The organism is Streptomyces sp. NPDC059906 (assembly GCF_042730645.1).
GTDB lineage: Bacteria > Actinomycetota > Actinomycetes > Streptomycetales > Streptomycetaceae > Streptomyces > Streptomyces rubrogriseus.
Map to the genome: position 1 here is coordinate 489414 of NZ_JBHWKU010000001.1, position 56163 is coordinate 545576.

Annotated in this window: 54 protein-coding genes, 1 pseudogene and 1 riboswitch (1 of these 56 cut by a window edge); of the genes and pseudogenes, 28 read left to right on the forward strand and 27 right to left on the reverse strand. The window is 71.7% G+C overall.

The genetic code is table 11. The features are described 5' to 3' along the window. From ACFV9J_RS02385 to ACFV9J_RS02405, 5 genes are all read left to right on the forward strand, one after another. On the forward strand, positions 1–566 hold the 3' portion of the coding sequence (locus ACFV9J_RS02385) for an aldehyde dehydrogenase family protein (protein ID WP_385348558.1). Its footprint begins 964 nt before the window's first position; the window shows 566 of its 1530 coding nt (coding positions 965–1530); the start codon falls outside the window, past its left edge; its stop codon occupies positions 564–566. 65 nt (positions 567–631) lie between these two features. Then, positions 632–2164, forward strand: a complete 1533-nt coding sequence (locus tag ACFV9J_RS02390; RefSeq protein ID WP_385348561.1) for a GMC family oxidoreductase — start codon at positions 632–634, stop codon at positions 2162–2164. Next, the gene (locus ACFV9J_RS02395) at positions 2161–3396 is read left to right on the forward strand and encodes a glycine betaine/L-proline ABC transporter ATP-binding protein (RefSeq protein WP_385348563.1); all 1236 of its coding nucleotides are present in this window, start codon (positions 2161–2163) and stop codon (positions 3394–3396) included. Before ACFV9J_RS02390 ends, ACFV9J_RS02395 begins: the two co-directional genes overlap by 4 nt. Continuing rightward, complete coding sequence (locus tag ACFV9J_RS02400) at positions 3396–5342, forward strand: ABC transporter permease (RefSeq protein ID WP_385348566.1); 1947 nt, start codon at positions 3396–3398, stop codon at positions 5340–5342. Before ACFV9J_RS02395 ends, ACFV9J_RS02400 begins: the two co-directional genes overlap by 1 nt. Before the next feature lie 13 nt (positions 5343–5355). Further along, positions 5356–6312 carry an ABC transporter substrate-binding protein gene (locus ACFV9J_RS02405; protein ID WP_385348876.1) on the forward strand — a complete coding sequence of 319 codons (957 nt, stop codon included), beginning with the start codon at positions 5356–5358 and terminating at the stop codon, positions 6310–6312. Between the two features lie 3 nt (positions 6313–6315). Here the strand turns inward: ACFV9J_RS02405 and ACFV9J_RS02410 are convergent, their stop codons facing one another. The 3 genes from ACFV9J_RS02410 to ACFV9J_RS02420 are packed head-to-tail and all read right to left on the reverse strand — an operon-like array spanning position 6316 to position 7996. Continuing rightward, positions 6316–7047, reverse strand: a complete 732-nt coding sequence (locus ACFV9J_RS02410; RefSeq protein WP_385348569.1) for an isocitrate lyase/phosphoenolpyruvate mutase family protein — start codon at positions 7045–7047, stop codon at positions 6316–6318. Continuing rightward, positions 7044–7490 carry a carboxymuconolactone decarboxylase family protein gene (locus tag ACFV9J_RS02415; RefSeq protein WP_385348572.1) on the reverse strand — a complete coding sequence of 149 codons (447 nt, stop codon included), beginning with the start codon at positions 7488–7490 and terminating at the stop codon, positions 7044–7046. The genes ACFV9J_RS02410 and ACFV9J_RS02415 overlap by 4 nt, the downstream gene beginning before the upstream one ends. Then, positions 7487–7996, reverse strand: a complete 510-nt coding sequence (locus ACFV9J_RS02420) for a carboxymuconolactone decarboxylase family protein (RefSeq protein ID WP_385348574.1) — start codon at positions 7994–7996, stop codon at positions 7487–7489. Before ACFV9J_RS02420 ends, ACFV9J_RS02415 begins: the two co-directional genes overlap by 4 nt. Before the next feature lie 47 nt (positions 7997–8043). Between ACFV9J_RS02420 and ACFV9J_RS02425 the strand changes: the two genes are divergently transcribed. Beyond that, the gene (locus ACFV9J_RS02425) at positions 8044–9432 is read left to right on the forward strand and encodes a PLP-dependent aminotransferase family protein (RefSeq protein WP_385348577.1); all 1389 of its coding nucleotides are present in this window, start codon (positions 8044–8046) and stop codon (positions 9430–9432) included. Between the two features lie 98 nt (positions 9433–9530). After that, a riboswitch (ZMP/ZTP riboswitch) is annotated at positions 9531–9619 on the forward strand. A gap of 35 nt (positions 9620–9654) precedes the next feature. After that, positions 9655–11100 (forward strand): glycine hydroxymethyltransferase, encoded by a 1446-nt coding sequence (locus ACFV9J_RS02430; RefSeq protein ID WP_385348580.1) that lies wholly within the window; start codon positions 9655–9657, stop codon positions 11098–11100. Between the two features lie 15 nt (positions 11101–11115). Here ACFV9J_RS02430 and ACFV9J_RS02435 read toward each other — a convergent pair whose 3' ends face one another. Beyond that, positions 11116–11775: a hypothetical protein gene (locus ACFV9J_RS02435; RefSeq protein WP_385348583.1), complete on the reverse strand. Its 660-nt coding sequence runs from the start codon at positions 11773–11775 to the stop codon at positions 11116–11118. 117 nt (positions 11776–11892) lie between these two features. Between ACFV9J_RS02435 and trpS the strand changes: the two genes are divergently transcribed. Together trpS and ACFV9J_RS02445 are read left to right on the forward strand one after the other, a co-directional pair. Next, positions 11893–12912: a tryptophan--tRNA ligase gene (trpS, locus tag ACFV9J_RS02440; protein ID WP_385348880.1), complete on the forward strand. Its 1020-nt coding sequence runs from the start codon at positions 11893–11895 to the stop codon at positions 12910–12912. Between the two features lie 176 nt (positions 12913–13088). Beyond that, a complete protein-coding gene (locus ACFV9J_RS02445; protein ID WP_385348586.1) occupies positions 13089–13667 on the forward strand; it encodes a 2'-5' RNA ligase family protein in 579 nt (192 codons plus the stop codon). An 83-nt stretch (positions 13668–13750) separates the two neighbouring features. On the opposite strand, the gene ACFV9J_RS02450 is transcribed toward ACFV9J_RS02445, so the two are convergent. After that, positions 13751–14506, reverse strand: a complete 756-nt coding sequence (locus tag ACFV9J_RS02450; RefSeq protein ID WP_385348589.1) for a decaprenylphospho-beta-D-erythro-pentofuranosid-2-ulose 2-reductase — start codon at positions 14504–14506, stop codon at positions 13751–13753. A gap of 34 nt (positions 14507–14540) precedes the next feature. Continuing rightward, the gene (locus ACFV9J_RS02455) at positions 14541–15914 is read right to left on the reverse strand and encodes an FAD-binding protein (RefSeq protein ID WP_385348592.1); all 1374 of its coding nucleotides are present in this window, start codon (positions 15912–15914) and stop codon (positions 14541–14543) included. Positions 15915–16056: 142 nt separating this feature from the next. Between ACFV9J_RS02455 and ACFV9J_RS02460 the strand changes: the two genes are divergently transcribed. The 4 genes from ACFV9J_RS02460 to ACFV9J_RS02475 are packed head-to-tail and all read left to right on the forward strand — an operon-like array spanning position 16057 to position 18914. Beyond that, positions 16057–16566 (forward strand): phosphatase PAP2 family protein, encoded by a 510-nt coding sequence (locus ACFV9J_RS02460; RefSeq protein WP_385348595.1) that lies wholly within the window; start codon positions 16057–16059, stop codon positions 16564–16566. Then, the gene (locus tag ACFV9J_RS02465; protein ID WP_385348598.1) at positions 16559–17527 is read left to right on the forward strand and encodes a decaprenyl-phosphate phosphoribosyltransferase; all 969 of its coding nucleotides are present in this window, start codon (positions 16559–16561) and stop codon (positions 17525–17527) included. Before ACFV9J_RS02460 ends, ACFV9J_RS02465 begins: the two co-directional genes overlap by 8 nt. Then, the gene (locus tag ACFV9J_RS02470) at positions 17521–17994 is read left to right on the forward strand and encodes a GtrA family protein (RefSeq protein ID WP_385348601.1); all 474 of its coding nucleotides are present in this window, start codon (positions 17521–17523) and stop codon (positions 17992–17994) included. Before ACFV9J_RS02465 ends, ACFV9J_RS02470 begins: the two co-directional genes overlap by 7 nt. Continuing rightward, the gene (locus tag ACFV9J_RS02475; RefSeq protein ID WP_385348604.1) at positions 17982–18914 is read left to right on the forward strand and encodes a YihY/virulence factor BrkB family protein; all 933 of its coding nucleotides are present in this window, start codon (positions 17982–17984) and stop codon (positions 18912–18914) included. Before ACFV9J_RS02470 ends, ACFV9J_RS02475 begins: the two co-directional genes overlap by 13 nt. Here ACFV9J_RS02475 and ACFV9J_RS02480 read toward each other — a convergent pair. Next, positions 18862–20136, reverse strand: coding sequence for a D-alanyl-D-alanine carboxypeptidase family protein (locus tag ACFV9J_RS02480; RefSeq protein WP_385348607.1), 1275 nt, complete (start codon positions 20134–20136; stop codon positions 18862–18864). The two genes, ACFV9J_RS02475 and ACFV9J_RS02480, sit on opposite strands and share 53 nt — an antisense overlap. 172 nt (positions 20137–20308) lie before the next feature. Here ACFV9J_RS02480 and ACFV9J_RS02485 point away from each other — a divergent pair, with 172 nt between their 5' ends. After that, complete coding sequence (locus ACFV9J_RS02485; RefSeq protein ID WP_271319975.1) at positions 20309–20548, forward strand: SCO4848 family membrane protein; 240 nt, start codon at positions 20309–20311, stop codon at positions 20546–20548. A 36-nt stretch (positions 20549–20584) separates the two neighbouring features. Next, on the forward strand, positions 20585–21874 hold the full coding sequence (locus tag ACFV9J_RS02490; protein WP_385348610.1) for a metallophosphoesterase: 1290 nt from the start codon (positions 20585–20587) through the stop codon (positions 21872–21874). On the opposite strand, the gene ACFV9J_RS02495 is transcribed toward ACFV9J_RS02490, so the two are convergent. Together ACFV9J_RS02495 and ACFV9J_RS02500 are read right to left on the reverse strand one after the other, a co-directional pair. Beyond that, positions 21865–22620, reverse strand: coding sequence for a TetR family transcriptional regulator (locus ACFV9J_RS02495; RefSeq protein WP_385348613.1), 756 nt, complete (start codon positions 22618–22620; stop codon positions 21865–21867). The two genes, ACFV9J_RS02490 and ACFV9J_RS02495, sit on opposite strands and share 10 nt — an antisense overlap. A gap of 197 nt (positions 22621–22817) precedes the next feature. Next, positions 22818–24038, reverse strand: coding sequence for an RNA-guided endonuclease InsQ/TnpB family protein (locus ACFV9J_RS02500; RefSeq protein ID WP_385348616.1), 1221 nt, complete (start codon positions 24036–24038; stop codon positions 22818–22820). Between the two features lie 363 nt (positions 24039–24401). On the opposite strand from ACFV9J_RS02500, the gene ACFV9J_RS02505 reads away from it, so the two are divergent. Beyond that, the gene (locus ACFV9J_RS02505) at positions 24402–24935 is read left to right on the forward strand and encodes an NUDIX hydrolase (protein ID WP_385348883.1); all 534 of its coding nucleotides are present in this window, start codon (positions 24402–24404) and stop codon (positions 24933–24935) included. Here the strand turns inward: ACFV9J_RS02505 and ACFV9J_RS02510 are convergent. Then, a complete protein-coding gene (locus ACFV9J_RS02510; protein WP_385348619.1) occupies positions 24913–26253 on the reverse strand; it encodes a helix-turn-helix domain-containing protein in 1341 nt (446 codons plus the stop codon). The two genes, ACFV9J_RS02505 and ACFV9J_RS02510, sit on opposite strands and share 23 nt — an antisense overlap. Before the next feature lie 126 nt (positions 26254–26379). Between ACFV9J_RS02510 and ACFV9J_RS02515 the strand changes: the two genes are divergently transcribed. The 3 genes from ACFV9J_RS02515 to ACFV9J_RS02525 all read left to right on the forward strand — a co-directional run bounded on the left by ACFV9J_RS02515 (position 26380) and on the right by ACFV9J_RS02525 (position 28149). After that, positions 26380–26610, forward strand: a complete 231-nt coding sequence (locus ACFV9J_RS02515) for a hypothetical protein (RefSeq protein WP_385348622.1) — start codon at positions 26380–26382, stop codon at positions 26608–26610. Positions 26611–26795: 185 nt separating this feature from the next. Next, a complete protein-coding gene (locus tag ACFV9J_RS02520) occupies positions 26796–27239 on the forward strand; it encodes a glycine-rich domain-containing protein (protein WP_385348625.1) in 444 nt (147 codons plus the stop codon). 73 nt (positions 27240–27312) lie between these two features. Then, positions 27313–28149: a protein kinase gene (locus tag ACFV9J_RS02525; protein ID WP_385348628.1), complete on the forward strand. Its 837-nt coding sequence runs from the start codon at positions 27313–27315 to the stop codon at positions 28147–28149. 243 nt (positions 28150–28392) lie between these two features. Here ACFV9J_RS02525 and ACFV9J_RS02530 read toward each other — a convergent pair whose 3' ends face one another. The 9 genes from ACFV9J_RS02530 to ACFV9J_RS02570 form a co-directional block, all read right to left on the reverse strand. Continuing rightward, a complete protein-coding gene (locus ACFV9J_RS02530; protein WP_385348631.1) occupies positions 28393–28884 on the reverse strand; it encodes a thiol-disulfide oxidoreductase DCC family protein in 492 nt (163 codons plus the stop codon). A gap of 4 nt (positions 28885–28888) precedes the next feature. Then, positions 28889–29296: a hypothetical protein gene (locus ACFV9J_RS02535; protein WP_115746561.1), complete on the reverse strand. Its 408-nt coding sequence runs from the start codon at positions 29294–29296 to the stop codon at positions 28889–28891. Between the two features lie 85 nt (positions 29297–29381). Further along, positions 29382–29792 carry a VOC family protein gene (locus tag ACFV9J_RS02540; RefSeq protein ID WP_385348635.1) on the reverse strand — a complete coding sequence of 137 codons (411 nt, stop codon included), beginning with the start codon at positions 29790–29792 and terminating at the stop codon, positions 29382–29384. A gap of 41 nt (positions 29793–29833) precedes the next feature. Beyond that, entirely contained in the window at positions 29834–30454 is a 621-nt protein-coding gene (locus ACFV9J_RS02545; protein WP_385348639.1) for a Uma2 family endonuclease, read from the reverse strand. A 164-nt stretch (positions 30455–30618) separates the two neighbouring features. Continuing rightward, a complete protein-coding gene (locus ACFV9J_RS02550; RefSeq protein ID WP_164383496.1) occupies positions 30619–31392 on the reverse strand; it encodes a succinate dehydrogenase iron-sulfur subunit in 774 nt (257 codons plus the stop codon). Beyond that, positions 31392–33146: a succinate dehydrogenase flavoprotein subunit gene (gene sdhA / locus ACFV9J_RS02555; protein WP_385348642.1), complete on the reverse strand. Its 1755-nt coding sequence runs from the start codon at positions 33144–33146 to the stop codon at positions 31392–31394. Before sdhA ends, ACFV9J_RS02550 begins: the two co-directional genes overlap by 1 nt. A gap of 19 nt (positions 33147–33165) precedes the next feature. After that, positions 33166–33648, reverse strand: coding sequence for a succinate dehydrogenase hydrophobic membrane anchor subunit (locus ACFV9J_RS02560; RefSeq protein WP_385348645.1), 483 nt, complete (start codon positions 33646–33648; stop codon positions 33166–33168). Between the two features lie 5 nt (positions 33649–33653). After that, positions 33654–34034 (reverse strand): succinate dehydrogenase, cytochrome b556 subunit, encoded by a 381-nt coding sequence (gene sdhC, locus ACFV9J_RS02565; protein ID WP_003974113.1) that lies wholly within the window; start codon positions 34032–34034, stop codon positions 33654–33656. Positions 34035–34215: 181 nt separating this feature from the next. After that, positions 34216–34770 (reverse strand): 2-oxo-4-hydroxy-4-carboxy-5-ureidoimidazoline decarboxylase, encoded by a 555-nt coding sequence (locus ACFV9J_RS02570; RefSeq protein ID WP_385348648.1) that lies wholly within the window; start codon positions 34768–34770, stop codon positions 34216–34218. 230 nt (positions 34771–35000) lie between these two features. Here ACFV9J_RS02570 and ACFV9J_RS02575 point away from each other — a divergent pair, with 230 nt between their 5' ends. The 6 genes and pseudogenes from ACFV9J_RS02575 (at position 35001) to ACFV9J_RS02600 (ending at position 40841) form a co-directional block, all read left to right on the forward strand. Continuing rightward, a complete protein-coding gene (locus ACFV9J_RS02575; protein WP_385348651.1) occupies positions 35001–36623 on the forward strand; it encodes a glycoside hydrolase family 20 protein in 1623 nt (540 codons plus the stop codon). Between the two features lie 111 nt (positions 36624–36734). After that, positions 36735–37175, forward strand: a pseudogene (locus ACFV9J_RS02580) (hypothetical protein); the annotation flags it as partial. Between the two features lie 273 nt (positions 37176–37448). Then, entirely contained in the window at positions 37449–38030 is a 582-nt protein-coding gene (locus ACFV9J_RS02585) for a hypothetical protein (protein WP_385348654.1), read from the forward strand. A gap of 167 nt (positions 38031–38197) precedes the next feature. Continuing rightward, positions 38198–38620 carry a hypothetical protein gene (locus ACFV9J_RS02590; RefSeq protein WP_385348657.1) on the forward strand — a complete coding sequence of 141 codons (423 nt, stop codon included), beginning with the start codon at positions 38198–38200 and terminating at the stop codon, positions 38618–38620. Between the two features lie 383 nt (positions 38621–39003). Then, entirely contained in the window at positions 39004–39666 is a 663-nt protein-coding gene (locus tag ACFV9J_RS02595) for an RNA polymerase sigma factor (protein WP_385348660.1), read from the forward strand. Then, positions 39666–40841, forward strand: a complete 1176-nt coding sequence (locus ACFV9J_RS02600) for a hypothetical protein (protein WP_385348662.1) — start codon at positions 39666–39668, stop codon at positions 40839–40841. Before ACFV9J_RS02595 ends, ACFV9J_RS02600 begins: the two co-directional genes overlap by 1 nt. Positions 40842–41078: 237 nt before the next feature. Here the strand turns inward: ACFV9J_RS02600 and ACFV9J_RS02605 are convergent, their stop codons facing one another. Then, on the reverse strand, positions 41079–41954 hold the full coding sequence (locus ACFV9J_RS02605; RefSeq protein ID WP_385348886.1) for a L,D-transpeptidase family protein: 876 nt from the start codon (positions 41952–41954) through the stop codon (positions 41079–41081). A 271-nt stretch (positions 41955–42225) separates the two neighbouring features. Between ACFV9J_RS02605 and ACFV9J_RS02610 the strand changes: the two genes are divergently transcribed. Continuing rightward, complete coding sequence (locus tag ACFV9J_RS02610; protein WP_385348665.1) at positions 42226–43806, forward strand: methylmalonyl-CoA mutase; 1581 nt, start codon at positions 42226–42228, stop codon at positions 43804–43806. 25 nt (positions 43807–43831) lie between these two features. Here the strand turns inward: ACFV9J_RS02610 and ACFV9J_RS02615 are convergent, their stop codons facing one another. Then, positions 43832–45259: an FAD-dependent oxidoreductase gene (locus ACFV9J_RS02615; RefSeq protein ID WP_385348889.1), complete on the reverse strand. Its 1428-nt coding sequence runs from the start codon at positions 45257–45259 to the stop codon at positions 43832–43834. An 81-nt stretch (positions 45260–45340) separates the two neighbouring features. Between ACFV9J_RS02615 and ACFV9J_RS02620 the strand changes: the two genes are divergently transcribed. Beyond that, the gene (locus tag ACFV9J_RS02620) at positions 45341–45991 is read left to right on the forward strand and encodes a TetR/AcrR family transcriptional regulator (protein WP_385348668.1); all 651 of its coding nucleotides are present in this window, start codon (positions 45341–45343) and stop codon (positions 45989–45991) included. On the opposite strand, the gene ACFV9J_RS02625 is transcribed toward ACFV9J_RS02620, so the two are convergent. The 6 genes from ACFV9J_RS02625 to ACFV9J_RS02650 all read right to left on the reverse strand — a co-directional run bounded on the left by ACFV9J_RS02625 (position 45976) and on the right by ACFV9J_RS02650 (position 54559). Next, positions 45976–47007, reverse strand: a complete 1032-nt coding sequence (locus tag ACFV9J_RS02625; RefSeq protein ID WP_385348671.1) for a class I SAM-dependent methyltransferase — start codon at positions 47005–47007, stop codon at positions 45976–45978. The two genes, ACFV9J_RS02620 and ACFV9J_RS02625, sit on opposite strands and share 16 nt — an antisense overlap. A 76-nt stretch (positions 47008–47083) precedes the next feature. Next, complete coding sequence (locus tag ACFV9J_RS02630; protein ID WP_385348892.1) at positions 47084–48226, reverse strand: acyltransferase family protein; 1143 nt, start codon at positions 48224–48226, stop codon at positions 47084–47086. A 53-nt stretch (positions 48227–48279) separates the two neighbouring features. Continuing rightward, the gene (locus ACFV9J_RS02635; protein WP_385348674.1) at positions 48280–49227 is read right to left on the reverse strand and encodes a class I SAM-dependent methyltransferase; all 948 of its coding nucleotides are present in this window, start codon (positions 49225–49227) and stop codon (positions 48280–48282) included. Positions 49228–49410: 183 nt separating this feature from the next. Beyond that, a complete protein-coding gene (locus ACFV9J_RS02640; protein ID WP_385348677.1) occupies positions 49411–52077 on the reverse strand; it encodes a glycosyltransferase family 4 protein in 2667 nt (888 codons plus the stop codon). A gap of 152 nt (positions 52078–52229) precedes the next feature. Further along, positions 52230–53564, reverse strand: a complete 1335-nt coding sequence (locus ACFV9J_RS02645; protein ID WP_385348680.1) for a polysialyltransferase family glycosyltransferase — start codon at positions 53562–53564, stop codon at positions 52230–52232. Continuing rightward, positions 53561–54559, reverse strand: a complete 999-nt coding sequence (locus tag ACFV9J_RS02650; protein WP_385348683.1) for a glycosyltransferase family 2 protein — start codon at positions 54557–54559, stop codon at positions 53561–53563. Before ACFV9J_RS02650 ends, ACFV9J_RS02645 begins: the two co-directional genes overlap by 4 nt. 198 nt (positions 54560–54757) lie before the next feature. On the opposite strand from ACFV9J_RS02650, the gene ACFV9J_RS02655 reads away from it, so the two are divergent. Then, complete coding sequence (locus tag ACFV9J_RS02655) at positions 54758–56098, forward strand: DUF6716 putative glycosyltransferase (RefSeq protein ID WP_385348686.1); 1341 nt, start codon at positions 54758–54760, stop codon at positions 56096–56098. The last annotated feature ends 65 nt before the right edge of the window (positions 56099–56163 follow it).

Below are 56163 nucleotides of genomic sequence, written 5' to 3' on the forward strand. Positions count from 1 at the left end.
GCCGCGCGGAGCGGATCCGCCTCGGCCGCGGCACCGAGGAAGGCGTCGAGTGCGGCCCGCTCGTCTCCGCCCAGCAGCGCGCCAAGACCGAGGACCACGTCGCCTCCGCCCTCGCCGAGGGCGCCGAGCTGCGCTGCGGCGGCCGCCGTCCCGAGCCGTCGCCCCAGCGGCCCGAGTCCGGCTACTTCTACGAGCCGACCGTCCTCGACCACTGCCACCGCGAGATGCGGGTCGTACGGGAGGAGGTCTTCGGACCGGTCCTCACCGTCGAGACCTTCCAGACCGAGGACGAGGCCGTAGCCCTCGCCAACGACACCGAGTACGGTCTGGCCGGTGCCGTCTGGACCGCCGACGCGGGACGGGCCCGCCGGGTCGCGGGCCGGCTGCGGCACGGCACCGTGTGGATCAACGACTTCCACCCCTACCTGCCGCAGGCGGAGTGGGGCGGCTTCGGCAAGAGCGGCGTGGGCCGCGAACTGGGCCCCGCGGGCCTCGACGAGTACCGCGAGAGCAAGCACGTCTACCAGAACCTCGCGCCGAAGCCCGTCCGCTGGTTCTCCGGCTGACCACTCCCGTCTCCGTACGTCTCGCACGTCCCCGCACCATCCGCTCGCCCCACTGGAGTACCCCCATGCCAGAAACCACTCACGTCTACGACTACGTCGTCATCGGCGGCGGTACGGCAGGCTCCGTGATCGCCTCCCGTCTCACCGAGAACCCGGACGTCACCGTCGCCGTCATCGAGGGCGGCCCCAGTGACGTCGGCCGCGACGACGTGCTGACCCTGCGCCGCTGGATGGGCCTGCTCGGCGGCGAGCTGGACTACGACTACCCCACCACCGAGCAGCCGCGCGGCAACTCGCACATCCGGCACAGCCGCGCCCGCGTCCTCGGCGGCTGCTCCTCGCACAACACCCTCATCGCCTTCAAGCCGCTGCCGTCCGACTGGGACGAGTGGGAGGCGGCCGGCGCCAAGGGCTGGGGCGCGGTCCAGATGGAGGCGTACTTCGCCCGGCTGAAGAACAACATCGTCCCGGTCGACGAGAAGGACCGGAACGCCATCGCCCGCGACTTCGTCGACTCCGCGCAGAAGACGCTTCAGGTCCCCCGGGTCGAGGGCTTCAACAAGAAGCCGTTCACCGAGGGCGTCGGCTTCTTCGACCTCGCCTACCACCCGGAGAACAACAAGCGCTCCTCGGCGTCGGTGGCGTACCTGCACCCCGTGATGGACGAGCGCGCCAACCTCACGCTCATGCTGGAGACCTGGGCGTACCGGCTCGAACTCGACGGCACCCGCGCCGAGGGCGTCCACGTCCGCACCAAGGACGGCGAGGAGATCCTGGTCAAGGCGCGGGGCGAGGTGGTCCTGTGTGCCGGTGCCGTCGACTCCCCACGTCTGCTGCTGCACTCCGGCATCGGCCCTCGCGAAGACCTCGAAGCCCTCGGCATACCCGTGGCGCTCGACCTGCCCGGCGTCGGCGAGAACCTGCTCGACCACCCTGAGTCGGTGATCGTGTGGGAGACGAACGGCCCCATCCCGGACAACTCCGCGATGGACTCCGACGCCGGTCTGTTCGTGCGCCGCGACCCCGAACACGCGGGCCCCGACCTGATGTTCCACTTCTACCAGATCCCGTTCACGGACAATCCGGAGCGACTGGGCTACGAGCGCCCCGAGTTCGGCGTCTCCATGACCCCGAACATCCCCAAGCCGAAGTCCCGCGGCCGCCTCTACCTCACCAGCGCCGACCCGTCCGAGAAGCCCGCCCTGGACTTCAGGTACTTCACCGACGGCGACGACTACGACGGCCGCACCCTCGTCGACGGCATCCGCATCGCCCGCGAGATCGCCGAGTCCCAGCCGCTGGCCGGCTGGCTCAAGCGCGAGGTCTGCCCCGGCCCGGACGTCACCGGCGACGAGGAGCTGAGCGAGTACGCCCGCAAGGTCGCCCACACCGTCTACCACCCGGCCGGCACCTGCCGCATGGGCGCCGCCACCGACGAGCAGGCCGTCGTCGACCCCGAGCTGCGCATCCGCGGCCTGCAGGGCATCCGCATAGCCGACGCCTCCGTCTTCCCGACCATGCCCGCCGTCAACCCGATGATCGGCGTCCTCATGGTCGGCGAGCGCGCCGTCGAGCTGATCGGCGGTGACGCCCGATGAGCACCACCGACAAGAACACCACCGACAAGAGCACCACCGACAAGAACACCACCACCGCCGCCGCGACCGACACCGTGGCCGAGCGTCCGCCGGTCTTCTCCGTCGACGGCCTGTGGAAGGTCTTCGGCCCGAAGGCCGCCCGCGTCCCCGCCGACCCGGACCTCAGCGCCCTGAGCCCGGCCGAGCTGCGCTCCCGCACCGGCTGCACCGCCGCCGTCGCCGACGTCTCCTTCGACGTGCGCAAGGGCGAGGTCTTCGTCGTCATGGGCCTGTCCGGCTCCGGCAAGTCCACCCTCGTACGCTGCCTGACCCGCCTCATCGAGCCGACGGCCGGGTCCATCGCCATCGACGGCGAGGACGTCCGCGCGATGGACAAGTCCCGGCTGCGGGAACTGCGGCGCCACCGCGCGGCGATGGTCTTCCAGCACTTCGGCCTGCTCCCGCACCGCACCGTCCTGGACAACGTCGCCTACGGCCTGGAGGTCCAGGGGATGGGCCGCGCCGAGCGCCGCGAGCGCGCCGCCGCGATCGTCGCCAAGGTCGGCCTGGAGGGCCTGGAGCAGCGCCGCCCCGGCCAGCTCTCCGGCGGCCAGCGCCAGCGCGTCGGCCTCGCCCGCGCCCTCGCCGTCGACCCCGAGGTGCTGCTCTTCGACGAGCCGTTCAGCGCCCTGGACCCGCTGATCAGGCGGGACATGCAGGAGGAGGTCGTCCGGCTGCACCGCGAGGAGGGCCGCACGATGGTCTTCATCACCCACGACCTCCAGGAAGCCCTCAAACTCGGCGACCGCATCGCCCTGATGCGCGACGGCCGCGTGGTGCAGCTCGGCACCCCGGAGGAGATCGTCGGCTCGCCCGCCGACGACTACGTCCGCGAGTTCGTCCGCGACGTCCCGCGCGAGCAGGTCCTCACCGTCCGCACGGCGATGCGCCCCGCCGCCTCCGCCGACGAGGCGGGCACGGGCCCGGCGATCCGCCCGGAGGCCACGGTCTCGGAGGCCATCGAGGCGGTAGCGAGGGCAGGCTCGGCAGCCCGCGTCATGTCCGACGGCCGCTGCCTGGGCGTGGTCGACGCGACCGACCTCCTGTCGGTGGTGGCCAACGCCGCTACGGACAGTCCCGACCTAGCTGCGGGCAGTCGTGCCGCTGGGGCGGCACGGGTGGGCGCAGCGGCACCGGCCAAGCGCCGTGAGCCGACGCCCCCCGCCGCGCCCACCACCGAGGAGCCGGTCTGATGGCAACGATCACAGCCGCGGCCCGAAAGCCCGCCCCGCCGGGCATCCTCACCAACAGAGCCGTCCGCAAGCTCCTCATCCTCGCCCTCGCGGCAGCGATCCTCGCCCCCATAGCCGCCACGCAGTGGCCCGGCGCCACCTGGCCCACCGCCCTCACCGTCGACGTCTCCGAACCGCTCGGCAAGGCCAGCGACTGGATCATCGACAACCGGGACAGCCACCCCCTGTTCCTCTACTTCTTCGGCCACGTCAGCAACATCGTCGTCATCGCCGTACGCGCCGTGTACCTCGCCCTCCTCGCCGTCGGCTGGGCCGGGGTCACCGCGATCGGCGCCCTGGTCGCCTGGCGGGTGGCCGGCGTGAGGCTGGCGCTCGGCACCGCGGCCGCGTTCCTGGCCTGCGGCCTGCTCGGCATGTGGGTGCCGACGATGCAGACCCTCGCCCTGATGGTCGTGGCCGTCCTCGCGTCGGTCGCCGTCGGCGCCCTGCTGGGCCTGGCCGCGGGCCTGTCCGACCGGATGGACCGCGTCCTGCGCCCGGTGCTGGACACCATGCAGGTGCTGCCCGCCTTCGCCTACCTCCTCCCCGTCGTCCTGGTCTTCGGCATCGGCGTCCCCGCCGCCGTCCTGGCCACCGTCGTCTACGCCGCCCCGCCCATGGCCCGGCTCACCTCGCTGGGCCTGCGCGGCGCGGACCGGGAGGTCCTGGAGGCCGTCGAGTCCCTCGGCACCACCGCCCGCCAGCGGCTGCTCACCGCCCGCATCCCGCTGGCCCGCAAGGAACTCCTGCTCGGCGTCAACCAGACGATCATGATGGCGCTGTCCATGGCCGTCATCGCCTCGGTCATCGGCGCCGGCGGCCTCGGCGACCGCGTCTACCAGGCACTCGCCTCGGTCGACGTCGGCGCGGCCCTCGCGGCCGGCATCCCGATCGTGCTGCTCGCCGTCGTCCTGGACCGGGTGACCGGCGCGGCCGGGGAACGGCTCGGCGAGTCCGGACAGTCCCCGGTCACCTGGCTGTACGCCCTGGTCGTCGCCGCGGCCGTCGCGCTCGCCGGACGCCTGGCCGGGTTCCTCGACTGGCCCGACGGATGGGAGCTGAACATCGCCGAGCCCGTCAACCGGGCCGTCGACTGGATGACCGCCCACCTGTACTCCGGCGTCCCCGTCGTCGGCGGCACCGCCGACTGGGCCGCGCACTTCACCAGCTGGGTCCTCAACCCGCTCCGCGACGGCCTCCAGTGGCTGCCCTGGTGGTCCGTACTCCTCGTCGTCGCCGCCCTCGCGTGGCTGATCGGCACCTGGCGCACCGCGCTCACCGCCGTCCTCGCGATGGCCGCGATCGGAGTACTCGGCGTGTGGAGCCCGTCCCTGGACACGCTCTCGCAGGTACTCGCGGCCGTCGCCGTGACCCTGGTCGTCGGCTTCGCCACCGGCATCGCCGCCGCCCGCAGCGAGCGCTTCGAGCGCCTGCTGCGGCCCGTGCTCGACGTCTTCCAGACCATGCCGCAGTTCGTGTACCTGATCCCGGTCGTCGCCCTGTTCGGCGTGGGCCGCGCGCCCGCCGTGGCGGCAGCGGTCGTCTACGCCCTCCCGGCCGTCGTCCGCATCACCGCCCAGGGCCTGCGCCAGGTCGACCCGGCCGCCATGGAGTCGGCCCGTTCGCTCGGCGCCACCAGCGGCCAGCAGCTCCGCCAGGTCCAGCTTCCGCTGGCCCGCCCGGCCCTGCTGCTCGCCGTCAACCAGGGCGTCGTCCTGGTCCTCGCCGTCGTCATCATCGGCGGCCTGGTCGGCGGTGGCGCGCTCGGCTACCAGGTCGTCTTCGGCCTCGCCCAGGGCGACCTGGCGACCGGCCTGGTCGCGGGCGCCGCGATCGTCTGCCTCGGCCTGATGCTCGACCGCGTCACCCAGCCCACCGAACGCCGTACGACGAAGAAGGGAGCCTGACATGCGACTGCGACTGCGGGTACGTACGACCTCCGCCCTCGCGGGCGTGGCCGCGCTGACGCTGCTGACCGGCTGCGGCGCCGCCGACATGACCAAGCAGGCGTCCCCCTACGCCAACGCCCAGGGCGCCAAGACCGTCACCCTGTCCGTGCAGTCCTGGGTCGGCGCCCAGGCCAACGTGGCCGTCGCCCAGTACCTGCTGGAGCACGAGCTGGGCTACCGCGTCGACACCGTCCAGGTCGACGAGGTCCCCGCCTGGGACGCGCTCAGCCAGGGCCGCGTCGACGCCATCCTGGAGGACTGGGGCCACCCCGAGCAGGAACAGCGCTACGTCGAGGACAAGAAGACCATCGCCCCCGGCGGCGACCTCGGCGTCACCGGGCACATCGGCTGGTTCGTCCCGACGTACTTCGCGAAGAAGCACCCGGACGTCACGAACTGGAAGAACCTCGACAAGTACGCCGACCTGCTGCGCACCGCGGAGAGCGGCGGCAAGGGCCAGCTCCTGGACGGCTCCCCGTCCTACGTCACCAACGACAAGGCCCTGGTGAAGAACCTGGACCTGGACTACCAGGTCGTCTTCGCCGGTTCCGAGGCCGCCCAGATCACCCAGATGCAGCAGTTCGCCAAGGAGAAGAAGCCCTTCCTCAGCTACTGGTACACCCCCCAGTGGCTGATGGAGAAGGTGCCCATGACCGAGGTGAAGCTGCCGCCGTACGAGGAGGGCTGCGACGCCGACCCGGAGAAGGTCGCCTGCGCCTACCCCGTCACCCCGCTGCAGAAGTACCTCAACGCCGGCTTCGCGAAGGACGGCGGCAAGGCGGCGGAGTTCCTCAAGCGGTTCAAGTGGACGACGGAGGACCAGAACCAGGTCTCCCTGATGATCGCCGAGCAGAAGATGCGGCCCGAGGAGGCGGCGAAGAAGTGGGTGGACGGCCACGAGTCCGTCTGGAAGCAGTGGCTGCCCTGACCCTCACTTCGCGGGCCGGCCCGCGAGCCCTGCCGCGGCCTCCCGCACCGACTGCTCCGCATGCCGCTGCAGGCCGGGCCCGAACGTGATCCGGGTGGCCCCGAGCCCGCCGAGTTCGGCGGGTGCGGGGCCCTGCCCGGGCCGCGCGAACACGTTCACCGGCCCCTGGATCCCGGACCGCAGCAGCGGCAGCAGGGCGGTGGGGGCGGCGATGGGATACACGCAGTCGGCGCCCGCGGCGACGTAGGCGGCGGCCCGCTCGATCGCCGCTCCCGGATCGTCGACGCCCCGGATGAACGTGTCGATCCGGGCGTTCAGGAAGAGCCGGTCACCGGCCTCCTCCCGCACCCCGGCCAGCCAATCGGCGTGCTCCGCCGGGTCCTTGAGCCCCTCGTCGGTGGAGTCCTCCAGGTTGCAGCCGACCACGCCCACCTCGAGGAGCCGCTCCACCAGCTCCTTCGGCGCCAGACCGTAGCCGCCCTCGACGTCCGCCGACACGGGCACGTCCACGGCGCGCACGATCCGCGCGACCGCCGCGAACATCTCGTCGGCCGGGGTCTGCCCGTCCTCGTACCCGAGCGAGGCCGCCACCCCGGCGCTCGGCGTCGCGAGCGCCGGGAACCCGGCCTCCGCGAACACCCGGGCGCTCGCCGCGTCCCAGGGACCCGGCAGGACGAGGGGGTCGTCCGGGACCCGGCCGTGGTGCAGGGCGCGGAACGCGGCGGCATGACTCACGGTGTGTAACCCCCCGGTGGGACCCTGCGGCTGACCATCAGCCGGTTCCAGCTGTTGATGACGGCGATCAGCCCGATCAGATGGGCCAGTTCACCGTCGTCGAAGTGTACGGCGGCCTCCGCGTACACCTCGTCGGACACAAAGCCCTCCGTCAGGACGGTCATCGCCTCGGTCAGCGCGAGCGCGGCCCGCTCCCGCCCGTCGTACAGGTCCTCCGCCTCCTCCCAGGCGGCGAGCAGACCGAGGCGCTCCTCGCCCTCCCCGTTCCTGCGGGCCGAGGTGAGGTGCATGTCCAGGCAGAACGCGCAGTGGTTGAGCTGCGAGGCCCGGATCATCACCAACTCGGCGAGCACGGGGTCGCCGAGCCCCTTCTTGGCCGCCGCGCTCAGCGCCGACAGCGCCTTGGCGACCTCCCGGTCCAGGAGCTGCGTGCGTGCCGTCACGCGTGCCCGCCGGGCGTGTAGTGGCCCGGCGTCATCCGGCAGGTCACGCCGAACCGGTTCCAGGCGTTGATCGTCGTGATCGCGGCGATCAGCTGCGCCAGCTCGGGCTCGTCGAAGTACCCCGCGGCCTTCTCGTACACCTCGTCCGGCACGAAACCGTCGGTCAGCACGGTGACCGCCTCGGTCAGCTCGATCGCCGCCAGCTCCCTCTCCGTGTAGAAGTGCCGCGACTCCTCCCAGGCGGCCAGCTGCACGATCCGCTCCACGCTCTCGCCGGCGGCCAGGGCGTCCTTGGTGTGCATGTCGAGGCAGAGGGCGCAGTGGTTGATCTGCGAGGCGCGGATCTTCACCAGCTCGTACAGCACCGGGTCCAGACCCCGCTTGGCGGCGGTGTCGAGCCGGATCATCGCCTTGTAGACCTCGGGGGCGTGCTGGGACCAGTTCAGCCGGACGGGTACCTCGGCGGCGTAGCCCGTGGTCTTCGTGTCATCGGTGGGTGTCGTCATGCCGTCGACCCTAGGAAGGAAACAGCCCAGCGGTATGGTCCATTTCCATGGCGAATTCCTGGGCCACTCTCGGCGTCGACCTGCACCTCGAACCCACCGGTCCGGGCCTGCGCCGCGGCCTCACCGACGCGTTGCGCGAGGCCGTCCGCACCGGCCGCCTGGGCCCCGGCACCCGGCTGCCCTCCTCCCGCGTCCTCGCCGCCGACCTCGGCATCGCCCGCAACACCGTCGCCGACGCCTACGCCGACCTCGTCGCCGAGGGCTGGCTCACCGCGCGCCAGGGCTCGGGCACCCGCGTCGCCGACCGCGTCGCCGCCCCGCCGGCCGAAGCCGCGGCCCGGCGCCCCCGGGAGCCCGCCCGGCCCGTCCACGACCTGCGCCCCGGCAGCCCGGACCTCGCCGGCTTTCCGCGCGTCGAGTGGCTCAGAGCCGCCCGCCGCGCCGTCACGGCCGCCCCCAACGACGCCTTCGGCTACGGCGATCCCCGCGGCCGCCCCGAACTGCGCGGCGCGCTGTCCGCCTACCTCGCCCGTGCCCGGGGCGTGCGCGCCGCCCCCGACCATCTGCTGGTCTGCGGCGGCGTCGCCCACGCCCTGGTGGTACTGGCCGCGGTGCTGCGGGCGCGTGGCGTGCGCACCGTGGCCGTCGAGTCGTACGGCCTCCACGTCCACCGCGACCTGCTCGAAACCGCCGGTCTGCGGACCGTCCCGCTGCCCGTCGACGACCGGGGCGCCGACCCCGGGGCGCTCACGGACGCGGGCGCCGTGCTGCTCACCCCCGCCCACCAGTTCCCGACCGGCGTGCCGCTGCACCCCGACCGCCGGGCGGCCGTCGTGGACTGGGCGCGGCGCACCGGCGCCCTGATCCTGGAGGACGACTACGACGGCGAGTTCCGCTACGACCGCCAGCCCGTCGGCGCCCTCCAGCAACTCGCCCCCGACCACGTCGTCTACCTCGGCACCGCCAGCAAGTCCCTCGCCCCCGGCCTGCGACTGGCCTGGGCGGTGCTCCCGCCGGGGCTCGCCGCCGAGGTCACGGCGACGCGCGGCGGCTTGGACACCTGCGGCGTGCTGGAACAGCTCACGCTGGCCGAGTTCCTCGCCTCCGGGGCCTACGACCGGCACGTCCGCGCCTCCCGCCTGCGGTACCGGCGCCGCCGGGACGCCCTGGTCGCGGCCCTCGCCGGCCGGGACCCCGAGGTGCGGGTCGCCGGGATCGCGGCCGGTCTGCACGCCGTACTCGGTCTGCCGCCCGGCACCGAGCAGCAGGTACTCAGATCGGCGGCCTGGCAGGGCCTGGGCCTGCACGGCCTGTCCGTCTTCCGCCACCCGAGTGCCACGACCGACCCGCCGGACGCGGTGGTCGTCGGCTACGGCACCCCGCCCGACCACGCCTGGACGGGCGCCCTGGACGCGCTGTGCCGGGCGCTGCCGTAGCGTCCGGCCGATGCCGGGCGCGCCCGCGATCGCGTTCAACCGACGCCTTTCCGCATCACGGACACCCACGGCATGCCCCCGCCCCACCCGGTAGCCTGGCCCCGGGCCGTGACTGGCGCGCTGGGATGGGACGAACCATCGGGAAGCGGCCCCGGAACACCGAGAGCCGTGCGCCTGGGCCATCCGTACCGCGAACGCTGATACCGACGTCCGGAGGACCCCTTGCCCGCTGAAATCTCCCCCGAGTCCACCGCCTACCGAGCCGCGCTCGACGTCATCCGAGCCGTCGAACCCCGCGTCGCGGACGCCATCGGTCAGGAGGTCGCCGACCAGCGCGAGATGCTCAAGCTGATCGCCTCCGAGAACTACGCCTCCCCGGCCACGCTCCTGGCGATGGGCAACTGGTTCAGCGACAAGTACGCCGAGGGCACCATCGGCCGCCGCTTCTACGCCGGCTGCCGCAACGTCGACACCGTCGAGTCCCTCGCCGCCGAGCACGCGCGCGAGCTGTTCGGCGCCCGCCACGCCTACGTCCAGCCGCACTCCGGCATCGACGCCAACCTGGTCGCCTTCTGGGCCGTCCTGGGCGCCCGCGTCGAGGTGCCCTTCCTGGAGAAGACCGGCGCCCGCCAGGTCAACGACCTGACCGACGCCGACTGGGCCGAGCTGCGGCGCGCCTTCGGCAACCAGCGGATGCTCGGCATGTCCCTGGACGCGGGCGGCCACCTCACCCACGGCTTCCGCCCCAACATCAGCGGCAAGATGTTCGACCAGCGCTCCTACGGCACCGACCCGGCCACCGGCCTCATCGACTACGAGGCCCTGCGTGCCTCCGCCCGCGAGTTCAAGCCGCTGATCATCGTCGCGGGCTACTCCGCGTACCCCCGGCTGGTGAACTTCCGGATCATGCGCGAGATCGCCGACGAGGTCGGCGCGACCCTCATGGTCGACATGGCGCACTTCGCCGGTCTCGTCGCGGGCAAGGTTCTCACCGGCGACTTCGACCCGGTCCCGCACGCCCAGATCGTGACGACGACCACGCACAAGTCGCTGCGCGGCCCGCGCGGCGGCATGGTCCTGTGCGACGACTCGCTCAAGGACCAGGTCGACCGCGGCTGCCCGATGGTCCTCGGCGGCCCGCTCCCGCACGTCATGGCCGCGAAGGCCGTCGCCCTCGCCGAGGCCCGGCAGCCCGCCTTCCAGGACTACGCCCAGCGCATCGTGGACAACGCCCGCGCCCTCGCCGAGGGCCTGACCAAGCGCGGCGCCACCCTGGTGACCGGCGGCACCGACAACCACCTCAACCTGATCGACGTGGCCTCCTCCTACGGCCTCACCGGCCGCCAGGCCGAGGCCGCCCTGCTCGACTCCGGCATCGTCACCAACCGCAACGCCATCCCGGCCGACCCGAACGGCGCCTGGTACACCTCCGGCATCCGCATCGGCACCCCGGCGCTGACCACGCGCGGCCTCGGCACCGCGGAGATGGACGAGGTCGCGGGCCTCATCGACCGCGTCCTCACCGCCACCGAGCCCGGCACCACCAAGTCCGGCGCCCCCTCCAAGGCCTCCCACGTCCTCGACGCGAAGGTCGCCGACGAGATCTCGCACCGCGCCACCGACCTGGTGGCCGGCTTCCCGCTGTACCCGGAGATCGACCTCGGCTGAGCCGGCCGCGAGGCTCTAGAGGTCGATCAGCTCCTGACGCGGCTCCCCGCGCGGCGGCCCGGTCCGGTACCGGCCCGCCGCGCGGCGTACCAGCAGCGTCCCCGCGACGCCCGCCCCGAGCCCGGCGGCGGCCCACCACACCCCGCCCGGCGCCCCGCCGTCCGCTGCCGTGCCCCCGGTCCCGTCCTTCGCGAAGAAGCCCTCGTCGACCAGCCAGGCGTAGGTGTCCCGGTCCACCCGGTGCCAGCGGATGTCGTCGTCCGCCACGTCCGGCGCCGGATCGGTGCGCACCCACGGCGTGCCGTCCTCGGCCAGGAACAGCTGGTCCTGCCGCAGCATCGCCACGTCCCCGCCCGGCGCCCGCTCCGTCTGCGGCCACCCCCCGACCCCGGTCAGCCCCCACAGCACCGTGAACCGCACCGGCGGACGGCGGTCCCGCGTCCAGTCCTCCGGCACCGGCTCGGATCCCGAGTACGACGGGTCGAGCAGGCTGCGCAGCCGGTCGAAGTCCCGCTCACCCGCGTGCCAGGACGTGGTGCGCCCCGTGCCGGTCCACACGATCACCGCCACGTCCGGATCCACCAGGGGCGCCGCACCGTCCGCCACCGCGGTCCCCGGCACCCCAGCCCAGAGCACCGCGGCCATCGCCGCCCCGGCCCCCGCCCACCACCGCACGCCGTACCCCCTCCGTCCCCGCCCCTCCGTCCCCGCCCTTGTTACACCGCCGGGCCCGGAATGGAGCCCCCCTGTTCCGAACCAGTGCCCGACCGCCCCGCGAAGCCTGAGAGAATGGTGAACATGGCCAACGATCGTCCCCGCGTGCTCTCCGGTATCCAGCCGACCTCCGGCTCGTTCCACCTCGGCAACTACCTCGGCGCCGTCCGCCAGTGGGTCGACATGCAGGACACCCACGACGCGTTCTACATGGTCGTCGACCTGCACGCGATCACGGTCCCGCAGGACCCGAAGGAGCTGCGCGAGAACACCCGCGTCGCCGCCGCCCAGCTCCTCGCGGCCGGCCTCGACCCGGACCGCTGCACCCTGTTCGTGCAGAGCCACGTCCCCGAGCACGCCCAGCTCGGCTGGCTGATGAACTGCATCACCGGCTTCGGCGAGGCCTCCCGGATGACGCAGTTCAAGGACAAGTCCGCCAAGCAGGGCAACGACCGCACCACCGTCGGCCTGTTCACGTACCCGATGCTGATGGTCGCCGACATCCTGCTGTACCAGGCCGACCAGGTCCCCGTCGGCGAGGACCAGCGCCAGCACCTGGAGCTGACCCGCGACCTCGCGGACCGCTTCAACCAGACCTATGGCGAGGCCTTCACCGTCCCGACCGCGTACATCCTCAAGGAGACGGCGAAGATCTACGACCTTCAGGACCCGACCGCCAAGATGAGCAAGTCGGCGGCCACCCCGAAGGGCCTGATCAACCTCCTTGACGAGCCGAAGGCCACCGCGAAGAAGGTGCGGAGCGCGGTCACGGACACCGACACCGTGGTCCGCTTCGACCGCGAGCACAAGCCCGGCGTCAGCAACCTCCTGACGATCTACTCCACCCTCACCGGCGCCGAGATCGCGGAGCTGGAGCGGAAGTACGAGGGCAAGGGCTACGGCGCGCTGAAGACGGACCTCGCCGACGTCGTCGTGGAGTTCGTCACCCCCTTCCGGGAGCGCACCCGGCAGTACCTGGACGACCCGGAGACGCTCGACGCGATCCTCGCCAAGGGCGCGGAGAAGGCCAGGAGCGTCGCCGCCGAGACCCTCGCCCGGGCGTACGACGAGGTGGGCTTCCTCCCCGCCAAGCACTGACCCGCGACACCGCCGGGGAGTGCCGCCGCCGCGGCAGTCCCGGCACCGTCCGTGCGCCCCGGCATGCCGCCGTAGCGCTGCACATCACTCCGGTTGCGCCTGCCCACGGCACGGCGGTGGCCGTACAGTCGATATCCGGGTGTCCGACCGAAGGGCACACAACGACAGGAGACGAAGTGGGGACCGTAACGATCGGCGTGTCGATCGCGGTCCCGGAGCCTCACGGCAGCAAGCTCCAGCAGCTGCGCGCGGGCTTCGGCGACGCCGCCGCTCACGGCATCCCCACGCACGTCACCCTGCTGCCGCCGACCGAGGTCGACGGCGCCGTGCTGTCCGCGGTCGAGGCGCACCTGGCGGAGGTGGCGGCGCGCGGCCGGCCCTTCCCGATGCGGCTGTCCGGCACCGGGACCTTCCGGCCGCTGTCGCCCGTCGTCTTCGTCCAGGTGGTCGAGGGCGCGGCGGCCTGCTCCTGGCTGCAGAAGCGGGTGCGCGACGCGTCCGGCCCCGTCCCCCGCGAACTGCAGTTCCCGTACCACCCGCACGTCACCGTGGCGCACGCCATCGGGGAGGCGGCGATGGACCGCGCCTACGAGGAGCTGTCCGACTACGAGGCCCAGTGGCCCTGCACCGGCTTCGCGCTGTACGAGCAGGGCGCCGACGCGGTCTGGCGCAAGCTCCGCGAGTTCCCCTTCGGAAGCGCCACCGTGCCCCCGCAGGCCGGCCGTGTGGAGACCGGCTCCCTGCCGACCCGGTAGCCGCGCCCCGGACCGGCAGCCGCGCCTCGGACCGGCGGCCGGACGTCACACCGGCAGCCGGACGTCACACCGGCAGCCGGACGTCACACCGGCAGCCGCCGGAACACCGCCCGCGGCAGGTGCCGCACCGCCGACATCACCACCCGCAGCGCGCCCGGCACCCACACCGTCTCCGAACGCCGCCGCAGCCCCAGCTCGATGGCCGTGGCCACCGCCTCGGGCGTCGTGGCCAGCGGCGCCTGCGCCATCCCCTCCGTCATCCGCGACCGCACGAACCCGGGGCGTACGACCATGACGTGCACGCCCGTGCCGTGCAGCGCGTCGCCCAGGCCCTGCGCGAAGGTGTCCAGGCCGGCCTTGCTGGAGCCGTAGATGAAGTTGGCGCGGCGGGCCCGCTCACCGGCGACGGAGGAGAGCACCACCAGCGAGCCGTGCCCCTGCGCCTGCAGGGAGCGGGCGGCGACCAGCCCGGCCGAGACCGCGCCGGTGTAGTTGGTCTGCGCGACCCGCACGGCGTTCAGCGGCTCGCGCTCGTCGTGCGCCTGGTCGCCCAGGATGCCGAAGGCCAGCAGCACCAGGTCGATGTCCCCCTCGGCGAACACCTTGCCGAGCGCCGCCTCGTGGGACTCGGGGTCCAGCGCGTCGAAGGCGACCGTGCGCACCTCGGCGCCGAGGTCGCGCAGTTGCCCGGCGGCCGCGTCCAGGGCGGGGGAGGGGCGCCCGGCCAGCCACACCGTACGGGTGCGGCGGGCCACCAGGCGGCGCACGGTGGCGAGCGCGATCTCGGAGGTACCGCCGAGGACGAGGAGGGACTGGGGAAGGCCGAAGGCGTCCTTCACGACTGCTCCAGACAGGTCGGGGGTGGCGGGGGAGTCACAGGGCGAGGCGGCGGGCCAGGTCGGAGACGAACACCCCGCGCGGGTCCAGCTCCGCGCGCAGGGCGCGGAAGTCGTCCAGGCGGGGGTACATCGCGGCGAGCAGTTCGGGACGCAGCCGGGAGTCCTTGGCGAGGTAGACCCGGCCGCCCGCGTGAGCGACCTCCTCGTCCAGCTCGTCCAGGAACGCGCCGAGCCCGGGCAGGCCCGCCGGGATGTCGAGGGCGAGCGTCCAGCCCGGGACGGGGAAGGACAGCCAGCCGGGGTCGGCCGCGCCGAAGCGCTTGAGGACGGCGAGGAAGGACGGGCAGCGGCGGGCGGAGATGCGCCGCACGATCCGGCGCAGGGCCTCCTCGCGGCCGTGCCCGACGACGAACTGGTATTGCACGAAGCCCTCGCGGCCGTAGACCCGGTTCCAGTGCGGGACGCCGTCCAGCGGGTGGAAGAAGGCGGAGATCCGCTGGAGGCGGCCCCGGCTCTCCCGGGGGGCCTTGCGGTACCAGACCTCGTTGAACAGGCCCACCGTCGTACGGCTGAGCAGTCCGCCCGGCAGGAAGTCGGGGGTCGCGGGGAGGCGCGAGGTGCGGAAGGCCAGCGGCGCGCGCCGGGCGCGCGAGCGGGCGGGCAGCGCGTCCAGCGGAGCGTGGTCGCCGCGGGTGAGCACCGCCCGGCCGGTCGCCCGGCCGCGCGCGAGGAGGTCGATCCAGGCGACCGAGTAGCGGTAGCGGTTGTCGGTGCCGGTCAGCCGGGCCATCAGGTCGTCCAGGTCGCCGGCCCGCTCGGTGTCGACCGACATCAGCGCCGTCTCGACCGGCTGGAGCCGCAGCGTCGCGGTGAGGATCACGCCGGTCAGCCCCATGCCGCCCGCCGTCGCGTCGAACAGGGGCGTGCCCGGGGCGACGGTGCGGACCCGGCCGTCGGCGGTGAGCAGCTCCAGGGAGAGCACGTGCCGCGTGAAGGACCCCGACACGTGGTGGTTCTTGCCGTGGATGTCCGCGCCGATCGCCCCGCCGACCGTCACGTAGCGGGTGCCGGGCGTCACCGGCACGAACCAGCCCAGCGGCAGCAGGACCTCCATCAGCCGGTGCAGGGAGACGCCCGCGTCGCACAGCACGGTGCCGCCCGCGACGTCGACGGCGTGCACGCGGTCCAGGGCCGTCATGTCGAGCACGGCACCCCCGGCGTTCTGCGCCGCGTCCCCGTACGCCCGCCCGAGCCCCCGGGCGATGCCGCCGCGGACCCCGCAGTCCCGGACGGCGGCGGCCGCCTCCTCGTACGTCCGCGGACGGACGACGAGCGCCGCGGTGGGCGCCGTGCGGCCCCAGCCGGTGACGGTGCCCCAGTCGGCGTCGGGAACGGTGTCGGCAGACATGGCGGTGACCGTATCGCCCCGTCTCTCCATGTGTGAATGATTAGTTCCAAAACATTCGGAGCATCCCTGAAACGGGTGATTAATGGTATGTCGCTCCGGTGTGCCCGCTCTCGCGTGCCGCGGGCGTGGACAGTGAGTCCACATGGACGACCTCGAGGACATGGACCACCGGATCGTCAGCGCGCTCAGGGCCCGCGGAACCGACCCGCGCGTGGCCGGAGCCGCGCGCGCCCTGTCCTGGGCGGGGGAGCACGGGGCGCTGTGGCTCGCGGCGGGCCTCACGGCGGCCGCCGTGGACGCGCCCCGGCGCACGGCCTGGCTGCGCGGCACCGCCCTCACCGCGGGCGCCCACGTCGTCAGCATGGGCGTGAAGCGGGTCGTGCGCCGCCCCCGCCCCGCGCACGTCGTCCCCCTGGTGCGCACCGCGGGCCGGCACTCCTTCCCCAGCTCCCACGCCACCTCGGCCGCCGCGGCCGCCGTCGTCTTCGGCACCCTCGGGGTGCGTGCCGCCTGGCCGCTCGCCGCGGCGGTGTGCGCCTCCCGGCTGGTCGTCGGCGTCCACTACCCCTCCGACGTCGCCGCGGGCGCCGCCCTGGGCGCGCTCACGGCCCGGCTCGGCACCGGCTGGGTGCGCGGAGGCACCCGTGACTGACACGGCCGTCACCGACACCGCCGTCCTGCGCCAACGCGCCCCCGAACAGCAGCGGGAGCCCGACCCGCCGCGCCGCGCGAGACGGATCCCGGCCGGGCTGCTGCGCACCGCGCGCCCCCGCCAGTGGGTCAAGAACGTCCTGGTCGTCGCCGCCCCGGCCGCCGCCGGCGAACTGTTCTCCGTGCACGCGCTGGGCCGGCTCGCCCTCGTCTTCGTCCTGTTCACCGCCTGCGCCGCCGCCGTCTACCTGGTCAACGACGCCCGCGACGCCGAGTCCGACCGCGCCCACCCCGTCAAACGGCACCGCCCGGTCGCCGCCGGAGACGTCCCGGTGCCGCTCGCCCACGCCGTCGGAGGCACCCTGGGCGTCCTCGCGCCCGTCCTCGCCGCCTGGCTGTGCCCCGCGCCCGTCGCGGCCCTGCTGACCGCCTACCTCGCCATGCAACTGGCGTACTGCGTCAGCCTCAAGCACGTCCTGGTCGTCGACCTCGCCGTCGTCACCACCGGCTTCCTGATGCGGGCGATGATCGGCGGACTCGCGCTCGGCATCCCCCTGTCGCGCTGGTTCCTCATCACGACCGGCTTCGGCGCCCTGTTCATGGTCGCCGCCAAGCGCTACTCCGAGGCCGTGCAGATGGCAGGCAAGGACGGCGCCACGCGCGCGCTGCTCACCGAGTACACGACCGGCTACCTGCGTTTCGTCTGGCAGCTCGCCGCCGGGGCCGCCGTCCTCGGCTACTGCCTGTGGGCCATGGAGGAGGGCGGCGTCCCGCACACCAGCGTGCTGCCCTGGCGCCAGCTCTCCGTGATCCCCTTCGTCCTCGCCGTCCTGCGCTACGCCGTCTTCGCCGACCGCGGCACCGCGGGCGAACCCGAGGACGTCGTCCTGCGCGACCGCGCCCTCGCGCTGATCGGCGTGGTCTGGCTGGCGATGTACGGCCTGGCGGTGGCCAATTGGTAGCCGACCGGCGCGAACTGCTGGGCTTCGCCTCGGCCGGCCTGCTCGCCTACGCCGTCGACCTCGGCCTCTTCACCTGCCTGCGCGGCCCGGCCGGACTCGACCCGCTCACCGCCAAGGCCCTCTCCTTCGTCGCGGGCTGCTCGGTCGCCTACGCGGGCAACGCGCTCGGCACCTACCGCCACCTCGGCCGCCCCCGGGGCCTGCGCCCCTACGCCGTGTTCTTCGCCGTGAACGCCGCCGGCGCCGCCGTGCAACTGCTCTGCCTGGCCGTCAGCCACTACGGGCTCGGCCTCACCTCGCAGCGCGCCGACACGGTCTCCGGCGCCGGGGTCGGCATGATCCTGGGCACGATCCTGCGCTTCTGGGGCACAAGAACACTGGTCTTCCGGTCCGCGGCCGGATCCGGAGGGCCCTCGGGATCATGGAACGCGTCGAGCGGGGGCAGGGTCGGATCATGGACTGGCTGAAGAAGCTCCCCGTCGTGGGACCGTGGCTCGCCCGCCTGATGACCACGCACGCGTGGCGCTCCTACGAGCGTCTCGACCGGGTGAAGTGGTCCAGGCTGGCCGCCGCCATGACCTTCACCAGCTTCGTCGCGCTCTTCCCGCTGCTGAGCCTGGCCGCCGCCGTCGCCGCCGCCACGCTGACCAAGCAGCAGCAGGACAAGCTCCAGGACAAGCTGGCCGAGCAGATCCCCGGCATCTCCGACCAGCTGAACATCCAGGGCCTCGTCGACAACGCCGGCACCGTCGGTGTGATCTCCGCGCTCCTGCTGCTGTTCACCGGCATGGGCTGGATCGAGGCCACCCGGGGCTGTCTGCGCGCCGTGTGGGAGCTGCCCGACGAGGAGGAGAACCCGGTCCTGCACCGGGCCAAGGACGCGGGCGTCCTCGTCGGCCTCGGCGGCGCGCTGCTGATCACCGTCGGCATCTCCACCGTCGCCTCGGCGCTGGTCGGCTGGATCATCCGCACCATCGGCCTCGCCGAGGGCGGGGTCGGCGGCGTCCTGCTCTACGTCGCCGCCTTCGCCGTCGCCGTGCTCGCCGACTTCCTGCTGCTCCTGTACGTCCTGACCCTGCTCCCCGGCGTCCAGCCCGAGCGCCGCCGCCTGGTGGTGGCCGCGCTGATCGGCGCGGTCGGCTTCGAACTGCTGAAGCTGCTGCTCAGCGGCTACATCCAGGGAGTCGCGGCGAAGAGCATGTACGGCGCCTTCGGCGTCCCCGTCGCCCTGCTGCTGTGGATCAACTTCACCGCGAAGCTGGTGCTGTTCTGCGCCTCCTGGACGGCGACGGGCAGCAAGGCGCAGGAACTGGGGGAGCCGGGCGACGCGGACGTCACGGACGGGTCCGGCGACGGACCAGGTCCGGCAGCGGCCACTTCCGGTTGATCAGGAACCCACCGCCCGCGAGCAGCACCAGCACCCCCGCGGCGATACCGGCCGCGACCCCGGCCCCGCCGGCCCCGTTCCCGGCCGGGGCGCCCGCCACCGGCTTCGTGCCCGCGGCGCCCTTACCGGTGCCGCCGGCCTCACCGGAGGCCTCCGCCGAGGGGCTCGCCGCAGTGGCGCTCCGCGGCCCCACCAGCTCCCCCACCGGCCGCACCTTGCCGGCCGCCTGGAAGCCCCAGTCGAAGAGCCGGGCGGTCTCCTTGTAGACCTCGTTGTGCTCGTCCTTCGCCGGGTTCATCACGGTGACGAGCAGCACCCGGCCGTCGCGCTCGGCGACGCCCGTGAAGGTGGAACCCGCGTTGGTGGTGTTGCCGTTCTTCACCCCCGCGATGCCGGGGTAGACCTCGACGTCGGAGTCACCGGCCAGGAGCCGGTTGGTGTTCTGGATCTCGAAGGACTCGCGGGACGTCTTGCCCTTCTTGTTCTTCGTGGTCTCGCCCGGGAACTTGGCGCGGACCGTCGAGGCGTACTCGCGGAAGTCCTTCTTCTGCAGCCCCGAACGGGCGAAGAGCGTCAGGTCGTACGCGGACGACACCTGCCCCGGCATGTCGTAGCCGTCGGGGCTGACGGCGGTGGTGTCGAGGGCCTGCAGTTCCTCGGCGTGCGCGTTCATGTCCTCGACGGTCTTCTCGACGCCGTCGTTCATCGCCGACAGCACGTGCACCGCGTCGTTGCCGGACCGCAGGAAGACCCCGAGCCACAGGTCGTGGACGGTGTAGGTCTCCCCCTCCTTGATCCCCACCATGCTGGACCCGGAGCCGATGCCCGCGAGGTCGGAGGGGACCACCTTGTGCTTGGTGGTCTTCGGCCACTTCGGCAGCAGCGTGTCCGCGAACAGCATCTTCAGGGTGCTCGCCGGGGCCAGCCGCCAGTGCGCGTTGTGCGCGGCCAGCACGTCGCCCGACTCGGCGTCCGCGACGATCCACGACCGGGCCGTGAGGTCCTTCGGCAGCACGGGCGCCCCGCCCGCCAGGTCCACCTGCGTGCCGGGCTTCCCGAGCCGCGCACCGCCCACGATGGACATCGACGCCGGCGGAGTGGCCGACGGACTCGTCGACGGGCTCGGGGCGGCGAGCGCGGCGGGGGAGAGGAGGGCGAGAGCGGTCAGGGCGGCGGAGGTGACCGTCAGGGAGCGCCTGAGGGCCTTCTTGGGAGCGGGCACGAGCGGAAACGTACCCCTCGCGATCGGGTCGGTCCCACCCCCCTCCCCACCCCGCGCACGGATCCGGACAGCGTGCGGCGATACTGAAACCATGCCGTGCTCATCCGGGGGACAACCCCCGGACCCCCGGCCGGTCTCGGGTGTACGGCGTTGTGAGGAAAGGTCCGTTTTTGTGAAACTCAGCCGCCCCGTCTCCTGGTTCCTGCTCGCTTTCGGGGTGTGGAGCTGGATCATCTGGATCACTTTCGTCAAAAACCTGGTCAAGGACGGCAGCGGGCTCGCCTTCGAGGACGGCGACCCCACGGCGTACTTCTGGGTGCACCTGCTGCTCGCGATCGTCTCCTTCGTATTGGGGACGGTCGTCGGGTTCATCGGGTTGCGCGGCGTGCGCGCACTGCGCCGAACGTCATAGGCGTCGAGGACATCACAACCGAGGGGATACGACGGCATGGTGGTCGTCTTCGCGCTGGTCGCGTTGGTGGCGGTGGGCGTCCTCGTGACGGCCAACTGGTACGTGTGGCGGCGCCTGTTCCGTGACACGACCAGCGCTCCGGGCCCCGTGCGCCGGATCGGCGCGGCGGTGATCGCCGGGGGCTGGCTGCTGGCGGTCGGGGCGCTGGTCGCCGAGCGCGCGGGCGCCCCGTTCTGGCTCCAGCGAGTACTCGCCTGGCCGGGCTTCCTGTGGCTCGCCCTGTCGATCTACCTGCTCCTCGCGGTGCTCGCGGGCGAGGTCGTCCGGCCGCTGCTGCGGCGGTTCCTGGAGCGCCGGGCGGCCGCGCGGCGAACGGCCGGGGCGGAGCCCTCGGTCGCCCCGGCCGCGGACACCTCGCGCATACCGGCCGGCACGGCCCCGCCGAAGACGCCCGAGGTACCCGGTACCGAAGCCCCGTCCCAGGACAGCCCCCTCGCCGTCCCCTCCCGCCGCCTCTTCGTCTCCCGCGTCGTCGCCGGTGCCGCCGCCGCGGCGGCCGTCGGCACGGTCGGCTACGGCACGTACGGCGTGCTGAACGGCCCGAAGGTGAAGCGGGTCACCGTGCCGCTGGCCAAGCTCCCGCGCGCGGCGCACGGTTTCCGCATCGCCGTCGTCAGCGACATCCACCTGGGCCCGGTGCTCGGCCGGGGCTTCGCGCAGAAGGTCGTCGACACGATCAACTCAACACAGCCCGACCTCGTCGCCGTCGTCGGCGACCTGGTGGACGGCAGCGTGAAGGACCTCGGCCCGGCCGCCGCCCCGCTGGCCCGGCTGAAGGCACGGCACGGCGCGTACTTCGTCACCGGCAACCACGAGTACTTCTCCGGCGCCGAGCAGTGGGTCGCCGAGGTGCGGCGGCTCGGGCTGCTCCCGCTGGAGAACGCCCGCACCGAGCTGCCCCACTTCGACCTGGCAGGCGTCAACGACATCGCCGGCGAGGACGAGGGCCAGGGCCCCGACTACGCCAAGGCCCTGGGCGACCGGGACCGCTCCCGTGCCTGCGTGCTGCTCGCCCACCAGCCGGTGCAGATCCACGACGCCGTGGACCACGGCGTCGACCTCCAGCTCTCCGGCCACACCCACGGCGGCCAGCTCTGGCCCGGCAACCTCATCGCGGGCGCCGCCAACCCGACCCTGGCGGGCCTGGAGCGCTACGGCGACACCCAGCTGTACGTCAGCCGCGGCGCGGGCGCCTGGGGCCCGCCCACGCGCGTGGGGGCGCCCTCGGACATCACGGTGATCGAGCTGGCGTCCCGTCAGGCCTGAGGACCGGCATCCCGCGTCGGCTTCCTCGCGGGGTCCGGCATCATCTTCGTCATCCCCGGCAGGAAGTCCGTGAACAGCTCGTGCACCTCGCGCACCAGCGGGCGCAGCACCCGGAAGCGGGCCAGCACGACGCCCCGCGCGGTGAGCCGGGCGCCGCGCTCGGCGAGGCGGTAGCTGCGCTCGCGGCCCTCGGTGCGGTCGAAGATCCAGTACAGGACGAGGCCCATCTGGGACAGCCACATCAGCTCGGGCAGGATGTCCCGCAGGTCCTCGGGCACCTTGGTCTTCGCTCCGGCGAGCACCGCGCGGTGGATGCTGATGGCCTCCACGCGCGCGTGCTCCGACTCGGGGGAGAAGGGGCTGAGCGGGCTGTCCGGGTCGGCGGCGTTCTTGAAGAACTGCACCGCGAACTCGTGGTACGGCGTGGCGATGTCCAGCCAGACCTTCAGCACGCCCGCCAGCCGGGCCTCCAGGTCGGTCTCCCTGGCCAGCACCTCGCGGACCGCCGCCCGGTGCTCGGCGGCGATCCGGTCGTAGAAGCCCTGGATCAGGTGTTCCTTGCCGGCGAAGTAGTAGTACGCGTTGCCGACGGAGACCCCGGCCTCCTGGGCGATGGCCCGCATCGTGGTCCGGTCGTAACCGCGTTCCTGGAACAGCCGCATGGCCGTCTCCAGGATCAGCGCGCGGGTCTGCTCGGACTTGCTGAGGTGGGCACCGTCGTCGGGGCCGTCGTGGGTCGCAGGCACGGGTCCAGAGCCTATCCATTGACCTCCTCCCATCGCCTTGGCAGGCATGGGATTCTCCGTCTGCGGTTGGTCCCAGTGAGTGGCGACCAATTCGCTTCGGACGGGTTCCTGCTTCTTCCCCACACGGGTGGGGGTTGCGTGCGCTGCCGGGCTGCTGCCTGGTCTCATGCGCGCTCCGCAGGCGCTTACTCATGCCGTTACCGGCGTGAGGCCCCCGGTCCGGGGGTGGGTGGTGTCGGTGCCGTGAGGATGCGGCGGCCTTCGTTGCGGACGTTTTTGCCCGCGTTCCAGTCCCTGTCGTGTTGAGCTCGGCACTTCGGTCGTGAACAAGCCCAGGTACGCACATGCAGTGGTTTGGGTCCGTCCCGGTGTCCGCAGGCGGAACAGATCTGGGAGGACGGGAAGTCGCGAGCGATCTTGACGATCTGTCGTCCGCGCCGGGTCGCCTTGTACGCCAGAAAGGACACGAACTGCCCCCAGCCCGCGTCGTGGACGCTCTTGGCCAGGCGGCCACGCGCCATCCCACGCACGTTCAGGGTCTCCACGAAGACGGCTTGGTTCTCGCCCGTCAGCTTGTGGGACCACTGGTGGTGGAAGTTGCGGCGCGCATCCGCCACGGCCGCGTGAGCGCGAGCGACCTTCATACGGGCTTTGTCCCGATTGCTGCTGCCTTTCTTCTTGCGGGACAGCTCCCGCTGTCGCCGCTTGAGTTTCTTCTCCGCTCGCCGTAAGTACTTCGGACTGGCGATGTGTGTACCGTCCGCGAGGACAGCGAATCGGGAGAGCCCCAAATCGATACCCTGATCCCCGTCAACGGTCGGAAGGGCGTCGGCGACAGGGTCGCTTTCGATGACGAAGGAGACCCAGTACCGCCCCGACCGGTCCTTGATCAATGTCACCGACGAGGGAGCTGAGGGCAGGTCGCGGGACCACTTGACCCGCACGTTTCCGATCTTGGGGAGTCGGAGTCTGCCGTCCTTTGTGATCTTGAAATGATCGGAGACCGTGAACCGAGCGGTCTGCCGGTTGTCCTTGCGGGACTTCGCCCGGGGTGGTTCGACCCGTCCTCCTTTGCGCTTGCCGGATTTGGAGTCCTCATGAGCCTTCCAGGCTTTGTCCAGGTCACGCAGTGCTTGTTGAAGGACGCCGACCGGAGCGTCAGTCAAGAATGCCCGCTCAGAACTCTTCTTCGCGGAGGTGATCAGTAGCTTGCCCAGCTCGGCGGCCTTCGGGATCTGCAGGTACGGCCCCTCGGCAGTGCGGTGCCTTGGATTGCCGAGGCACTTGTTCGCTGCCTTCCGTGGCTTCTGGAGGGAGAGTGCATCGTTCCAGACCACGCGTTTACACCCAAACACGCGGGCAGCGCTGATGCACTGGCCAGGCGTCAGGTATGCGCGGTACTGGAATCGGAGCTGCATGGCGGTCATCGTACCGAAATTGCACTATCAGGCGGTATGGGTACGTTAGTACGAATCGTCATTCCTCTATGTGGGGAGAGGGATTGGTGTACGGGACCTTGAATAGGCGCACCCATGGAGTGTTGTTGGCGCAGTTGCGTCTTGGCGATTCGCAAGTCACCACTCGGTGAAGTAGGGCAGCGGGGCAGTGGCGATGAACGAAAGCGCCGACGGATGATGCGGTGCACACCTCCTTGCGGGATTGAGGTGGTGCGGCTGACGCTCAGGCGCTTCTTCTGTTTTCGTCACATCGACGTGAACGAGGTGCTCGGTGTGGGCTCGGTCTGGGATGCTGGGCTGCATCGCATGAGGAGGGCGGCGTTCATGGAATGGAAGACCCATGGAGAGCGGCAGATCTACACCAACCAGTGGGTGAATCTGTGTCTGGTTGACGTTCAGCAGCCTGATGGGCGCAGGTGGGAGTATCACGTCGTTCGGCTCCGGCACCTGGCCGTGGCCGCCGTGGTCAACGACCGCCAAGAGGTCCTGATGATGTGGCGGCATCGCTTCATCACCGACTCCTGGGCCTGGGAGTTGCCCATGGGCCTGGTCGAGGAAGGCGAGACCCCGGAGGAGGCGGCGGCGCGCGAAGTCCTGGAGGAGACAGGCTGGCGCCCCGGACCGGTCAAGTCGTTGATCTATGCGGAACCGGCCAACGGGATCACCGACTCGCAGCATCACGTCTTCCGCATGGATGGCGCGACCTACGCCGGGCCGCCGACGGAGAAGAACGAGTCCGACCGGGTCGAGTGGATTCCCCTCTCAGAGGTGCGGGCCATGATCGACCGCCGGGAAGTCGTGAGTAGCGGGTCCCTCGTCGGCCTCCTGTACTTGCTCATGGACGAGTCGATCCGCTGACCAAGGGAAGGGCCTCCCGTAGCCGCGCCTCGAAGGCGAGGGCTACGGGCTCTTGCCTGTGCGGGGCCAACTGGTCGTAGAACTCTCTGAGGTGGCCGGACACCCTCTCGGAGGCCACCGCTGAGGCGGGCTGAAGTGCTTGGGTAGCGGTTTGGCACGCCTGATCGAGCTTCCCTTGGTCCAGCTGGGTACGCGCCAGCCAGAACGCGTGAAACGCTCGGCCGCGCTGGTTGCTGTGGTCCTCGCGACGAAGGGCGTCCGCGATCAAGGGCTCCGCGGTGGCCGCCTCGCCCAGGCGTCCGTGAGCGATCCCCGTATCCACGATGAGCTTCGGCTCATCGAAGTAGGACACCCATGCCGGGTCCGGGTCGGTCTGACCGATCCGTTCGAACTGCCGATGGGCTTCCTTGATCGCCTCGTGAGTTCGGGCCTGGCTGCCCAAGGTGGCATGGGCGAACGCCTCGCGCATGGACAGCATGGAAAGGACCCGTGGGGTGGTACCGATGGCAGAGCGGGCCTGGTCCTGCGCGGCTGTCACGAGGGCAAGGGAGTCCGCGGGTTTGTCCTGGTAGGTCGCCTGCAAGCTCATGCAGGCGAGGACGTTGGCCATGAACTGTCGGTCGTCGATCTCCTTGGCCAGGTGCAGGGCCTCTGTGAAGTACGCGCGGGCCTGGTTGTACTGCCGTGCGTCGAAGTAGGTCCAGCCGGTGAGGCGGGCAAGCTCGGCTGCGATGCCGTACAGGCCGTGTTGGATGGACGACGGCCGGTTCTCCTTCAACAGTCCGACCACGTGCCGCAACTGGCCCACGATGGCCGGCCTCAGAGGCTCCCCACCGTGTTGGTTGTCCCGGCGCCAGTAGTCCTCGATGGAGGACCTGAACGCTTCAAGGGTCGCGGGGCTGAGGCTTGTCCGGGTGGCCAGAGCCAAGATGCTGTCCACGTCCGGACCTGGCAGTGATGTCGGTGCCTCGTGCTCCGGCTCCGACGGCTGATGCGCCTCACGTTCGGTCGCGACGAGTGCCTGGGGAGTCTCCCACGATCGGCGTGCAAGACCCAGCATGTGACCTGGAATGCGCAAACCGTCCGCGATACGCTCGATGACTTCCATGTGCAGCAGGTGCCGGCGTCCAGTGATGACTTCGCCGACGCGGCTGGGCGTGAGTTCGCAGCGTCTCGCGATCATCGACGGGTAGATGCCCGCTCTGGTCTTCACAAGCCGGAAGACCCTCGCGAAGTCGCGTAACCGGCATGCGTTGATCATCTCGGGATCGGTGAGCAGCCTGGCAGGCAGTTCCTGCGGCCGGTCGGCGTCGGGCATTGGGCAAGCTCCCACACTGCGAGGGCTACGCAACGTCGCGGATTCTCTACTAGCCGCGATGTTACCCAAGTTGGGTAATCAGCCGGACCTTTTAGGACCGCGCTGCCAATCGCGATGCTCCTGTGCATGGCGAGCAACCAGCAGACCAGACCAGCCATCGGTGGCCTGGCCAGGGACAACGTCAGGCGACGTATCGGCGTAGTTATGGACCGGATCGGTGGCCGTGTGCAGATGCGGCCCGTCCGTGGCGGCGCCGAGTGGGATGCCATGCCGGACCAGGTCGTAGCACTCAGTGCACGCGAGGAACTGAGCGTTCGCCTGGCCGTGCGGAACGGCAACAGCCGGGTCGGGCTGTGATGCGCGCCATCGGCCGGTACGCCGGAGTCCTGTTCACCATCGGCATCAGTGGATCGTGCGGGCTGGTGATCGGCATGACTCTCGCCATCGGCAAGTAGGCCGGCCTGTCCGAACGGGTGCCAATCCCGGCTCCTCACCCCGCTCGGGCCGGCCTCCATCCACCGCCTCACAGAAGGAGAACGCACATGACGGCAACGGCGAACGATCAGAAGACCGGTCGCACGGTGGCTGGTGAGGAACTGTTCGAGAGCCTCGGCCACTTCGTGGTCGTGCACAACGGCCAGTCGCCCGAGCGCGCCGCGCGGATCGCGGACCAGGCGGTGGCGTTCCTCGTGACCGCTGCCACCGCCACGGTGCCCGTGGTTCCGTCGGACGACGTGGACCTCGGTCTGCATGCGCTCATCCTGCACACGAAGGAGTACGCCGAGCTGTGCGACAAGTACGCGGGCCGCTTTCTGCACCACAACCCGAAGCCGAGCGGGGGCGCCCGCGACCCGGAAATGGTCGCTGCCTCGGCGCGCGCCATGAAGGCCGCCGGGTTCATGGTCTTCGATGACCTCTGGACCGTGAACGGCGAGAATCTGGCCCAGTGCGACTCCGACTGCGGGCGACCGTACGGCCAGGCATAGCCATCGGCTCACGCGAACGCGGCCGACCCCTTTTCGCGGTTGGCCGCGTTCGCGCCAGGAAGGAGAAGAGACGTTGTCCGGCTCAAACCCCGAACTCCCGATCGTGGTGCTGCATGCACTCATGCCCACAGCTCAGCGTGTGGTCCTCAACCGTCGCGGCTCAACCGTCTGGGAGATCGAGAGCCATCGAGGCCGGTACGCCGTGAAACTCGGGTACCCGATCGAGGCCACGGCCGACTGGCCTGCCCAGCCCTGGACCGCACTCGCTCCGGCCCGCGAGGGCGCCATCCTGCACCGCCTGGGCTCCCCAGACGTGGCCTACGGCGAGTGGGAGCAGGGAACGTGGAACTTCCAGCCGTGGCACGACGGCCCGGATCTGCACCGGTTGTGGGAACCCTGCCGATCCGCCGACTCGACCGTCACGCCGCACGTCAGTGCGGCGCTGAGTTGCGTCGAAGCGCTCGCCGAACTCCACGCGGCGGGTTGGGCGCACGGTGATGTACAGCCCGCTCATTTCATCATCGGGCCGGATCGAACACACCTCATCGACCTTGCCCTCGCCCACGGCGGTCAAGTGCCTAACGGGTACGACTTCCCGTTCCGTGGCTGCCTCGTCCACTACGAGGCTCCGGAGATCGCTCAGAGCGTCCTCGCTACCGGGACCGCCGAACCGACTCAGGAAGCCGACATCTACGCACTCGGTGCCTCTTTCCTCATCTCCGCTACCGGCTGGCGAGCGGTCGAGTACGCGGATGATGCTCCGCGTCCGGTTCAGCGGGAGGCAGTGGCGAGAGGCAAGCGCCGCTCCGTGAAGGTACCCGGTCAACTCGGTGAGCTGATCGACGCGATGCTCAGCCGTCATCCCGGGGATCGGCCCACCGTCCATGAGGTGCGCAAAGCGCTGCGCTGATTATGGAGCCCTGATGCCTTGCCAAGCACGGCGGCACCAGAGAGGAAGGAGGTTGAGGAGATCGGACTGCCACGACGTGGGCATCGCCGACATCGACATCAACCACGTGCCCCGATTCGCGCTGTGCTCCGCCACATCCTGGCGCTGGGCGCAGTCGACGTGCAAGCCAGATGAATTGCGTTGCTGCGGCTGGTCGCCCGGCTTGGGTAGCCACCCTTCGCCTCGCACGCATCCACTCACTGCCTACCTCTCGGAACCACACACCCCGTCGGCACAGCCCGGCCCCGCGTAGATCCACCCGAGCCCGGGCTCGTACACCCAGCCGTCGGCCCGGCGGTACCCGTTGCCGCCCCACTGCCGCTGCCCGCCCCGCCACTTGGCGGCGGCCAGGACAGCCCCCCGAGCCAGCCAGGCGCCCTTGGGCGTGCTGAGCCGGTGGGCGAGCCTGCGGTACCGGCGCAGCGCCCACAGGACCACCACCCAGGCGGCGGCGCCCCGGTAGACCTGCCCGGCGTCGCCCACGGCGGTGACCTCGTCGAGGGTGGCCCCGTGGTCGAGCCCGGGGAAGCGTCTGCGCGCCTCCTCCGACGCGGCCGGGACCAGCTCCAGCGGCACCAGCCGGGGCTGGCGCAGCAGCCAGTCCCGTACGTGGGTGCACAGGGCGCACTCGGCGTCGTAGAGGACGGTGAGCCGGCGCACGGGGGCGCCGGCCGTCGTCCCGGGAGCGGGAGCCATCGGCTCAGGCCCCGGCCGTCGGGGCGACCCAGCCCTGCGGCGGGACCGGGGGCAGCTGCTCGCGCTCCATCAGGCCGCGCCGCCGGATCTTGTTGAGCACGTACACGTTGCCCAGGTGCATCACGCCGAGCACCAGCAGCACCACGCCCAGCTTGGTCGAGAGCGCCTCGAAGATGCCCCGGGTGTCGGTGATGGTCTCGTCGTCGCTCAGGTAGAGGGCGACGAAGCCGAGGTTGACGAGGTAGAAGCCGACCACCAGGAGGTGGTTGACGGCGTCGGCGAGCTTCTCGTTGCCGTGCAGGACGTCGGCGAGGAAGACCCGTCCGTTGCGGCTGAGCGTGCGGGCCACCCAGACGGTCAGACCGATGCTGACGGCCAGGTAGATGACGTAGGCGATGACGGTGCGGTCCATGCCCCACCCCTTCTTGAACGCGTTCAAAACGCTGACAGGACTGACTGTAGACCTGTTTTTGAACACGTTCAAGCGGGAGTTCTTCTCAGGGACGGCGGCCCAGCTCCGGGCGCTTGGAGTAGTCCGTGAGGCCGATGACGTTGCCCCACGGGTCGGCGAACTCGACGGTCCAGCCGGTGGCCACGGGGAACGGCTCGTCGAGCGGCGGCACCCCGGCGTCCTTCAGCGCGTGGGCGGCGACCCGGGCGTCGGTCACCTCCAGCCACACCCGCGCGGAGGGCCACATCGGCGGCTGCCGCCCGAACTCCTCCTCCGCGCGCAGCAGCAGCCCCGGCGTCTCGGCGCCCACCTTCAGCAGCGCGATCCCGGCCTCGTCGAGCCGGTAGGCGACCGGGAACCCGGCCCGCTCGTAGAACCCGACGGCCTCGGCGAGGTCACCGACGGGCAGCAGTACGTTGTCGAACCCGAGCAGTTCGTACGACTCGTCATCTGACATGGCGTCAGGCTAGGACGATCGTCGCCCGGAACGGCTGATTGTCAGCCCTCGCCGGGCGCGCTCTTCGGCCGTCCGGCGGCAAGGACCTCGGCGACGTCCAGGGTGACCTCGGCCCCGAGCGAGTCGGGCAGGGTGACGGTCTCGCCGGGGGAGTGGACGCGGTGGGTGTAGTAGTCGGCGCAGTCCGGGTCGGTGAGGACGTGGAGGCGCTGGTGCTTGCGGTCGACGATCACGTAGACGGGGACCATGGCGGCGGCGTAGGCGGTGACCTTGGCCTTGAGGTCGTTCCTCCAGTTGCTGGAGGTGACCTCCAGGACGAGGCGGAAGCAGACCGGGGCGTAGCAGTTGTTCTCGATGAGGTGGTCGTCGATGTCGGCGTCCACGATCGCCAGGTCGGGGATCGCGTAGTCCTCGGCGTCCATGGGCAGCCAGAGACCGATGCCCTGGACCACCTTCGATTCCGGGCCGTGTAGGCCCGCGGCCGCGAAGGTCAGGATGAGGTCGGTCAGGACTGCGGCGTGCGGGCCGTCCGGTGGCGGGGTCGCGGTGAGCTGGCCTTCGATGATCTCGACGCGGTAGCCCGGACTGCGGTCCATGATGCGGTTCGCCTCCGTGATCAGCGGAAGGTCGCCGCGGGGCGGCTCGACGGGTGCTGTGGACATCGTGTACCTCCTGAGGGCTGGCGTCGAGGCCATCCTCATGAGTGGAGAGTGCCCGTGCGTCCCGTCGCCGACGGGTTCACCCGATGGTGTGGCATATGCCAGAAGGCCCCGCTTCCAGGGGAAACGGGGCCCTCACAGCCGTCAACCGGCGTACACCGACGGAGTCAGAAGCGGCGCGTGATGAGCGCTCGCTTCACTTCCGCGATGGCCTTGGTGACCTCGATGCCGCGCGGGCAGGCGTCCGTGCAGTTGAAGGTCGTACGGCAGCGCCAGACGCCGTCGCGGTCGTTCAGGATCTCCAGCCGCTGCTCCCCGGCCTCGTCGCGCGAGTCGAAGATGAAGCGGTGGGCGTTGACGATCGCGGCCGGGCCGAAGTACTGCCCGTCGTTCCAGAACACCGGGCACGAGGACGTGCACGCGGCGCACAGGATGCACTTCGTCGTGTCGTCGAAGCGCTCGCGGTCCTCGGCGGTCTGGAAGCGCTCACGCGTCGGCTCGTTGGTGTCCTTCGTGATCAGGAAGGGCATCACGTCCCGGTACGCCTGGAAGAACGGCTCCATGTCGACGACCAGGTCCTTGAGGACCGTCAGGCCCTTGATGGGCTCGACCGTGATCGGCTTCTCGGGGCTGAGGTCCTTGATCAGCGTCTTGCAGGCCAGGCGGTTCTTGCCGTTGATCCGCATGGCGTCCGAGCCGCAGATGCCGTGCGCGCAGGAGCGGCGGAAGGTCAGGCTTCCGTCCAGGTCCCACTTGATCTTGTGCAGCGCGTCGAGGACGCGCTCCTTCGGGTCGATCTCCAGCTGGAAGTCTTCCCAGGTCGCCTCGGCCGCGACCTCCGGGTTGAACCGCCGCACGCGGAAGGTGACCGTGATGTAGGGGGAGTCGGCGAACCCGGGCTCGGGAGCCGAGTCGTTCTTCTCCATGACAGGGGTAGCCATCAGTACTTACGCTCCATCGGCTGGTAGCGGGTCTGGACGACCGGCTTGTAGTCGAGCCGGATGGACTCGGCGCCGTCGTCGCCCACCTCGCGGTACGCCATGGTGTGGCGCATGAAGTTGACGTCGTCGCGGTTGGGGAAGTCCTCGCGGTAGTGACCGCCGCGCGACTCCTTGCGGGCGAGGGCGGAGACCGCCATCACCTCGGCCAGGTCGAGCAGGTTGCCCAGCTCGACGGCCTCCAGCAGGTCGGTGTTGAAGCGCCGGCCCTTGTCCTGGATCGACACGTTCTTGTAGCGGGCGCGCAGCTCGGCGATCTTCTCGACGGCCGTCTTGATCGTCTGCTCGGTGCGGAACACCATGACGTTGGCGTCCATGCACTCCTGCAGCTCGCGGCGGATCGTCGCCACCCGCTCGGTGCCGGTGGACGAGCGCAGCCGCTCGATCTGCTCGACGACCAGGGTCTCCGGGTCCTCGGGCAGCTCGACGAAGTCCGCCTTCTGCGCGTACTCCGCGGCGGCGATGCCCGCGCGGCGGCCGAAGACGTTGATGTCGAGCAGCGAGTTGGTGCCCAGGCGGTTGGCGCCGTGCACCGACACGCAGGCGACCTCGCCGGCCGCGTACAGGCCGGGGACGACGGTGGTGTTGTCGCTGAGGACCTCACCCTCGACGTTGGTCGGGATGCCGCCCATGGCGTAGTGCGCGGTCGGCTGGATCGGGATCGGGTCCGTGTAGGGCTCGATGCCGAGGTAGGTGCGCGCGAACTCCGTGATGTCGGGCAGCTTGGCGTCCAGCTGCTCCGGCGGGAGGTGGGTGAGGTCCAGGTAGACGTGGTCGCCCTCGGGACCGCAGCCGCGGCCCTCGCGGATCTCCGTGTAGATGGAGCGCGAGACGACGTCACGGGAGGCGAGGTCCTTCATGACCGGCGCGTACTTCTCCATGAAGCGCTCGCCGTCCTTGTTGCGCAGGATGCCGCCCTCACCGCGGGCGCCCTCCGTCAGCAGGATGCCCATGCGCCAGATGCCGGTCGGGTGGAACTGGAAGAACTCCATGTCCTCCAGCGGCAGTCCGCGCCGGTACACGGCCGCCTGGCCGTCACCGGTGAGCGTGTGCGCGTTGGAGGTCACCTTGAAGAACTTGCCGGTGCCGCCGGAGGCGTAGATCACGGACTTCGCCTGGAAGACGTGGATCTCGCCGGTCGCCAGCTCGTAGGCCACCACACCGGCCGACTTCTTGACGCCGTCGACCTCGGTGATCAGCTGGTCCAGGACGTAGAACTCGTTGAAGAACTCCACGCCTTCCTTGACACAGTTCTGATAGAGCGTCTGGAGGATCATGTGACCGGTGCGGTCGGCCGCGTAGCAGGAGCGGCGGACCGGGGCCTCGCCGTGGTTGCGGCTGTGACCGCCGAAACGGCGCTGGTCGATCGTCCCGTTGGGCGTCCGGTTGAACGGCAGGCCCATCTTCTCCAGGTCGAGGACCGAGTCGATGGCCTCCTTCGCCAGGATCTCGGCGGCGTCCTGGTCGACCAGGTAGTCACCGCCCTTGACCGTGTCGAAGGTGTGCCACTCCCAGTTGTCCTCCTCCACGTTGGCCAGCGCGGCGGCCATGCCGCCCTGCGCGGCGCCCGTGTGGGAGCGGGTGGGGTAGAGCTTCGTCAGCACGGCGGTGCGGCTGCGCTTGGTCGACTCGATGGCCGCGCGCATGCCGGCGCCACCGGCGCCGACGATGACGGTGTCGTACTTGTGTACCTTCATGATTTTCGCAGCCCCGTGCCTAGCGGATGTTCGGGTCGAAGGTGAAGATCACCAGCGTGCCCAGCAGGATGGTGAACACCGTGGCGGTGTAGAGCAGGCCCTTGAGCCACAGACGCGTGTTGGGGCGCTCCGCGTAGTCGTTGATGACCGTGCGCAGGCCGTTCCCGCCGTGCAGCATCGCGAGCCAGAGCATCAGGAGGTCCCAGACCTGCCAGAACGGCGAGGCCCAGCGGCCCGCCACGAAGGCGAAGCCGATCTTCGAGACGCCGCCGTCGAGCACGAGCTGGATCAGCAGGTGGCCGAGGACGAGCACGACCAGCACGACGCCGGACAGCCGCATGAACAGCCAGGCGACCATCTCGAAGTTGCCCCGGGTGGACTTCGGGGTCTTCTTCGTGCGGGCGCGGGGCGCCTCGATGAGCGGCGCCGGGTTGTCGGCCGTGTAGAGGGAGGCGCCCTCGACGGGGCCGATCCCGGAAGCGGGGGATTCAGTCGTGGACATTGGCGTCAGCTCCCGAACAGTTCACGAGCGGCGTGGCCGAGGACGGGGTAGATCGCCCCGAGCATCAGCACGACCCACAGGGCGACGACGGTCCAGAGCATCTGCTTCTGGTAGCGGGCGCCCTTGACCCAGAAGTCGACGGCGATGACACGCAGGCCGTTGAGCGCGTGGAAGAGGATGGCGGCGACGAGGCCGTACTCCAGCAGCGCGACGATCGGCGTCTTGTACGTGGCCACGACGGTGTCGTAGGCCTCGGGGGACACCCGCACGAGAGCGGTGTCCAGCACGTGAACGAACAGGAAGAAGAAGATGAGGACGCCGGTGACTCGGTGAGCCACCCAGGACCACATTCCTTCCCGGCCGCGGTACAGCGTTCCAGCCGGCACGGAAATTTCCTCCGGGAGCGGGGATTGGGGCCGCGCCGGCTTTCCTTGTCGGTCGGGCCCGGCCGGGTACGGTCCACCGGCCCCCAGCATGGTAGCGACGTGTACCTGCGGTGCTTACAGGGGGCCTGCCGGTGTGATCAAAGTTGCACTCAAAGGAGCAGTGGGGTTGCGGCGGGGGCGGCTACGGGGGTGAGGGTTTGGTGTGGTTTGCCGGGTGCGGGTCGCGGGTGGCTGGTCGCGCAGTTCCCCGCGCCCCTTGGAGGGCGTTGTTCAAACGTGTTCTTGCCAGTTGCCGGAGTTCTTCTGCCGCTACCAGGCGTTCTTCATCCGGGTCGTTGTTCAAACGTGACCGGATGACGGTCAGTACGTGGTTCAGGATCTCGTCCGGACTCAAACCGTCCAGGCAGATGACGAACACGTGTCCGAAGCGGGACTCGTAGGCCGCGTGGGCCGCGTTCAGGGCGGTGTGGGCTGCCGCGTAGGTGTCCTCGGGGAGGGCGGGCAGCGTCTCCGTCGCCAGGGCCTCGGTCAGGTCGTCCGGGGAGAGGTCGTAGGCCGCCTCGTCCGCCGCCGCCAGGAGGGCGGGGAGGTCCGGGTAGGGGCGGTGGGCGGTGAGGCGGTGGGCCCAGCCGTGGGAGTGCAGGCAGGCGAGGAGGGTCTGGGCGGCCTCGTCGGCGGGGGCCGCGTTGAAGCGCTCCAGCGGGGTGGCCGTTGCCGGTGTGGCGCGTGTTTGCACCGGTACCGGTATGGCCACTCGGCGGGGGAGGTCTGGGAGACGGTGCGCAGGCAGCGTGGGTCCTCGTGGGCTTCACGTGTGTGTCGGCAGGGGATTGTGCGAAAGGTGTGGCGTCACGTTATCGAGTGACGGCAACGCGTGTCCGTCCGATGCCCGAATTTCACCCGAACGGGAGAGTTTCAGAACATGTGGTGGACGCATGACGGCAACGGCGACCTTAGGTTGGCGCTGTGAGCCAGCACGGAGGCCGGATACCGGCGCACAAGGTGAGACAGCGGGCCGTGATCGCCGGCGCGGTGGTCGCCGCGCTCGGCGTGGGAGCAGGCCTGTGGGCCACTGACGGCGACGGCGACGGCGGCGGCCCACAGGGTTCGGCGACCCGGTCGTCCACCGGTGAGGCGGCCGCCCCCAGTCCCAGCCGGTCCTACCCGCTGTCCAAGGAGCCGCGCACCATACCCGCCGTGCGCGAGCACACCGCGGCCCGCGGCCCCGGCTGGCAGCCCGAGAAGGGGAACCGGGTCGTCGTAGCCGACTCCGGCCTCGCCGACGAGGGCAAGCAGATCGCCCAAGACCTGGGGATGACGTACGCGGGGGAGAAGGACGACGAGCGCGCCGGGGACCTGCTGCTCGACGTGAAGGCCGACAAGGGCGCGAACCCGGAGTCGTACACCATGACCGTGCGGGACGGCCGGGTCACCGTCACCGGGCCCGCCGAGGCCGGGGTCTACTACGGCACCCGCACCCTGAAACAGGCGGTGGACGGCGGCGGCACCGCGCCGGAGGGCGTCGTGAAGGACGAGCCGGCCAAACCGAAGCGCGGCTTCTCGCTCGACATCGCCCGCAAGCACTACAGCGCCGACTGGATCAAGGACCGGATCCGGGAGCTGGGCGACCTCAAGTTCAACGAGCTGGGCCTGCACTTCTCCGACGACCAGGCCTTCCGCATCGAGTCCGACTCGCACCCCGAGATCGTCTCGGACGACCATCTGACCAAGGCGGAGATGAAGGAGATCATCGATCTCGCCTCCTCGCGCCACATCACCGTCGTCCCCGAGATCGACTCGCCGGGCCACCTCGGCGCCGTGATCGCCGCGCACCCCGACCTGCAACTGCGCAACGCGCAGGGCACCGCCACCCGCGGCGCCATCGACATCTCCAAGCCCGAGGCCGCGAAGATCGTCGACGACCTGCTGAACGAGTACGCCGACCTCTTCCCCGGCTCCCAGTTCCACCTGGGCGCCGACGAGTACCAGGCGCTCGTGGTGCCCAACCCGGAGGCGTCCTACCCGACGCTGGCCGCCGCGGCCCGCAAGGCCTACGGCTCCGACGGCACCGTCGCCGACCTCACCACCGGCTGGCTCAACGGCCGCGCCAAGACGGTCATGGCCCACGACCGCGTCCCGCGCGCCTGGAACGACGGCTTCTTCAAGGACACGTCCGTCGAGCCGCTCAAGGACATCAAGGTCGCCTACTGGACCGGCAAGGAGATCGGCGCCCGCCCGCCGACCGAGTACCTGAGCGAGGGCCGCCAGGTCCTCAACTACAACGACGAGTTCCTCTACTACGTGCTCGGCCAGCCGCAGACCTTCGTCTATCCGACCGGCGAGCGCATCTACGAGCAGTGGACCCCGCGCGTCCTGCGCGGCACCACCGCCGTCGACGCCAAGTACGACGACCAGATCCTCGGCGGCAGCTTCGCCGTCTGGGGCGACTTCCCGAACGCCCAGACCCAGGCCCAGGTCGCCGAGGGCATCCGGCTGCCGCTGGCCGCGACGGTCCAGAAGCTGTGGGACCCCGGCAAACCCGAGCTGTCCTGGACGGACTTCGCGGCGCTGGCGAACCGGCTCGACTGACCTCGACCGACGCGGCCAACACGCCGATTGGCCGATCCTGCTGCGAACTCCCGTACGGCTGTGGTGGTCTTTTGCTGCCGAGCCGAACCGACACGCCGGGGGGACCGGGACATGGGCTACTGGGGGTACTTCGTCGTCGGCCGCGCCCAGCGGCCGCTCGCGGAGCTGGAGGCACTGTCCGGTGCCGGGGACATGACCCTGCGCCGGACCGCGCCGGACGGCTGGCAGGTGTGGGAGTTCCCGGGCGGCGACGGAGACGTCGGGAACATGAACGACCTGGCCGGGCAGACCGGCGCGCCCGCGCTGTTCGGCTACGTGATGGACAGCGACTGCGTGGTCGTGGAGGCGGCGGCGCCCGAGAGCGGGGCGTGGACGACCTGCCTGGCGCGTACCGCCATGGCCGGATACCTGGGTGCCGAGCGGGACGGGCTCACCCTGGAGGACTACTTCCTGGAACCCCGGGACGCCGCCGAGCGCGCCGTCGCCTGGGCCGCCGAGGCGGGGTGTGCCGCGAGCACCGCCGAACTGGCGCGGGTGCTGTCGGACGACCCGGCTGCGGATGAGGGCGACGACGAGGACGAGGACCGGGACGAGAGCGAGGGCCAGGACGAGGGCGGGGGCGCGGGGGTGACTGCGGAGCCCAATGCGGGTGGCGACGGGGTCGTCCTTGCCTCCGGTCCGGTGGCCGAAAACCTCTTCTTCCGGTTCCTCGACCGGCTGGGCGTCGTACCGCTGTGACACTCCCGGGCCGTCGCACGCAGTAAGGGTCAGTGCGGGCTCCGTGGTGGTGAGCGGGGCGCAGCGGCCGGAACAGGGAGGCACCCGATGAGCCTGGTGGAACTGATCGCGCGGGCCGACGCACGCGGACTCGCCGCGAGCGGGCTGGCTTGTTTGGATCGCTGCGTCCCACTGCTCGACGGCGACGACGAGGCCCTCAGACCCCTGTGGGCGACCCTCGCCGACGCGTCCGGCGACGAGACCGGCGACGCGACCGGACCCGACTGGGCCGAGGCGCTGGCGCAGGTGCGGGACAAGCTCGCCGGACCCGACGCCACGGGTGAGGACGAGGCCGTGGTCCTGGCCCGCCGCATGCTCGCGGCCGCACCGGCCGAGTGCTCCGGCCCGGCGCTGCTGACGTGGGCCGACGCCTGTTCCGTCGCCTCGCTCCGCATCCACCGGCTGCTCGACCCGGCGGCGGGCGCGGCCCCGGAGGGCGACGTCCCCCGCGACGCGGGCACCGAGGGTCTCTCCCCGCTCGTCGCCGCCGAACTGCGCCGCCAGGCCGGTGTCCTGGAACTGCTCGCCGGGCACGGCGCGGCCGGGCTGCGTCCGGCACTGGAGGTCTCCACGGAGGGGCGCCGCGTGCTGCGCGCGGTGGTCTCCCGCCGGGCCCGGGGACGCGGTTGAACGCCGGTGCCGCCGTCGGGCCGTGCCTGTGACCGTCGTGCGGGGAACGCGCGGTGGCGGTGCGGCGGACGTGGGGGAGGTGGGGCGGTCCTGCGCCGGTTGCGGAACGGCCGCTTCCCACGTGTGACGCGATCCCGTGCCACGGCGCTTTAGCCCATGTGACGACTGTGACGAGCGGATTGACGAGCGGATTGACGAGCGGGACGACGAGTCCGCGGCAGACCCGGCCGTCGGCCGCCGCCAAGCCGGTGCGGTGGGCGGCAGACGCGGTGGCCACGATGCGCGAGGGCGCGAGGCTTCGCCTGGACTACTCGGCGCAGAGTCTGTGGCGCGTGGACCGGATGATCGACGGCATCCGGGGCGAGGAGGCGCCGTACGCCGCCGTGGAGACGGCGCTGCGCGGACTCGGCGCGTACGCCGGGGAGGTGATCGTCCGTCAGGCCGGCGGCGAGTGGTGGACGACCGGTGGCGACCACTGGGTCCGCACCCCGGACGGCCGCCTGTGGGACCCGATCGACGAGGCCCGCCGCTGCTTCGCGGGCGACGGGTCCCTCCGCCTGCTGTGCCGGGACGCGACGGCGGCCCGGTGACGCAGGGAAGGGCGACAGCGGCGGTGTCGGCAACGCCGCGGAACCGGTCCCCGGCCGGGGCCAGTAGCCCCCACCAGCGACGACCGCGGCGGCCAAGGCAACGGCCGGGGCCGCCACCCCCCACAGGAGAGGCCCCGGCCGTCGCGCGGCACGGGCCGCGCGGCGGCCCGTACTCCCTTCAGCGCCGCGACTGCGTTTTCTGTCACACCTCACCGCGTCACGGGTTAGTTGCATCTTGTACGGCAATGCGAGGAGGACATGGACGAGTGGCGGTTTCAAGACGTAACGTGCCATTCGCGCCGGTGCAGCGGGGGCTCGCTCCCGCGACGGCGAGGACCAGGTCCGCGAGAGCGGCGCCGGTTTAGGCGTAGAAAGGCTTCTCGGTGCTGGGGGACGACGCGGAGCTGACCGCCGCGGTGTGTGCGGCACAGGACGGGGACGAGACCGCGTTCCGGACCGTGTACCGCGCCGTGCATCCGCGACTGCTCGGATACGTACGTACGCTCGTCGGCGAACACGACGCCGAGGACGTGGCGTCCGAGGCCTGGCTCCAGATAGCCCGTGACCTGGAACGGTTCGACGGCGACGCCGACCGGTTCCGCGGCTGGGCCGCACGCATCGCCCGCAACCGCGCGCTGGACCAGATCCGCATGCGCGGCCGCCGGCCGGTGATCGGCGGCGATGAGACGGAGCTGACCGGCAAGCCCGCGGAGTCCGACACCGCGGGTGAGGCCATGGAGGCGCTGGCCACCGGCAGCACCCTCTCCCTCATCGCCCGGCTGCCCCAGGACCAGGCCGAGGCGGTCGTGCTGCGCGTGGTGATGGGCCTCGACGCCAAGAGCGCCGCCGAGACCCTGGGCAAGCGGCCCGGCGCGGTCCGCACCGCCGCGCACCGTGGCCTGAAGCGGCTGGCCGAACTGCTCGGCGGCGATCCGGAATCGGGCGGTGGGCTCGACGCCCTGCCGCCGCAGCGAGAACCGCGCGGCCGTGCGGTGACGTCCGCGAGTGTGACGCATACGCGTGCGCGGACGCAGAAGGACATGTGATGGCCGACGAGCAGGACAAGTGGCTGGACCGCGAAACGGCGGAGTCCCTGCTGCGCGGAGAGCCACTTGAGGGTGCCGCCCCCGCGGTTCGCGACCGCGCCGAACGACTCGTCGCGGCCCTGGGCGCGCTCGCCCCGCCGGCGCCGGCGGGCGAGGAACTCCCCGGTGAGGCCGCCGCGTTGGCGGCCTTCCGCAAGGTGCGCGCCGAGCAGGCCGACGTGTCGGCGGCGGCCTCGGCCGCCGTCGGGCACGGTGCCGCGGACCGGCTCTCCGGCGCCGGTCCCGTCCGCATCGGTTGGCGCGGCGAGGGCGCCCGGCGGCCGCGCCGGGGCCGCCCGCTGCGTCTCGGGCTGGCCGCCGCGCTGGCCGTCGGCATGATCGGCGGGGTGGCGGCCGCGGCCGGAACCGGAGTGCTGCCGGCGCCGTTCGACCGCACCGAACCGGAACCCGCCGCCACCGTCTCGGCCGCGGCCTCGCCCGGCCGTCCGCTCGCCCCGCCCGCGCCGCTGGACGGGGTGCAGGGCGGGTCGGTGCCGGGGGCCACCCCGGGCGCGCCCGAGGGGGGCACCGCGCGGGACGGCGGCGAGGCCGAGGACCGCGGCGCCGACGACCAGAACCCCGGCGGCTCCGACGGCCGGCGGTCGAGCCTCGCCGCGTCCTGCCGCAAGGTGCGCGCCGGCAAGGAACTCGACACCGCCCACCGGCGCGCGCTGAAGGAGGCGGCCGGGGGAGCCTCGCGGGTCGGGAAGTACTGCGGCGCCCTCCTCGCCGGAACCGGCCCCGGCGGCCGGGACGGCGCCGACCGGGCCACCCCGGGAGGGCTGGTCCGGGAGGGCGAGCTCCGCGGGGACACCGGCGACGACGGCGGCAAGGGCGAGAAGAGCGACGACGGCGGCAAGGGCGGCAAGAGTGACGAGGACAAGGACAAGGACAAGGACAAGGGCAAGGACAAAGGCAAAGGCAAGGGCGACGACGGTGACGACGACGACGGCGGCAACGGCGACGAAGACGCCGACGCCGACGCCGACATAGCCCCGCCCCGGCGCGGTCCCCACCACCCCGCTCGCCCCCACCACCCCGACCGGGCCCACCACCCCGACCGGGTCCACGGCCCGCACACCCTCTCGGGCTACCAACCCCGGCCGCAGCGCACCGGCGCGACCCACGCCGCGTAGTCCCGCGATCCCCTCTGACCTGCACGTTCGTGGGCGGCGGGGATTTTTCTCGCCGGGGGTGTGACACTTTCGGCCGCCGTGACGCAGTAATGAGTGAGCCGACTGGTCATCGGCTTTCGCACCGAGCCGGGGTTCCCCCCGTACCTGCGGCTCGTGCACCTCGGCGCGGGCGGGACACGTTCCCCCGGTCCCGCCCGCGCCCCATTCACCGCCCGGCGGTCGTGCCGCCGCACCGCCTCACCGGTACACGACGACCTTGTCGCCGGTCTTCACCTGCGCGTACAGATCCGCGATCGCCGCCTCGTCCCGCACGTTGACGCAGCCGTGCGAGGCACCCGCGTAGCCGCGGGCCGCGAAGTCGTGGGAGTAGTGCACGGCCTGGCCGCCGCTGAAGAACATGGCGTACGGCATGGCCGAGTCGTACAGCGTGGAGACGTGGTGGCGGGACTTCCAGTAGACCTGGAAGACACCCTCCCGGGTCGGGGTGTACCGCGAGCCGAAGCGCACGGACATCGTGGACACGGTCCGCCCGTCGATCATCCAGCGCAGCGTGCGGCTCGACTTGCTGACGCACAGCACCCGGCCGCTCGTGCAGCGCGGGTCGGGCGCGGCGGCGGGCTGGCCGCCCATCAGGTACAGGTCCCACTTGCCCGGCTCGTGCGACATCCCGAGCAGCCGCCGCCAGGTGACGGAGTCGGTCCGCCCGGTCCGCGGCAGCCCGCGCTTGCCCTGGAAACCGCTGACCGCGCGCTCGGTCAGGTCGTCGTACGTCCCGGTCGGCCCGTCCACGAGCCACTCCACCTGGCGCAGCCGGGCCTGCAACTCGCGGACGTCCCGGCCGGTGTCGCCCCGCTCCCACAGCACCCTGGCCGCCTTCGCCCCGGCGGCGGGCGCACTCGACGGCTCCCGGCCCCGGGCCGACGTGCCCGACGGTCGTCGGTCTCCGGACGGCGTGTTCTTCGGCGGGGCCCCGGTGGTGACGTCTATGCGTACCGGCGCGTGCCCCTTGCCGTCCGGCCCCGTGCCCTGCACGGTGCAGCCGCCCGCCACCAGTACGGCCCCCAGCGCGGCGGCGACCACCCGTCCCCTGCGCCCCATGCCCGTCATACGCATCACGGCCCCCCCGTAGCCTCACGGCCCCGCACGGACGTCCCCAGGAATGTTCCCCGGGATGACGCGCCGCGAACGGCACGGCATCTTTGTGACCGGGACCGCACCGAGGTTGTGAGGAAGGTCCCAGCGTGGGCCTCTCCACCGGGTGCACGCGCGCGGATACAGTCCGTCGAAGTGTCGGTCCGTACCGGCGGGTAAATGGCGGGTGGTCCGAGCAGTACGAAGCGGTACGAAGCAGTACGAACATGTGCTCAGCGGGAGGCATCACACCATGACGCGCGAGTCCGAGTCCGGGCTGCCCATCGAACCGGTCTACGGGCCCGACGCCCTGGCGGACTGGGAGGCGGCCGAGAAGCTGGGCGAGCCCGGGAAGTACCCGTTCACCCGGGGCGTCTACCCGTCGATGTACACGGGCCGGCCGTGGACGATGCGCCAGTACGCCGGTTTCGGTACGGCGACCGAGTCCAACGCCCGCTACAAGCATCTGATCGCCAACGGCACGATGGGCCTGTCGGTCGCCTTCGACCTGCCCACCCAGATGGGCCACGACTCCGACGCGCCGATCGCGAGCGGCGAGGTCGGCAAGGTCGGCGTGGCCATCGACTCCGTCGACGACATGCGGGTGCTGTTCGGCGGGATCCCGCTGGACAAGGTCTCCACGTCGATGACGATCAACGCCCCGGCCTCGCTGCTGCTCCTGCTCTACCAACTCGTCGCCGAGGAGCAGGGCGTGAGCGCCGACAAGCTCACCGGCACGATCCAGAACGACGTGCTGAAGGAGTACATCGCGCGCGGGACGTACATCTTCCCGCCCAAGCCCTCGCTGCGGCTGATCGCGGACATCTTCAAGTACTGCCGGGCCGAGATCCCGAAGTGGAACACCATCTCGATCTCCGGCTACCACATGGCCGAGGCGGGCGCCTCGCCCGCGCAGGAGATCGCCTTCACCCTCGCGGACGGCATCGAGTACGTGCGCACCGCGGTCGCGGCCGGCATGGACGTGGACGACTTCGCGCCCCGCCTCTCCTTCTTCTTCGTGGCCCGTACGACGATCCTGGAGGAGGTCGCCAAGTTCCGCGCGGCCCGCCGGATCTGGGCCCGGGTGATGAAGGAGGAGTTCGGCGCGAAGAACCCCAAGTCGCTGATGCTGCGCTTCCACACCCAGACCGCGGGCGTGCAGCTGACCGCCCAGCAGCCCGAGGTGAACCTGGTCCGCGTCGCCGTGCAGGGCCTGGGCGCGGTCCTCGGCGGCACGCAGTCGCTGCACACCAACTCCTTCGACGAGGCCATCGCGCTGCCGACCGACAAGTCCGCGCGCCTGGCCCTGCGCACCCAGCAGGTGCTCGCCTACGAGACGGACGTGACGGCGACCGTCGACCCCTTCGCCGGCTCCTACGTCGTCGAGCGGATGACCGACGACGTCGAGGCGGCGACCCTGGAGCTGATGGGCAAGGTCGAGGACCTCGGCGGCGCGGTCAACGCCATCGAACACGGCTTCCAGAAGAGCGAGATCGAGCGCTCCGCCTACCGCATCGCCCAGGAGACCGACTCCGGCGAGCGGGTCGTGGTCGGCGTCAACCGCTTCCAGCTCGACGAGGAGGAGCCCTACGAGCCGCTCCGCGTCGACCCGGCCATCGAGGCCCAGCAGGCCGACCGCCTGGCCAGGCTCCGCGCGGAGCGCGACCAGCAGGCCGTGGACTCGGCCCTTGCGGCCCTGAAGAAGGCCGCCGAGGGCGAGGACAACGTCCTGTACCCGATGAAGGACGCGCTGCGCGCCCGGGCGACGGTCGGCGAGGTGTGCAACGCCCTGCGGGAGGTCTGGGGGACATACGTCCCCTCGGACGCCTTCTGAGGGCACGAAGGAACCGGTTCGGGCCTCAGCCCCCCAGCCCGAACCGGTCCACGTACCCGCCCAGCCCCTCCGGCGTGTCCCCGGCCCAGCCCACGTACCCGTCCGGCCGTACGAGGAACAGCCCCGTCCCGTACGCCCCGTGCGCGCCCCCGCGTACCACCCGCACCGCGGGCCCCACGCCACCGCCGGGCGCGTCGGTGCCCAGCGCCAGCAGCGTCCAGTGCGGCCCCCGGAAGGCGTCGAAGAGCCGTACGCCGGCCACCGTCCCGTCGGGTGCGCGGTCCCCGGCCCGCACCGCGCCCTCGCCGACGGTGTCCCGCGTCTCCACGGTCAGCGACGACTCCCGGTAGCCCAGGCCCAGCTGCCGGGTCGCCGCGCCGCGCCGCACCTCGCCGCGGTGGACGCCGGTCGACAGGTCGAGCATCTGCGCGGCGATCGGGCGCCGTTCCTCCTCGTAGCTGTCCAGGAGCGCGGCCGGGGCCTCGCCCGTCAGCACGGCGCCCAGTTTCCAGCCCAGGTTGTAGGCGTCCTGGACGCTGGTGTTCAGGCCCTGGCCGCCCGCGGGCGAGTGCACGTGCGCCGCGTCCCCGGCGAGGAAGACCCGGCCCGAGCGGAACCGGTCGGCCAGGGCGGCCCGCGGCCGGAAGTCGGAGGCCCAGCGCACCTCGGTCACGTCCTCGGCGGCGATGTGCGAGCGCTCCGCGACGACCTTGCGGACGCCGTCCGGGGAGAGGTCCACCTCCGCGTCCTCCGGGAACCGCGCGGTCACCTGGAAGTCCTCGGTACCGGCCAGCGGGCAGACGGCGAGGAAGTCGGCGCCGTCGTGGGGCGGGAAGATGTGCCAGTTGTCGCGGTCCAGGCCGCTGATCCGGACGTCCGCGACCAGCGTCGGGTTCGGGTCGACGGTCTCGCCGGTCATGCCGATGCCCAGGGCGCGGCGCACCGCCGACCGGCCGCCGTCCGCGGCCACCAGGTAGCGGGCGCGGACCGCTCCGCCCGAGGCCAGGTGCGCGGTGACGGTGTCCGCGTCCTGCGTGAGACCGGTGACCTCCCGGCCGAAGGCGATCGTGCCGCCCAGCTCCGCGAGCCGCGCCGCCAGGATCTCCTGCGTGCGCCACTGCGGCACCATCCACGGCGCGTTGTACGGCGAGTCCTCGCCCGGCTCCGCCGGGTCGAACATGTGGTGCTCACCGACCCGCTCGCCGTCCCGCCAGACCATGCCGACCGGGTAGGTGCCGCCCGCCGCGTGGATGGCGTCCAGGACCCCGAGGTCGTCGAAGACCTCCATGGTGCGGGGTTGCATGCCCTTGCCCCGTGAGCCGGGGAACAGCCCGTCCGCTCGCTCCAGGATCAGCGCGCGGACCCCGCGCCGGGCCAGGTCGACACCGAGGGCGAGGCCGGTGGGGCCGGCACCGACGATCAGGACATCCGTGTCCACGACGCCCTTGTCCATGACATTCACGACGATTCTCCTTAACGATGTTAAGTACCGTTCGGGTACGAGGATGGCCTTAACGCCGTTAAGCTGTCAAGTGTGAGTACGGAACGACGCGCCCCCCTCGACCGCCGACGGGTCGCGGACACGGCGCTGAAGCTGCTGAACGAGGTCGGTCTCGACGGCCTGACCCTGCGCGCCATCGCCAGGGAGCTGGACGTCAAGGCGCCCGCCCTCTACTGGCACTTCAAGGACAAGCAGGCCCTGCTCGACGAGATGGCCACCGAGATGTACCGGCGGATGGTCGCCGAGACCCCCCTCGACCCGGCCGACACCTGGCGGGAGCGGCTACTCAAGGCCAACCGCGGCCTGCGTACCTCCCTGCTCGGCTACCGCGACGGCGCCAGGGTGTTCAGCGGTTCACGCTTCACCGGCGCGGTGCACGCCGAGCAGATGGAGGAGACCCTGCGGCTGTTCACCGCCACCGGGCTGACCCTCGCGCAGGGGGTCAGGGCGGCCACGACGACGTACCTGTTCACGCTCGGCTTCGTCACCGAGGAACAGGGCGTCGAGCCGCTGCCCGGCGAGCGCCGGGAGGGCTTCGACGTGGACGAGCGCGCCCGCCTGCTGGCCGACTACCCTCTGACGGCCGCGGCGGGCGCGGAGATCTTCATGGACTACGACCGGCACTTCGAGGAGTCGCTGGCCCTGGTCGTCCAGGGCATCGCGGCCACCTACGGCCTCGACTGAGACGCCCCCGCCGCCCTGCTCGCCTTCGCCCGCCGCGCCGCCCGGTAGCGGCGCACCGCACGCGTGACGAGCGGCGGCAGCAGGTCCAGGGCGAGCCGCCGGGTGCGGTCCCGCGAGACCGACGGCCGGGCCGCACGGGCCGCACGGGCCGCCGGACGCGCCTGCGCGGCCTGCCCCGGCACCGGCGCGGCGTCCGGCCGGCCCGCGTCGGGCGCCGCAGCGGACTCCGGGGCGGGCTCCGGGGCGGCCGCGGGGTGCCGCGAGGACGGCAGCGAGGGCGGCCGCAGCCGCTTGCCCCGGGCGCGGGTCCGCACCAGCCGCTGCCCGGCGGCCCGCTCCACGGTCACGGCGATGTCGTCGCGCCCGCGCAGCGCCGCGAGCAGCTCCTCCTGCACGGGCTCCGGGTCGCCCCAGGTGCCGTACAGCTTCTGGCTGCTCAGGCAGACCGGGCGCAGCCCGCGGTTGAGCACCGCCTCCCAGGCCGCGACGGCGACGCCCGGGGTGTGCTCGCTGCGGAAGTCGTCCAGGACGACGATGCCGTCGGGCCCCAGCAGCGACCTGGCCGCGCCGATGTCGCCCTCGACGTGCTCGTACAGGTGCGAGGCGTCGATGTGGACGAAGCGGCAGGTGCCCGGCGCGACCTCGTCGACGACCGCGGAACTGGGCGCCTGGATGATCCTCGGCAGGGCGTCGTGGAAGGAGAGGTAGTTGCGTTCGAAGGCCTGGCGGGTGAGCGAGGAGTACGACTTCGCCGCCTCCGCCCGGTTGGCCGCGTCCGGCGGCTCGGCGCCGAACAGGTCGCAGACGGTGAGCGTCTCGCCGTCCCGCAGCCGGTGCCCGAGCAGGATCGCGCTCTTGCCCAGGTAGGCGCCCAGTTCCAGCAGGTCGCCGCGGGTGTCCAGCCGCTCCTGCCGCTCCAGGAACCAGGAGAACAGCACCTGGTCGAGGGGCCAGAACCAGCCGGGGACGTCGTTCAGCTCGCCGGGGTACTCGTGCGTCTCTTGCGCAGTGGCCATGAGGCGAGGATGCCCCCTCGGCACCCGAAAGGGAGGGGACCGCGCGATACGACGGTCAGAAAATCGCACGTATCGCTCAATGTGTCCGCGACAGCACGTTCCGCAGCCGGGGAGTCAGCGTGTTCTCGACGTACCGGTTCAGCAGCCAGGCCAGTACGAGCATCGCCGCGACCGTCAGCAGGAAGGTGGCGTACGACGGGACGCCCAGATCCTGGTGGAGCACCTCGATGACGACCCAGCCCAGGTGCTCGTGGACGAGGTAGAACGGGTAGGTCAGCGCGCCCGCGACCGTCAGCCAGCGCCAGTCGGCCCGGCTCAGCCAGCCGAGCGCGATGGCGGCGACCAGGGCGAAGCCCAGCGTGACGATCAGGATGATGCCGAACGACGTCCGGTTGGCGAAGGCGTCCGGCGAGGGCGGGCGCCACAGGTCCTGCACGGCGAAGTACTGGCCGATCAGCCAGCTCACGGCGACGATGCCCCACGCGTACGCGTCCCGCCGGTCCCGGTACACCAGGTACAGGCCGATGCCCCCGATGAAGAACGGCGCGTACTGCGGCATCAGGACCAGGTCGAGCAGCGGCTCCTCGGCCGCCTGCGCGAGCGCCGCTCCCAGCGTCCAGCAGGCGCAGAAGAGGATGACCCGCCGCCGGGTCGCGCCCGGCAGGACGACACAGAGGGCGAACAGGGCGTAGAAGCGGATCTCCGCCCACAGCGTCCAGTCCACGCCCAGGACCCGGTCGGCGCCCAGGGGCTGGTGCAGCAGCGTCAGGTTCAGCAGCCCCTCGCTCGGCGAGACCGCCTCGTAGGCGACGACCGGCAGGGCGAACACGGCCGTCACGAGCACGACCGCCACCCAGTAGGCGGGCAGCAGCCGGGAGGCGCGCGAGGCGAAGAAGGAGCGCAGCGACCGCCCCCACCCGCTCATGCAGATGACGAAGCCACTGATCACGAAGAACACCTGCACGCCCAGGCAGCCGTACGCGAACAGCGAGTGCAGGGTCGGGAACTGGAACTTCGGCGACGACCCCCAGGCCGTGGTCACGTCACCGCCGCGCCCGCCGTAGTGGTACGCCGCCACCATCAGCGCGGCCACCAGCCGCAGTCCGTCCAGGGCGCGCAGCCGCCCCTTCGTGGACCTGGGCGGCGCCGGTGCCGGACCGGACGGGACCGGACGGGAGACGGTCGCCTCCGGCCGCGGTATGGACGTGCTCACGACCATCTTGGTCACGCTCGTACTACTCCTTCGACCGCTGTCCGGTCGTTCATCGGTGGTCAGGACGCCCGCAGGTACGCGGAGTGCGCGGCCTTGCCCAGGTAGGTGAAGCGGGTCTCGCCCTTCAGGTGGTCGTCCAGGGCGGCCTTGATGCCCGGCCAGTGGGGGTCGCCGTAGTCGTCCAGGACGACGATCCCGCCCGGCGCGGAGATCTCCTCGGCCCACTGGAGGTCCTGGGCGACACCCTTGGCCGAGTGGTCGCCGTCCACGACGATCACCCCGTAGCGGCGGTCCGAGACGGCGGCCCGGGTCCCGGGGTCCTCGGAGTACCCGCGCTGGATGCGGGCCGCCGCGCCCGCCGGGCCGGCCAGACCCAGATTGGTGCGTACGGCGTGCTCGTCGACCGGGGTCCCGGTGGGGTCGGGGCGCTGCTCGGTGCCGGGCTGGAGCTGGACGCCGGCGAAGGGGTCGACGATGGTCAGGTTCGGGCCGCGGCCGTCGCGCTCCAGCATCCGCACGAGCCCGGCGGAGAACATGCCGTACAGCGTGCCGATCTCCAGGACCTCGTCGTTCGGCGGGTCGAGCAGCGGGATGGTGCCGAGCTTGCCGCAGATGTTCATGGTGCCGCCCGCGATCCGGCCGACGCCCAGCGACTCCAGCGCGACCAGCAGCCGGAACGCGGCGGACACGTTGCGCACCGCCGCGTCGCGGTCCCCGGACAGGGCCGTGACCTCGGCGTACAGGCGTTCCAGCGGAGCCTCGGCCACCATGCGCGAGATGCCGCGGCCACGGGGGCCGCAGAGCAGCTCGAAGGTGAGCTGCCGGCGCTTGAGCACCTCGACGTCCCGCACCAGCCGCTCGGTGTCCGGGCCGTCCGGCGCCCCCTGGGTGCCGGCGCGCCGGGCGGCCGAACGGACCTGCCGCGCGATGCGCTCGTCGATCAGGTCGGCGACCGGGCGGAGCAGGCGCCGGGCCGCCGGGCCGCGGAGGAGGGAACGGCTGTTCATGCGTCAAGGACCTCAATCCGTCACGGAGTTGAACGTGAGTACGAGGAACACGGGTGGGGGTGGGGCAAGGCTAGGCATGCGCACGGCCGGGAGAAGAACAGCCGAGCGGGCCATCGGGAGAACTTCTGGGGAACTCCGGCCGTCCGGCAGGGGACGGTCGTCCGGCACCGGCCGGACAGCCCCTCAGTCCCCCTTGCGCAGCCGCGCCGAGTGATGGGTCACCTGGGCCCTGACCGACTCCCTGCGGGCCAGCTGGCGGATGGCGCGGCCGCGCGGGCCGAGCAGGGCCGCCACCCGGGAGATCTCCGACCACACCCGGCCCCGGTCGCCCCCGGCGATGGCCGCGGCGGCCAGGAGCCGGCACGCTTCACCGGTCCGGCCCCGGGCGGCCTGCAGTTCGGCCATGCCGATCAGCACGTCCACCGGCTGCCGGCGGCGCAGGATCTCGGTGCCCACCCGCAGGGCGTCCTCGACGTTTCCCGCGGTGACGTGGCGCTTGAAGTCCTCGTTGAGGTGCCGGATCTGCTGGGGGATCACCGCCCGCAGCTCTTCGGGAGCGTCGCCGTCCGCCGTCCCGGAGTCCTCCTCCGGCGCGGCGTCCCGCCCGTGCGGCACCCGGCCGGGCCCGGGAAGTCCCAGGGCGGCCGTCATCCGGGCGCTGAACGCGGGGACGGCGAACAGTTCCTCGACCTCCCGGTAGTCGTCCTCCGAGACCTGCTCGTCCAGTACCGCCCGCAGGGCCTCGAACGCCGCCTCGGGGGTGTAGTCGGCGAAGGAGCGGTAGCCCGGCACCCCGTCGAGCACCTCGTGGGAGCCGACCCGCCGGTAGGTGACCACCCGCAGCCGCTGCTGGACGGCCTCGACCACCGACAGCGGCATCGGGTCGTCCACGGAGGAGAGGAAGAAGACGTCCGACGCGGCCAGCTCCTCCCGCACCCGCGGCCGGGACAGGGCGCCCGTCCACGTCACCCGGTCGGAGAGCAGGGTCGACGGGGCGATCCGCGGGGTGCGGTGGCCGACCCACGCGAACCGCCACGGCAGGCCCTCGGCGTGGGCGAGCTCCGCGACCCGGGAGAAGAGGTCCAGGCCCTTGCGGTCCTGCATGGAGCCGACCATCACGATCCGCGGCAGCGCCCCCGGCACGTCCCGGGCGCGGACCCGGTGGGTGTCCTGCGGAACGGAGTTGTAGACGACGACGGGATCGGCGACGCCGAGCCCGCGGAACATGTCGGCCTGGGCCGTGGAGACGCACAGCACGCTCAGCTCCGGCAGCAGCTTCAGCATCTCCTTGTGCCGCAGCGCGCTGTGCTCGGCCTCGTAGGCCATCACGTGCTCGGTCTCGTGCGCGTACAGGAACACCGCCCGGTCCTCGGCGAGCAGCGTGCCGACGAGATCGTTGCCGATGGCCGAACGCCACAGCGGGGCGAGGCTGTTGACGAGGACCACGTCGATGTCCCGCAGCGCGTCGAGCACGTCCTCGGTACGGCAGTACGCGCCCAGGTCGAGGTAGCGGACGTCCACGGGGGAGTGCGCGAGCAGCGCCTGGGTGTACGTCAGGACCGGGATCGCCACGCCGGTGACATAGCCGAAGCCCAGGCCCAGCACGGCCAGCGAGCGGGGCGGCCGCTGCCGGTCCCGTACCGCCCGCAGCGCCCGCTCGGCACGGGTGCCGGCCGGTGTGCGGGAGGCCGCGCCGGAGACCGGGGCGGCACGCGGCGCACGGACCCTCGCCTCCTGGACCACCGTGAGGATCCGCTCCGCCACGTCGTCGTGGAAGGAGAGGAAGTGGGTCAGCGGCTCACCGGTGTTGTTGCCGGCGAACTTGCCCGTGCGGTGCAACTGACCCACGACATCGACGAGTTCTCCCACGCTGCCGACGTTGCGCAGCAGCGCGTGATTGACGGCGGGGAAGACGATGTTCAGCGGCGGCGGGCTGAACAGCACCAGCGGGACCCCGGCCCGCAGGGTCTGCAGATAGGTCGTGGAGAAGAACGTCAGGGCCAGGTCGTAGGATTCCAGGCCCGCCGCGTCCACCAGCGTCGACTCGTCCAGGACCGTGACCCCGGGCAGCGTGCCCAGCCAGTTCAGGTGACCGGAGAGGGTCGAGGGATGCGGCTTGACCGCCACCTCACCGAACTCGGCGAGCGCCTCGCAGGCCGCCCGCAGGTACTCGCGGTGCTGACCGGCCGCCAGTTTGCGCTGGTCGCCCAGGGGCTGGTCGAGGACGATGATCCGCAACGGGTCCCGCGAGGAACGCGCGGGCCGCGGCGCCGGATTGAGCGTGGCGCGCAGCAGGCCCGGGTCGTCGCTGTGGCCGAGGGCGCCGGTGATGTGGACGACCGGGTCGTCGTCCGCCCTGCGGTACAGCAGGTGCTGGGCGGTGGAAGGCCCCCAGACGCAGACGGCGGCGGGGCCCGAGGAACCGTAGTACCAGTTCTGGTCGCGGAGCCCGGGGCCGAGCCTCTTGTAGCGGAAGTCGAGATGCCCGTCCTGGACCAGGACCACCGGCAGCGTCCCGGTGAGGGCCTGGGCGACCCTGCTGCCGCGCTGCGAGCGGTCGTTGAAGAGGACCAGCCGGTCCACGGACTCCCTCCGCACGAAGTCCGATATTCGGGGGCCTGTCTCCTCCAGGAACTGCGCGTGCGCGAGCGCCTCCTCCGCCCGGAACAGGTTGTCCACCCGCGCCCCGTCCAGCCGGGCCGAGGCCTCCTCCCCGATCCACCGCCCCACGTCCCCTTCGAGGTCGGCGGTGACCAGCAGGAACGTGTGCTCCCGTGCCCCCGGCGCGTTCATGATCCCTGCGGTGAGACCGACACCGTTGCGGTTCTCGATGAAGACGGCGATACGCATAGACGACCAGCCCAGTTGTGATTTTTCTGGGGAGATTTCCCGTGCGGATCATCGCACGGGAAGTGGCGGCCAATGAGTGAAGGGAAAATGAACGGGAGGGGGCGGGGCGCGCGAGGAATTCCACGTTCATGTTCCCGACACCGGAAATTGCCTCAGCGTTTGACCGACCGCCGAATGCTGCGCGCCCGGCGCACGACCCTGCGTGCCGTGGCATTGCGCGGCAGGAATGCCAGCCGCTCCGGAATTCCGCCGGGCAGCCCCAGCGACGTGAGCCGTCGCTTCTTGAAGTACCGCCGGGTGCGGGCGTCGAGGCTGCCGCGCAGATACTCCTCGGCGGCCGGCCGCAGCTCCGGCAGGATCTTGGACTGCATCGCGAAACCGACCGCCCGCACCAGCGCCGCCAGCGCCTCGGTGTCCAGGCCCGGACGTCCCTCGGCGACGGCCTCGGCGTCGTCCGGCCCGGGCAGCAGCGCGTCGACGATGGTGACGGGGACGCGGTTGCTGTTCTCGTACGGCGTCAGCCGGTCCAGCAGGGTGTCGGTGCCGACCCGGGCGACCGGCAGGCCGTACAGGGCGGACGCGGTGAGCAGCGCCGTGGAGAAGCAGCCGACGACCAGCGCCGGGCGCAGCCGCTGGTACAGCACCTCCGCCAGGACCGGCGTGTCCAGCACGGTGAGGTCGACACCGAGCCGCTCCGCCTCCTGCTCCAGGGAGCGGATGAAGCGCGCCGGGGCCGTGGGATGCGGCTTGAACACCACCCGGGTGTGGCCGAGCCCGACGGCGCCCGTCAGCATCCGCACGTGCAGGGCCTCCTCCTCCTCGGCGGACAGGATGCCCAGCGCCGACAGGTACTGACCGAGCAGCAGCGCCGGTTCCCCGACGTCCGGCAGACCGGCGCCGGTGCCCGCCAGCTCGGCCAGCACCTTGGTGAACGCCTGGGTCGGCACGATCTCCGGCGCCACGCCGAACTCGGTGAGCAGCAGCGGCGTCAGCCCCGGCACCAGGTCGAGGTGGAGCAGCCGCGTCACACGCGTGCCGACCAGCGGGTCGAGCTTGTTGCGGGTGGGCCCGTAGCTCATCAGACCGTCCGCGTAGACGGTCAGCGGCGCGTCGGTGAAGATCTGCGCCACGCCCAGCGCCGGGTGCACCTGGATGGACTCCACGACGAGCTCCACGTCGTCGTCGCCGAGCCCCCAGGCCAGCCGCAGATACCGCTCCCACATCGGCGCGTCGTCCACCCGCGGCGACCAGCCGCCCGGATGGAAGGGGAAGATCGTCTCGTTCCACGACACCACGTCGTCGAACCGCGACCGCAGCTGCTCGAAGCCGGGCATCCCGTCCAGGGAGGGCGTCGTCTCGGGCGTCGCCGCGTTGTTGGAGACCAGCAGGATCCGCCGGTCGGCCGCGTCGAAGCAGCCCGCGTCCAGGGCCGCGGCGAGCGTGGCCGTCCCGTACAGCGTCGACGCCAGGAAGATCTGCGTACTCACGCGGCCACCCCCGCGCCCGCGCCCGCGCCCGATCCCGAGCCCGCACGCCGGCGCAGCCGCCGCAGCCGGGTGGCGCGCTCGGTGTCCATCGAGCCGAGCACCTGGTCGAGCGCGTCCTGCGGCATCCGCCGCAGCGCGGCGGCGCTCATCGCCTTCAGTTTCCGGGCCACGGCAGGCTCGAACCTTTCGATGGAACCGAGATGGTGGGAAATGATCGCGCAGTACGTGCGCACGGCCTTCGGGAGCAGGTTCACGGCGTCCGGGTCGTCGGCCGCCCCCGCGACGACCTCGTCGAAGGCGCGCAGGAAGTCCAGCTGGCGGACGTCCCCGATCTGGGTGAGCGAGGACGCCACGCCGCGCCGGTAGAAGACCCCGAGCAGCCCGCTCACCGCGAAGGACTCCGCCTCCCGGTGCAGCTTCCAGATCCACGGCCGGTCCTCGGCCGTGCGCAGCCCGTCGGTGAAGTGCAGCAGGCCCCGCTCGACCAGCCGCCGGTGGTAGATCCCGGCCCAGGCGTAGGCGTAGTCGACGGACGTGGACCGGTGGGCCGGCAGGATCGCGTCCCGCGGCCGCAGGACCACGCCCCGGCGGCCGTGCGGCACCCGGTACACGGTGCGGGCCCGTGCCGTGCACTGGACGTGGTCGGTGCGCACGAAGTCGCAGCCCAGCCCCTCGATCGTGGCGACCAGCCGGTCGTAGTGGCCGGGCGCCAGCCAGTCGTCGCCGTCCAGGAAGGTGAGGTACTCGCCGCGCGCCCGGTCGATGCCGGTGTTGCGGGCCGTGGCCAGGCCGCCGTTGCGCTCGTGCCGGACCAGGACCGCCCCGGGCAGCTCCCGCTCCGCGCGCGCGAGGATGTCCGCGGTCCCGTCGGTCGAGCAGTCGTCGACGAGAATGAATTCGAAGTCGTCCCGCGCGTTCGCGCGCAGACTCCGCAGGGTGTCGGGTGCGTATTGCCGCACGTTGTAGAACGGCACGATGACGGAGAGAGTTGGCACGTGAGGGACGTTAGGCGGCGCTCCGGCATGCGGCTTTACCCGTGGCTTGATACGAGGTGAACGAGGCGTGGCGAAGCGGTGAAGCGGATGCTGTTCCGGGGCCAGGGCCGGCCGATTCCCCATTCGGCGACGTGCTGTTCACCCTTTGTTGGATTCCGGTTGGGCGGTTCCTAGAAATGGCTTCCTAGCGTTTACGGCGTGCCAGCAAGTGCAACGAAGGCCCTGCGAGTCGCCGTCCTGGCGGACTCCGACACCCGGTGGAAATGGGGCGCGCTCACCGCGACCCGCGTCCGCCCCGGGGACCCGGAGATCCACCTCGACGGCTACCTCCTGCGCGGCCGAGCCACCCCCACCGCCCGCCAGCTGCGGGAGGTCGGCGTCAGCGCGGACTCGCTCCGCGAGGTGACCGCCGTCGAGTTCCTGCGCGCCATGGACGAGGCGCGGGGCGAGGACTCCTACGACATCCTCGTCCTCGCCCTGGTCGGCGGCGGGGTCCAGGCGATGCTGCACGGGCTGGGCCGCGTCTGGCAGGACCGCGCCGAACGGCCCGTGGTCGTCACCGGATACGTCGGCGTCGTCTACGAGAAGCTCGCCGACGGCCTGCTGCTGCGCCACGGCGCCGACCTCGTGCTCGCCAACTCCCGCCAGGACGCGGAGCGTTTCCGCACCGTGTACGAGGGGGTCGGAGCCGACGCCGCCGCGGTGACCGAGGTCGCCCTGCCCTTCCTGGGCGGCGCCGCCTACGCCGGTGAGCCGGGCGACGGGGGCGAGCGCCCCTACACCGTGGTCTTCGCCGCGCAGCCCTCCGTGCCGGACAGCCGCAGGGACCGTACGTACCTCCTCGAACGGCTGATCGGGCACGCCCGGCTGCACCCCGAGCGCGAGGTGCTGCTCAAGCTGCGCTCCAGGCCCGGCGAACACACCACGCACATCGAGGAGCTGCCCTACCAGAAGCTGGTGCAGCGGGCCGACCCGCCGGCCAACTTCCGCCTGGTCTACGGGCACATGGGCGAGGTCCTGGACCGCACCGACCTCCTGGTCACCATCAGCTCCACCGCGGCCCTGGAATCCCTGCACCGCCGCATCCCCACCGTCGTCCTCAGCGACCTCGGGGTGCGCGAGGCGCTCGGCAACCACCACTTCGTGGGCTCCGGCTGCCTCGCCTCCTGGGACCGACTCGACGCCGGCCACCGCCCCGCCCCCGACCCCGAGTGGGTCGCCCGGCAGGGCGTCGCGGCGGACGGCGGCTACCAGAGCGCCTTCGACGAGGCCCGCGCCCGCATCGCCGCCCTGCTGGACCGGCCCGGCGGCCTGCCGCCCCTCGCCCCCTACTACACCCTCGCCACCGCCCCCGGTTACCTCCCCGGCATCCTCGCCCGCCACCACCTCGCCCCCGACGGCACGCCGCTGCCCGGCGCCCCGGCCGCCGACCGCGCGCCCGGCCCGGTCCGCCAGGTCGTCCGCCGCGCGGCCCGCGGCGCCTACCGGCACGGCGTCCAGCGGGTCGCCCCGGTGATCCGCCGGATGGGGGAGCTGTGACGTCCCCGACTCCCGGCCCGACCCCAACACCTGCACCGCTCCCGGTCGCGGCTCCGACCCGGGCA

Coding starts and splice junctions, on each gene's coding strand:
- ACFV9J_RS02540 (WP_385348635.1), bottom strand. CDS start 29,792: ATGTCAGATGACGAGTCGTACGAACTGCTCGGGTTCGACAACGTACTG.
- ACFV9J_RS02535 (WP_115746561.1), bottom strand. CDS start 29,296: ATGGACCGCACCGTCATCGCCTACGTCATCTACCTGGCCGTCAGCATC.
- ACFV9J_RS02510 (WP_385348619.1), bottom strand. CDS start 26,253: ATGCCCGACGCCGACCGGCCGCAGGAACTGCCTGCCAGGCTGCTCACC.
- ACFV9J_RS02425 (WP_385348577.1), top strand. CDS start 8,044: ATGGCGAATTCCTGGGCCACTCTCGGCGTCGACCTGCACCTCGAACCC.
- ACFV9J_RS02545 (WP_385348639.1), bottom strand. CDS start 30,454: ATGTCCACAGCACCCGTCGAGCCGCCCCGCGGCGACCTTCCGCTGATC.
- ACFV9J_RS02610 (WP_385348665.1), top strand. CDS start 42,226: ATGACGCGCGAGTCCGAGTCCGGGCTGCCCATCGAACCGGTCTACGGG.
- ACFV9J_RS02390 (WP_385348561.1), top strand. CDS start 632: ATGCCAGAAACCACTCACGTCTACGACTACGTCGTCATCGGCGGCGGT.
- ACFV9J_RS02490 (WP_385348610.1), top strand. CDS start 20,585: ATGGTGGTCGTCTTCGCGCTGGTCGCGTTGGTGGCGGTGGGCGTCCTC.
- ACFV9J_RS02395 (WP_385348563.1), top strand. CDS start 2,161: ATGAGCACCACCGACAAGAACACCACCGACAAGAGCACCACCGACAAG.
- ACFV9J_RS02640 (WP_385348677.1), bottom strand. CDS start 52,077: ATGCGTATCGCCGTCTTCATCGAGAACCGCAACGGTGTCGGTCTCACC.
- ACFV9J_RS02515 (WP_385348622.1), top strand. CDS start 26,380: ATGGCGAGCAACCAGCAGACCAGACCAGCCATCGGTGGCCTGGCCAGG.
- ACFV9J_RS02625 (WP_385348671.1), bottom strand. CDS start 47,007: ATGGCCACTGCGCAAGAGACGCACGAGTACCCCGGCGAGCTGAACGAC.
- ACFV9J_RS02505 (WP_385348883.1), top strand. CDS start 24,402: ATGGAATGGAAGACCCATGGAGAGCGGCAGATCTACACCAACCAGTGG.
- ACFV9J_RS02585 (WP_385348654.1), top strand. CDS start 37,449: ATGAGCCTGGTGGAACTGATCGCGCGGGCCGACGCACGCGGACTCGCC.
- ACFV9J_RS02400 (WP_385348566.1), top strand. CDS start 3,396: ATGGCAACGATCACAGCCGCGGCCCGAAAGCCCGCCCCGCCGGGCATC.
- ACFV9J_RS02455 (WP_385348592.1), bottom strand. CDS start 15,914: ATGTCTGCCGACACCGTTCCCGACGCCGACTGGGGCACCGTCACCGGC.
- ACFV9J_RS02615 (WP_385348889.1), bottom strand. CDS start 45,259: ATGGACAAGGGCGTCGTGGACACGGATGTCCTGATCGTCGGTGCCGGC.
- ACFV9J_RS02520 (WP_385348625.1), top strand. CDS start 26,796: ATGACGGCAACGGCGAACGATCAGAAGACCGGTCGCACGGTGGCTGGT.
- ACFV9J_RS02600 (WP_385348662.1), top strand. CDS start 39,666: ATGGCCGACGAGCAGGACAAGTGGCTGGACCGCGAAACGGCGGAGTCC.
- ACFV9J_RS02420 (WP_385348574.1), bottom strand. CDS start 7,996: ATGACGACACCCACCGATGACACGAAGACCACGGGCTACGCCGCCGAG.
- ACFV9J_RS02550 (WP_164383496.1), bottom strand. CDS start 31,392: ATGGCTACCCCTGTCATGGAGAAGAACGACTCGGCTCCCGAGCCCGGG.
- ACFV9J_RS02630 (WP_385348892.1), bottom strand. CDS start 48,226: ATGGTCGTGAGCACGTCCATACCGCGGCCGGAGGCGACCGTCTCCCGT.
- ACFV9J_RS02560 (WP_385348645.1), bottom strand. CDS start 33,648: ATGTCCACGACTGAATCCCCCGCTTCCGGGATCGGCCCCGTCGAGGGC.
- ACFV9J_RS02530 (WP_385348631.1), bottom strand. CDS start 28,884: ATGGCTCCCGCTCCCGGGACGACGGCCGGCGCCCCCGTGCGCCGGCTC.
- ACFV9J_RS02475 (WP_385348604.1), top strand. CDS start 17,982: ATGGACTGGCTGAAGAAGCTCCCCGTCGTGGGACCGTGGCTCGCCCGC.
- ACFV9J_RS02605 (WP_385348886.1), bottom strand. CDS start 41,954: ATGCGTATGACGGGCATGGGGCGCAGGGGACGGGTGGTCGCCGCCGCG.
- ACFV9J_RS02460 (WP_385348595.1), top strand. CDS start 16,057: ATGGACGACCTCGAGGACATGGACCACCGGATCGTCAGCGCGCTCAGG.
- ACFV9J_RS02635 (WP_385348674.1), bottom strand. CDS start 49,227: ATGAACAGCCGTTCCCTCCTCCGCGGCCCGGCGGCCCGGCGCCTGCTC.
- sdhA (WP_385348642.1), bottom strand. CDS start 33,146: ATGAAGGTACACAAGTACGACACCGTCATCGTCGGCGCCGGTGGCGCC.
- ACFV9J_RS02500 (WP_385348616.1), bottom strand. CDS start 24,038: ATGCAGCTCCGATTCCAGTACCGCGCATACCTGACGCCTGGCCAGTGC.